We start from the raw sequence: 49,119 nt of genomic DNA, 5'->3' as shown, positions 1-49,119 counted from the left end.
ACGGGTGGGTCGGCGTCGGCGATCGGTGGGGCGCTGAAGACGTGCGCGATGGTGGTGCAGGTGGTGCACGACCTGGTGCGGGACACGTTGGCGTCGCTGGTGGGGTCGATCATCTCGTGGGCGGCCGAGGCGGTGTTCACGTTGGGGTTGGCCACGCCGGTGATCGTGGGGCAGGTCTCGACCCGGGTGTCGTCGTTGGCGACGAAGGTCGGCAGGTCGGTCACGGACGTGATCTCGTCGGCGAAGTCGTTGAAGAACCTGCTCGAGGCGTTGCAGGACGTGCTGCGCCGCCTGGCCTCCGGCGTGCGCGCCAAGCTCCCCGGCGCCAAGGCCCCCGACGCACCGCGGACGCCGTCGATGCAGCACTCGGGCGGCACGTACCGTCCGCGCCCGTCGTCACCCAGTCGCGCGAGCGAGTGGGCGGACCAGACCTACGACCTCTTCCGGCGCGACGCCGACCTCGCGGCAGACATCGCGCGCCACAATCCCGACCTCGCGCCGCACGACGTGGAGCGTGCGCTCCAGCACGTCCTGCACGACGAGCACATCCTGGGGACGGCGTACGGCGACCCCTGGGTCGGGCGGTTCGACGCCAGCGAGGACATGGCCGAGGCGTTCGTCAGGCTGCGCAGCGGCGAGGGAACCGATCTCGACCGGCTGCTGCTCCGACACGAGATCGAGGAGTCCGCCTACGCTCGTGCTCACCCGGGATCGACGTACGAGGACGCGCACGCGGCGGCGAACCAGGTCGCCAACTGGGAGAAGCGTCTGCGCGAGAGCCGAGGGGAGTAGCCGTGGCGGGGATGGCGTACGGGAAGAAGCTGAGCGAGGACCCGAGCGTCGTGCGATATGCGTTCGGGCCGTCGCCGAGCGAGGTGCACGGCGTCCTCGTGGTGCCGGTCGACGACGTCGACTCGTGGTACGTCGAGCAGGCCACCGATCGACCGACCTACGCCCGCTGGGTCTTCTCGAAGGTCTACCGGCTCTGGAGCAGCTCGGGAACATGGCCGGAGGACGCGCGGTTCTACTCCTGAGGGCAGTGCGGCGGTTCTCCTCGCGCCCAGTGTGGGCGACATCGCTTTGACGCCCTTCCGGGCGCCGGGTAACGTAGGACACCGTGCCCGCGCCGTCGGGCTCTCGCGCATGCACTCGGTGGACGCCTCCCGTTCTGGGATGGGCGGGTCCGGGAGCATCGGGTGGTTTCCCCCACCGCGCCGTCTCTCCGCCAAGGCAACCTTGCGGATCGCGGTGCGGAGGACCGGGGCGACACGCCCGGGCGCGGGGGTCGGTGCGGGACGTACGACCTCCGGGGTAGTCGCGCGACGGGCGACGAACCCCGACCATGCCGGCCGTCCAGGGTGACGGGTGCCGGTCGACCAGAGATTCATCCAACAGACGGAGACGTAGTGCCTACGATCCAGCAGCTGGTCCGCAAGGGCCGGCAGGCGAAGACGAACAAGTCGAAGACGCCTGCCCTGAAGGGCTCCCCCCAGCGACGCGGTGTGTGCACCCGCGTCTACACCACGACCCCGAAGAAGCCGAACTCGGCTCTCCGCAAGGTCGCGCGCGTGCGCCTCTCGAGCCAGGTCGAGGTCACCGCGTACATCCCCGGTGTCGGTCACAACCTGCAGGAGCACTCCATCGTGCTCGTGCGCGGTGGCCGCGTGAAGGACCTCCCCGGTGTCCGCTACAAGATCGTCCGTGGCGCGCTCGACACGCAGGGCGTCAAGAACCGCAAGCAGGCGCGTAGCCGCTACGGCGCGAAGAAGGTGGGCTGATGCCTCGCAAGGGTCCGGCCCCCAAGCGGCCGCTCGTCATCGACCCCGTGTACGGGTCGCCGGTCGTCACGCAGCTGATCAACAAGGTCCTGCTCGACGGCAAGAAGTCCGTCGCGGAGCACATCGTCTACGGCGCCCTCGAGGGTGTTCGTGAGAAGACGCAGGGCGACCCGGTCGTCGTGCTCAAGCGCGCGCTGGACAACGTCCGCCCGTCGCTCGAGGTGCGTTCGCGCCGCGTCGGTGGTGCGACCTACCAGGTCCCCGTCGAGGTGCGCCCCGTCCGCCAGACGACGCTCGCGCTGCGCTGGCTCACCGACTACTCGCGCGCTCGTCGCGAGAAGACGATGACCGAGCGCCTCATGAACGAGATCCTCGACGCGTCCAACGGCCTCGGTGCCGCGGTGAAGCGTCGCGAGGACATGCACAAGATGGCCGAGTCCAACAAGGCCTTCGCGCACTACCGCTGGTAATCCCGGCACCCACGGGCGCTGCGCCGCCGGTCCGATCCTCGGACCGGGCCGGTGGCGCCACCCAAGCCAACCGACAAGGGGCAACTCACGTGGCACTGGATGTGCTGACGGACCTCACGAAGGTCCGCAACATCGGCATCATGGCTCACATCGATGCCGGCAAGACGACGACCACCGAGCGGATCCTGTTCTACACCGGGGTCAACTACAAGATCGGTGAGACGCACGACGGCGCGTCGACGATGGACTGGATGGAGCAGGAGCAGGAGCGCGGCATCACGATCACGTCCGCCGCGACGACCTGCTACTGGCACGACAACCAGATCAACATCATCGACACCCCGGGCCACGTGGACTTCACGGTCGAGGTCGAGCGCTCGCTGCGCGTCCTCGACGGCGCCGTTGCCGTCTTCGACGGCAAGGAGGGCGTCGAGCCCCAGTCGGAGACCGTCTGGCGCCAGGCCGACAAGTACGACGTGCCGCGCATCTGCTTCGTCAACAAGATGGACAAGCTCGGCGCCGACTTCTACTTCACGGTGAAGACGATCGTCGACCGTCTCAAGGCCAAGCCGCTGGTCATCCAGCTGCCCATCGGCGCGGAGAACGACTTCATCGGCGTCGTCGACCTGGTCACCATGCGTGCCCTCGTCTGGCGCGGCGAGACCGCCCTGGGCGAGAAGTACGAGGTCGAGGACATCCCGGCCGACCTGGTGGAGAAGGCGGAGCAGTACCGCGCCGAGCTCCTCGAGGCCGTCGCCGAGACGTCCGACGAGCTGCTCGAGAAGTTCCTCGGGGGCGAGGAGCTGACCGAGGCCGAGATCAAGGCCGGCATCCGCCAGCTCACGGTCAAGTCCGAGGCGTACCCGGTCCTGTGCGGCTCGGCGTTCAAGAACAAGGGCGTCCAGCCCATGCTCGACGCCGTCATCGACTACCTGCCGACCCCCCTGGACGTCCCGGCTGTCGAGGGCCACGACATGAAGGACCCCGAGCTCGTCGTCGAGCGTCACCCCGACTCGACGGAGCCGTTCTCGGCCCTCGCGTTCAAGGTCGCGTCGCACCCGTTCTTCGGCAAGCTCACCTACGTCCGGGTGTACTCGGGCAAGGTGTCGCAGGGCGCCCAGGTGCTCAACTCGACCAAGAACAAGAAGGAGCGCATCGGGAAGCTCTTCCAGATGCACTCCAACAAGGAGAACCCGGTCGACGACGCCACGGCGGGTCACATCTACGCGTTCATCGGGCTCAAGGACGTCACCACGGGTGACACCCTGAGCGACCCGCAGCACCCCGTGGTGCTCGAGTCGATGACCTTCCCGGAGCCGGTGATCGACGTCGCCATCGAGCCGAAGACGAAGGGTGACCAGGAGAAGCTCTCCGTGGCCATCCAGAAGCTGGCCGAGGAGGACCCGACCTTCCGCGTCAAGCACGACGAGGAGACCGGCCAGACCGTCATCGGCGGCATGGGCGAGCTCCACCTCGACATCCTCGTCGACCGCATGCGTCGCGAGTTCAAGGTCGAGGCCAACGTCGGCAAGCCGCAGGTCGCGTACCGCGAGACGATCCGTCGCTCGGTCGAGAAGATCGACTACGTGCACAAGAAGCAGACCGGTGGCTCGGGCCAGTACGCGAAGGTCCAGATGACCTTCGAGCCCCTGGACCCCGCCGAGGGCGAGCTGTACGAGTTCTCGAACAAGGTCACCGGTGGCCGCATCCCGCGCGAGTACATCCCGTCGGTCGACGCCGGCATCCAGAGCGCGATGCAGCTCGGCGTCCTCGCGGGCTTCCCGCTCGTGGGCGTCAAGGCGATCCTGCTCGACGGTGCCGCGCACGACGTCGACTCCTCGGAGATGGCGTTCAAGATCGCGGGCTCGATGATCCTCAAGGAAGCGGTCCGCAAGGCCGACCCGGTTCTGCTGGAGCCGGTCATGGCCGTCGAGGTCCGTACTCCTGAGGAGTACATGGGTGACGTCATCGGCGACATCAACTCGCGCCGCGGCATGATCCTTGCCATGGAGGACGCGACCGGCGTGAAGGTCATCCGCGCGACGGTCCCCCTCTCGGAGATGTTCGGGTACGTCGGTGACCTGCGGTCGAAGACCCAGGGTCGCGCGGTGTACTCGATGCAGTTCGACAGCTACGCCGAGGTTCCTCGGAACGTTGCCGAGGAAATCATCAAGAAGACCCGGGGCGAGTAGTCCCACAGGTCGAACCCTGTAGTTCCATCACACAAACCGACCCGTAGGACGCCGCGTCAAGCGGCTACCGTCCGGTAGCCGCAGTACGTCGGCCAATCTCTACCAAGTCCTGAGGAGGACACCCAGTGGGCAAGGCGAAGTTCGAGCGGACGAAGCCGCACGTCAACATCGGCACCATCGGCCACGTCGACCACGGCAAGACGACGCTGACGGCGGCCATCTCGAAGGTGCTGCACGACAAGTACCCCGACCTGAACCCCTTCACGCCTTTCGACGAGATCGACAAGGCGCCCGAGGAGAAGCAGCGCGGTATCACCATCAACATCGCGCACGTGGAGTACCAGACGGAGAAGCGTCACTACGCTCACGTCGATGCTCCGGGTCACGCGGACTACATCAAGAACATGATCACGGGCGCGGCGCAGATGGACGGCGCCATCCTCGTGGTCGCGGCGACCGACGGCCCGATGGCCCAGACGCGTGAGCACGTCCTGCTCGCCCGTCAGGTCGGCGTGCCCTACCTGCTCGTCGCGCTGAACAAGACCGACATGGTCGACGACGAGGAGATCCTGGAGCTCGTCGAGGTCGAGGTGCGCGAGCTCCTCTCGGCCCAGGGCTTCGACGGCGACGACGTCCCCGTCGTGCGCGTCTCCGGCCTGAAGGCGCTCGAGGGCGACCCGATCTGGGTCAAGTCCGTCGAGGACCTGCTCGAGGCTGTCGACGAGAACGTGCCGGACCCGGTGCGCGACATCGACAAGCCGTTCCTCATGCCGATCGAGGACGTCTTCACGATCACCGGTCGTGGCACCGTCGTCACCGGTCGCGTGGAGCGCGGCAAGCTCAAGGTGAACGAGGAGGTGGAGATCGTCGGCATCAAGGAGAAGGCGATCAAGACCACGGTCACCGGCGTCGAGATGTTCCGCAAGCTGCTCGACTACGCCGAGGCCGGCGAGAACGTCGGTCTGCTCTTGCGTGGCACGAAGCGCGAGGAGGTCGAGCGCGGCCAGGTCGTCGTCAAGCCCGGCTCGATCACGCCGCACACCGAGTTCGAGGGCCAGGTCTACATCCTGGCCAAGGACGAGGGTGGCCGTCACAACCCGTTCTACGGGAACTACCGCCCCCAGTTCTACTTCCGCACCACCGACGTCACCGGCGTCATCACGCTGCCTGAGGGCACCGAGATGGTCATGCCCGGCGACAACACCGAGATCCACGTGAACCTCATCCAGCCCATCGCGATGGAGGAGGGCCTCGGCTTCGCCATCCGCGAGGGTGGCCGCACCGTCGGCTCGGGCAAGGTCATCAAGATCATCAAGTGATGCTCGCCCCTCGGGGCAGCTGATCTGCGGAAGGGCCCGGGAGCTTCGGCTCCCGGGCCCTTCTGCATGCCTGAGCGACCGGACGGGTGCACGCGGCCCGCCCGTGCCGGGCCCCGGCCGGCTCCTCTCGCCGACGGCGCCCGGTGTTCGTCGCGGCTCCCGGTGCTCCGGGCGCCGCGGCGCCTGGCTGGCGCCACGGACGACCCGCCGCCCCGGATCTTCCTGACGGATCCCGGGGCTCCGGCGGTCGGCTGCCGCCATGGACGGGTCGCAGGTCCGTCTCCTGTGGAGGGGGCCGTTCACGGGTGGGGCTCGCGTGGCAGCCTGCGCGTGTGGAGACCGACGACGACCTTGCCGAGCTCCTGGGGCGGGACTCCTTCCACGCCCGTGATGCGCGATCCGTCGGACTGTCTGCGGGACGGTTGGCTCGGGAGGTCGAGGCCGGATCGCTCGTCCGGATCCGACGAGGGCACTACGTGGGAGCAGACGCGTGGCACCGTGCGACCGACAACGAGCGCCACCGGCTCGTGGTCCGGGCGGCCGCCGACGACATGCCGGGATCCGTCTTCTCGCACGCGTCGGCCGCAGCGATCTGGGGTCTCCCGCTCATCGGCGCCCGAGCCCGCCCCGTCGAGGTCCTCACCCCGAGACGCAGCGGCGRCCGGTCGAAGCCGGGGACCGTCCGCCGGTGGACGACGTCGGAGCCGCGAGCCGTCGAGCTGGACGGCTGCGTGGTGACCGGATGTGCGCGCACGGTGGTCGACGTGGCGCGTAGCGCAACCTTCGTCTCCGGTCTTGCTGCCGCCGACGACGCGCTCCGGCGTCGGCTGGTGACGGCAGCAGAGCTGGCGGCGACCGTCGCCGAGCTCGGGCGCGTGTCCGGCGTCCGCGCGGCCCGGCGCGTCGTCGAGCACGCGGACGGCCGTGCCGAGTCGGTGGGCGAGTCGCTCAGTCGAGGCCGGATGATCGAGATCGGTGTCCCACGCCCCGTCCTGCAGCAGAAGCTCGGAGACGGCCACGGGGTGATCGGCCGCGTGGACTTCTGGTGGCCGGAGCTGGGCCTGGCCGGCGAGTTCGACGGGCGTGTGAAGTACCGGCTCGACGGCGTGGAGGACGGCCGCCCGCTCGAGGACCGCCTCTGGGCCGAGAAGGCCCGCGAGGATCGTTTGCGGGCCGCCGGCGTCCGGGTCGCCCGGTGGACATGGGACGTCGCGATGGACCGCCGACGGTTCGCGTCGCACCTGGCCCAGCACGGCCTCAGACCCGTCTGAGGAGATGCGCCTCGTCGTCGGCGGCGCCCGTTGCACGCGGTGGCGCCCGAAGTTACTGGCGCCACGAAGACGACCGGGAGCCGCGACCGCCCGTCCGCGAGCGGCTGGCGGTGGGCAGTGAGCGTGGGGGTTCGGGGCAGCCGGCGGCGCCGTTGGCCTCAGCCCGAGTCGGGGTAGCCGGCGACGCCGTCGCCGTCGAGGTCGAAGCACAGGCCGTCGGCCTCCTCGGCGCCGAAGGTCGCGAGACAGTCGGCGTACCCCTCGACGTACCGGAAGCCGCCGCCCTCCATGCCGGTCGCGTCCGTGCAGTCGGGGGACCCGTCCGCCGGGTCGCACGGTTCGCCGGGCGACGGGGTCGGCGAAGGAGACGTGCTCGCGGGCGTGGCGGCGGGAACCGGCGTGACGGTCGGCGCGTGCGCGGACGACGTCGGCAGGGGCGCGGTGCTCGGCGCGGGGGAGGCGCTCGGCTCCGGGGGAGCGGGCGGGGCCGTGCACGCGCCGAGCACGAGCACGACCGCGGCGACGCCGACGAGCCGGACGTGCAGACGGTGCATGGCCCGAACCTAGCGGGTGCGGAGCGGCCCGGGCCCGGTGCCTGTGCGCGAGATCACGCGGAAGTCGGGGCGGGGTGTGACCCAGGCGATTGGAGTTCCGCGGCGCACTCTGGCACACTGTTCAGGTTGCCTAGTCGAGGGCGGCGTGCTCGCGCGCGCTGCACACGACGGGGCTCGCACACGTGGACGGCGTCTGGACCCCGGGATCACCCGGTGGTTGACGCCCGACAACAACCACCGATCTTGTGCCGGACACGGTACGCAGCAGGGCGGTGTGTCGCGCCAAGCGACACGCCCGAGTGCGGGGGTCGGACGGGCCGGTTCCAAACAGAGGGAAGTAGAAGCGCCATGGCGGGACAGAAGATCCGCATCAGGCTCAAGTCCTACGACCACGAAGTCATCGACAGCTCGGCGCGCAAGATCGTCGACACGGTGACTCGCGCTGGTGCGTCGGTCGTGGGTCCGGTGCCGCTGCCGACGGAGAAGAACGTGTTCTGCGTCATCCGGTCGCCCCACAAGTACAAGGACAGCCGCGAGCACTTCGAGATGCGTACTCACAAGCGGCTCATCGACATCATCGATCCCACGCCGAAGGCCGTCGACTCGCTCATGCGTCTCGACCTGCCTGCGGACGTGAACATCGAGATCAAGCTCTGACGCTGGGAAGGAACTGATTTCTATGGTTACCCAGCAGAACGAGCGCGCAGTCACGGCCCTGCTCGGCACGAAGATCGGCATGACCCAGGTGTGGGACGACAACGGTCGTCTCGTCCCGGTCACCGTCGTCGCTGTCGGCACGAACGTCGTGACCCAGGTGCGCTCCGCTGACGCTGACGGCTACGCCGCGGTCCAGCTGGCCCACGGCCAGATCGACCCGCGCAAGGTCACCAAGCCGCTGAAGGGCCACTTCGAGAAGGCCGGCGTCACGCCGCGCCGGCACGTGGCCGAGATCCGCACGCCGAACGCCTCCGAGTTCACGCTCGGCCAGGAGCTCACGGCCGCCCTCTTCGAGGCCGGCTCGCTCGTGGACGTCATCGGCACCACCAAGGGCAAGGGCACCGCCGGTGTCATGAAGCGTCACGGCTTCCACGGCGTCGGCGCCTCGCACGGTGCGCACCGCAACCACCGCAAGCCCGGCTCGATCGGTGGCGCTTCGACGCCGTCGCGCGTGTTCAAGGGCATCAAGATGGCCGGTCGCATGGGCGTGGACCGCCAGACCACCCAGAACCTGACCGTGCACGCGGTCGACGTCGAGCGGGGTCTCATCCTCGTCAAGGGTGCCGTTCCCGGCCCCAAGGGTGGCGTCGTGGTCGTGCGTTCCGCTGTGAAGGGGGCGTGACCATGAGTGACACGCTGACTGTCGACGTGGTCGACGCCGAGGGCAAGAAGGCCGGCTCCGCCGACCTGCCCGCGGACGTCTTCGACGTGCAGACCAACATCCCGCTGATCCACCAGGTCGTCGTCGCGCAGCTCGCGGCGGCACGCCAGGGCACCCACGACACGAAGTCTCGTGGCGAGGTGCGCGGTGGTGGGCGCAAGCCGTACAAGCAGAAGGGCACCGGCCGCGCTCGTCAGGGTTCGACGCGTGCTCCGCAGTTCGCCGGTGGTGGCGTCGTCCACGGCCCCACCCCGCGTGACTACTCGCAGCGCACCCCCAAGAAGATGAAGGCCGCGGCGCTCCGCGGTGCTCTCTCGGACCGCGCCCGCGCCGGCCGCGTGCACGTCGTCTCGGGCTTCGCCCCGGGCACCGCGCCGTCGACCCGGTCCGCTCTCGCTGTGCTCGACAACCTGTCGGGCCGCAAGAACGTGCTGGTCGTCGTCGAGCGTCAGGACGAGATCACGTGGAAGTCGCTGCGGAACGTCGAGCGGGTGCACCTGCTGGTCGCTGACCAGCTCAACACCTACGACGTCCTGATCTCGGACGACGTCGTGTTCACGCAGGGCGCGCTCGACGCGTTCCTCGCGGGGCCTGTCAAGGGCGCCGCCGACGCGAAGGACGATGCCAAGTGACCGACATCGGCAAGAACCCGCGCGACATCCTGATCGCGCCGGTCGTCTCCGAGAAGAGCTATGGCCTGCTCGACGAGGGGAAGTACACCTTCCTCGTCGACCCGCGGGCGAACAAGACCGAGATCAAGATTGCCGTCGAGCAGGTCTTCGGCGTCAAGGTCGACTCGGTCAACACCGCGAACCGTCAGGGCAAGGCCCGTCGGACCCGTTTCGGCATCGGCCGCCGCAAGAACACGAAGCGTGCGATCGTCACCCTCCGCGAGGGCACGATCGACATCTTCGGTGGTCCGGTCGGCTGAGCGAAGGACTGAGAACTCATGGGAATCCGCAAGTACAAGCCGACCACGCCGGGCCGTCGTGGCTCCAGCGTCGCCGACTTCGTCGAGATCACGCGCTCCACTCCGGAGAAGTCGCTCGTCCGTCCCCTCCACAAGACGGGCGGCCGTAACTCCACGGGTCGCATCACCACGCGCCACCAGGGTGGCGGTCACAAGCGTGCGTACCGCGTCATCGACTTCCGTCGCCATGACAAGGACGGCGTGCCGGCCAAGGTCGCTCACATCGAGTACGACCCCAACCGCACCGCCCGCATCGCGCTGCTGCACTACGCCGACGGCGAGAAGCGCTACATCATCGCGCCGAACAAGCTGTCGCAGGGTGACCGCATCGAGAACGGCCCCGGCGCCGACATCAAGCCCGGCAACAACCTGCCGCTGCGCAACATCCCGACCGGTACGGTCATCCACGCCATCGAGCTGCGGCCCGGTGGCGGTGCGAAGATCGCCCGTTCGGCTGGTGCGTCCGTGCAGCTCGTCGCCAAGGACGGCCCCTACGCCCAGCTGCGCATGCCGTCCGGTGAGATCCGCAACGTCGACCTGCGCTGCCGCGCCACGGTCGGCGAGGTGGGCAACGCCGAGCAGTCGAACATCAACTGGGGCAAGGCCGGCCGCATGCGCTGGAAGGGCAAGCGCCCGACCGTCCGTGGTGTCGCCATGAACCCGATCGACCACCCGCACGGTGGTGGCGAGGGCAAGACGTCCGGTGGACGTCACCCCGTCAGCCCGTGGGGCCAGGCCGAGGGCCGTACCCGTCGTCCGAACAAGCCGAGCGACAAGCTCATCGTGCGCCGTCGGCGCACCGGCAAGAACAAGCGCTGATAGGAGCCTGAGATGCCACGTAGCCTGAAGAAGGGCCCGTTCGTCGACGGTCACCTGCAGAAGAAGGTCGACGTCCAGAACACCGCCGGCACGAAGAACGTCATCAAGACGTGGTCGCGCCGTTCGGTCATCACGCCGGACTTCCTCGGCCACACGTTCGCTGTGCACGACGGACGCAAGCACACCCCGGTGTTCGTGACGGAGTCGATGGTCGGGCACAAGCTCGGCGAGTTCGCCCCGACGCGGACGTTCCGCGGCCACGAGAAGGACGACCGGAAGGGCCGTCGCCGCTGACCCCCGGGTCAGCCAGGCGACGCCCTCACCGGCAGAGACAAGAAGGCAGGACAGCAATGGAAGCCAAGGCGAAGGCGCGGTTCGTCCGCGTCACGCCCCAGAAGGCCCGGCGCGTCGTGGACCTCATCCGTGGCAAGCAGGCCGGCGAGGCCGTGGCGGTGCTGAAGTTTGCGCCGCAGGCCGCGGGGGAGACGGTGCTCAAGGTTGTGGAGAGCGCGATCGCCAACGCTCGGGAGACCGCCAAGCGGTCGAACGAGCGTCTGGACGAGGCGGACCTCTACATCTCCGAGGTGTTCGTCGACGAGGGTCCGACGCTCAAGCGGTTCCGTCCGCGAGCGCAGGGTCGGGCCAGCCAGATCCTCAAGCGGACGAGCCACATCACCGTGGTCGTCGCTGAGCGCGAGACGAAGGGACGGGCCCGATAGTGGGACAGAAAGTCAACCCGCTCGGGTACCGCCTGGGCATCACGACCGACCACCGCTCGCGTTGGTTCGCCGACTCGACGAAGCCGGGTCAGCGCTACCGCGACTACGTCGGCGAGGACGTCAAGATCCGCAAGCTCATGGCCACGGGCCTCGAGCGTGCCGGCATCGCCAAGGTCGAGATCGAGCGCACGCGTGACCGCGTCCGCGTCGACATCCACACCGCCCGCCCGGGCATCGTCATCGGGCGTCGTGGCGCGGAGGCCGACCGCATCCGCGGCGAGCTCGAGAAGCTCACGGGCAAGCAGGTCCAGCTGAACATCCTCGAGGTCAAGAACGCCGAGATCGAGGCTCAGCTGGTCGCCCAGGGCATCGCCGAGCAGCTGGCGAGCCGCGTCTCGTTCCGCCGTGCCATGCGCAAGGGCATCCAGTCGGCCCAGCGCGCCGGTGCCAAGGGCATCCGCGTGCAGGTCTCCGGCCGCCTCGGTGGCGCGGAGATGAGCCGCACGGAGTTCTACCGCGAGGGCCGTGTGCCCCTGCACACCCTCCGCGCGAACATCGACTACGGCTTCTTCGAGGCTCGCACCACCTTCGGGCGCATCGGCGTCAAGGTGTGGGTCTACAAGGGCGACATGACCGAGAAGGAGTTCGCTCGCGAGCAGGCGACCCAGGCCCCGCGCCCGGCTCGTGGCCCGCGTACGGACCGTGGCGAGCGCAGCGACCGTGGCCCCCGGGCCGGCGGCGCTCCCCGTCGCGACCGTGCCGACGCTCCTGAGGCAACCGAGGCCGCCTCCGCTCCCGCGGAGACCCCGGCCACTGACAGCGGAACGGAGGCCTGAGCCGTGCTTATCCCGCGCAGGCTGAAGCACCGCAAGCAGCACCACCCGGGGCGCTCCGGCGCCGCGACCGGTGGTACCGCGATCTCCTTCGGTGAGTACGGCATCCAGGCTCTCGAGCCGGCCTACGTCACCAACCGGCAGATCGAGGCTGCTCGTATCGCCATGACCCGCCACATCAAGCGTGGAGGGAAGGTCTGGATCAACATCTACCCGGACCGCCCCCTCACGAAGAAGCCTGCCGAGACCCGCATGGGTTCCGGCAAGGGTTCGCCCGAGTGGTGGATCGCCAACGTCAAGCCCGGCCGAGTTCTCTTCGAGCTCGCCGGCGTCCCGGAGCCCCTGGCTCGCGAGGCCATGCGCCGCGCGCAGCACAAGCTCCCGATGAAGACACGTTTTGTGGTTCGCGAGGGTGGTAACTGATGACTATCGGCACCAAGGAACTGGCTCCCAGCGAGCTGGACACCTTCGACGACGAGAAGCTTGTCGCCGAGCTGAAGAAGTCCAAGGAGGAGCTGTTCAACCTCCGCTTCCAGTCGGCGACCGGTCAGCTCGAGAGCCACGGGCGTCTCAAGGCCGTCCGCCGCGACATCGCGCGGATCTACACGATCCTGCGTGAGCGCGAGCTCGGCATCCGTACCGCCCCGAGCGCGAGCGAGTGATAGCGATGACTGACGAGAAGAACGAGAAGACGACGGCGATCGCTGACAAGCGCGGCGACCGCAAGACGCGCCGCGGCTACGTGGTCAGCGACAAGATGCAGAAGACCGTCGTGGTCGAGGTCGAGGACCGGGTCAAGCACCCGCTCTACGGCAAGGTCATCCGGCGGACGAGCAAGGTCAAGGCGCACGACGAGCTCGGCTCGGCGGGCGTGGGCGACCTCGTGCTCATCATGGAGACCCGGCCGCTGAGCGCCACCAAGCGGTGGCGCCTGGTCGAGGTCCTCGAGAAGGCCAAGTAAGCCCTAGCACGACCCCCAGTTGCCCACGGGCGCCGGGTGCCGTTCACCAGGACGACACCCGGCGCGACGTGTGCATCACGGCAACTATCCGTTCGGCCAGGCTCGGCTCGACCCGATCCGAGAACCCGCCAGACGACAGGAGTAGGTAATGATCCAGCAGGAGTCGCGACTTCGTGTCGCCGACAACACTGGTGCGAAGGAGATCCTTTGCATCCGTGTGCTCGGCGGCTCCGGCCGTCGCTACGCAGGCATCGGTGACGTCATCGTCGCCACCGTCAAGGACGCCATCCCCGGCGGCAACGTCAAGAAGGGCGACGTCGTCAAGGCTGTCATCGTGCGCACCCGCAAGGAGCGCCGCCGTCCGGACGGTTCGTACATCAAGTTCGACGAGAACGCCGCAGTGATCCTCAAGAACGACGGGGAGCCCCGTGGCACGCGCATCTTCGGCCCGGTGGGCCGCGAGCTCCGCGACAAGAAGTTCATGAAGATCATCTCGCTGGCGCCGGAGGTGCTCTGACCATGGCGAAGATCAAGAAGGGCGACCTCGTGGTCGTCATCTCCGGCCGCGACAAGGGACAGCAGGGCCGTGTGCTCGAGGTCCTCGTCGAGTCGCAGCGCCTCGTCGTGGAGGGTGTCCAGCGTGTCACCAAGCACGTCAAGGCCGGCCAGACGCAGCGCGGTACGCGCACCGGCGGCATCGAGACCATCGAGGCGCCCATCCACATCAGCAACGTGATGCTCGTGGACCCGGAGACCAAGAAGGGCACCCGGGTCGGCTACCGCACCGAGCAGGTCGAGCGCGACGGCCGTACCCGCACCGTTCGGGTCCGCGTCGCCAAGCGCTCCGGTAAGGACATCTGATGACCGAGACCACTCTCACGGCTCCGGCGCTGCCGCGCCTGAAGTCCAAGTACAACGACGAGATCAAGACCGCGCTCTTCGAGCAGTTCGGTCACGAGAACATCAACCAGGTCGCGCGCCTGGTGAAGGTCGTCGTGAACATGGGCGTCGGCGAGGCCGCCAAGGACTCCAAGCTCATCGAGGGCGCGATCCGCGACCTGACCCAGATCACGGGCCAGAAGCCGCAGGTCACCAAGGCTCGCAAGTCGATCGCGCAGTTCAAGCTGCGTGAGGGAATGCCCATCGGCGCCCACGTCACCCTGCGTGGCGACCGTGCCTGGGAGTTCCTGGACCGCCTGCTCTCCACCGCGCTGCCGCGCATCCGCGACTTCCGTGGCCTCTCGCCGCAGCAGTTCGACGGTCACGGCAACTACACCTTCGGCCTCGTGGAGCAGTCCGTGTTCCACGAGATCGACCAGGACCGCATCGACCGGGTCCGCGGGATGGACATCACGGTCGTCACGACGGCCGACACCGACGACGAGGGTCGCGCTTTCCTCAAGCTCCTCGGCTTCCCGTTCAAGGAGATCTGACCATGGCGAAGACTGCCCTCAAGAACAAGGCTGCTGCCAAGCCGAAGTTCGCGGTGCGTGGCTACACGCGCTGCCAGCGTTGCGGCCGGCCCCACTCGGTGTACCGCAAGTTCGGCCTGTGCCGGATCTGCGTGCGCGAGATGGCCCACCGCGGCGAGCTTCCCGGCGTCACCAAGAGCAGCTGGTAATTCCCGAGCAACACGAACGTCGGTAGGTCCAGCCCCTTCGGGGGCGGGATACCCCGGCGAGGAAGGGCTCAAGCCCCATGACCATGACCGACCCCATCGCAGACCTGCTCACGCGGCTGCGTAACGCGAACTCGGCTCACCACGACACCGTGCTGATCCCGTTCTCGAAACTGAAGTCGCACATCGCGGAGATCCTCCAGGCGGAGGGTTACATCGCGGGCTGGAAGGTTGAGGACGCCGTCGTCGGCAAGAACCTCATCATCGAGCTCAAGTACGGCCCGAACCGCGAGCGTGCGCTCGCCGGCGTCAAGCGCGTGTCCAAGCCGGGCCTGCGCGTGTACGCCAAGTCGACCAACCTGCCCAAGGTGCTCGGCGGCCTCGGCGTGGCGATCCTGTCCACGTCCTCCGGTCTCCTCACCGACAAGCAGGCCGCCAAGAAGGGCGTGGGTGGGGAAGTCCTCGCCTACGTCTGGTAAGTCCGAGACGGAAAGGAGCTAGCCATGTCCCGAATCGGCAGAGTCCCCGTCCCGGTCCCCACCGGCGTGGACGTCAACATCAACGGTGGAGTCGTGACGGTCAAGGGCCCCAAGGGCACCCTGACCCACACGATCCCCGCACCCATCGAGGTGGCGCGCGACGAGGCAGGTGCCCTCGTGGTCACCCGCCCCGACGACGAGCGCGCCTCGCGCTCGCTGCACGGCCTCACGCGCACGCTGCTGGCGAACCTCGTCATCGGCGTGACCGAGGGCTACGTCAAGAAGCTCGAGATCGTCGGTACCGGTTACCGCGTGACGGCGAAGGGCGAGGACCTCGAGTTCGCGCTCGGCTTCAGCCACCCCGTCACGGTCAACCCGCCGGCGGGCATCACGTTCGTCGTCGAGGCACCCACGCGCTTCTCGGTGCAGGGCATCGACAAGCAGCAGGTCGGCGAGGTCGCCGCGAACATCCGCAAGATCCGCAAGCCCGAGCCGTACAAGGGCAAGGGCGTCCGGTACGCGGGCGAGAACGTGCGCCGCAAGGTCGGAAAGGCCGGTAAGTAACCATGGCTCTCAAGATCCTCGGCAAGGGCAAGCGTGTTGCCCGCCAGCGTCGTCACCTCCGCCTTCGCAAGAAGGTCGCGGGTTCGGCTGCGCGTCCCCGTCTCGTCGTGACCCGGTCCGCCCGGCACATCACGGCGCAGGTCGTGGACGACGGCATCGGCCAGACCCTCGTCTCCGCGTCGACCCTCGAGGCCGACCTGCGTGGGTCGAACGACGACAAGACTGCCAAGGCCCGCAAGGTCGGCGAGCTCATCGCCGAGCGTGCGAAGGCTGCCGGCCTGGACGCCGTGGTCTTCGACCGCGGCGGCAACAAGTACCACGGCCGTGTCGCCGCGGTGGCTGACGGCGCCCGCGAGGGTGGGCTGAAGCTGTGACGACCACGACCTTCCAGACGAAGAAGAGGACAATCTGATGGCTGCTCCTCAGCGCAGCAACACCGGCGCGCCTGCGGGCGGCACCGGGGCCGGCGGCGGCGGTGACCGCCGCGACGGCGGTCGTGGCCGTGACGGCGGTGGCGGTCGCGGACGCGACGCCGCAGAGAAGAGCGCGTTCCTCGAGCGCGTCGTGACGATCAACCGCGTGGCCAAGGTCGTCAAGGGCGGCCGCCGCTTCAGCTTCACCGCGCTCGTCGTGGTCGGCGACGGCGACGGCACCGTGGGTGTCGGCTACGGGAAGGCCAAGGAGGTGCCCGCGGCGATCGCCAAGGGCGTCGAGGAGGCCAAGAAGAACTTCTTCAAGGTCCCGCGCATCCAGGGCACCATCCCGCACCCCATCCAGGGTGAGGCCGCTGCCGGTGTCGTCTTCCTGCGTCCGGCCTCGCCGGGTACCGGTGTGATCGCCGGTGGCCCGGTGCGCGCCGTTCTCGAGTGCGCCGGCATCCACGACGTCCTGAGCAAGTCGCTCGGTTCGTCGAACGCGATCAACATCGTGCACGCCACGGTCGCGGCCCTCAAGGGTCTCGAGCGTCCCGAGGCTGTGGCTGCGCGCCGCGGGCTCCCGGTCGAGCACGTCGTCCCGGCTGCCCTCCTCCGTGCCCAGGCTGCTGGCCTGGCCGCAGCGGCGGGCTCGAAGGCAGGTGCGTGATGGCTCGACTCAAGGTGACCCAGACGCGTTCTGGCATCGGCGGCAAGCAGAACCAGCGCGACACCCTGCGCACCCTCGGCCTCAAGCGGATCGGCGACGTCGTCGTCAAGGAGGACCGTCCTGAGATCCGCGGCATGGTCAAGACGGTGACGCACCTTGTCGCGGTCGAAGAGGTGGAGTGACCATGGCAGACGAGAAGAACGAGAAGGGCACCGACGAGGTGACGGCCCCCAAGAAGGCCGCCGCCAAGAAGGCTCCCGCGAAGAAGGCCGCTGACACGGAGTCCGCTCCCAAGGCGACCAAGGCGAAGGTTGCGTCGACGAAGGCCGACAAGGCCGAGGCGACGACCGAGGCCGCACCGAAGGCGAAGGCCCCCAAGGCCGAGCCCAAGGCTGCTGCGCCGAAGAAGACGGTCTCCGCCGCGGCGGCCAAGGCGGCCGAGGCCGCTGCGCAGCCCGGCAACGGCGGCACGCTCAAGGTGCACCACCTCCGTCCGGCCCCGGGCGCCAAGACCGCCAAGACCCGCGTGGGTCGTGGCGAGGCGTCCAAGGGCAAGACGGCCGGTCGTGGCACCAAGGGCACCAAGGCCCGCTACCAGGTGCCGACGCGCTTCGAGGGTGGGCAGATGCCTCTGCACATGCGCCTCCCGAAGCTGCGCGGCTTCAAGAACCCGTTCCGTGTCGAGTACCAGGTGGTCAACCTGGACAAGCTCTCGGCGCTGTACCCGAACGGTGGCGACGTGACGGTCGCCGACCTCGTGGCGAAGGGCGCGGTCCGCAAGGGCCAGCCCGTCAAGGTGCTCGGCACCGGCGAGCTCACGGTCAAGGTCTCCGTCGCGGTCGACGCCTACTCGGCGTCCGCGAAGGACGCGATCGTGGCGGCCGGCGGAAGCGTCGCGCAGGACTGATCGAAGGACGGGACCGGTGGGGTCATAGCTCCCCACCGGTCCCGTTGCCATATGTTCGCCAGCATCAGTTAGGGTGCCCCGGTGCTTGCGACGTAACGCAGGCGGCACGACCGGAATGACCCGGTCGTACGAGACGCGGCTCCGGCCGCTCAGGAGGACAGGTGCTCAGCGCATTCGTGCGGGCGTTCCGAACGCCCGACCTGCGGCGCAAGCTGCTCTTCACCATCGGGATCATGGTGATCTTCCGCATCGGCTCGTTCCTGCCGACGCCGGGAGTCTCCTACCCGAACGTGCAGGCGTGTATCGAGCAGTCCCAGGGCAACGACCTGCTGGGGCTCGTGAACCTGTTCAGCGGTGGCGCGCTCTTGCAGCTCTCGGTGTTCGCGCTCGGGATCATGCCGTACATCACCGCGAGCATCATCATCCAGCTGCTCCGCGTGGTCATCCCTCGTTTCGAGGAGCTCCACAAGGAGGGCCAGTCCGGCACCGCGAAGCTCACGCAGTACACGCGGTACCTGACCATCGGCCTGGCCGTCCTGCAGTCGACGACGATCATCACGGTCGCGCGCTCCGGTCAGCTGTTCAGCGGCTGCACCGTCGACGTCATCCCGAACGACAGCTGGTACGTGCTCCTGATCATGGTCATCACCATGACCGCCGGTACCGGCCTGATCATGTGGCTCGGCGAGCTCATCACCGAGCGCGGCGTCGGCAACGGCATGTCGCTCCTCATCTTCACGTCGATCGCCGCGAGCTTCCCGACCGCCCTGTGGTCGATCGCCGGTGGCGACAACGGCATCTCGAAGTTCATCATCGTGATGGCGATCATCGTCCTGGTCATCGCGCTCGTCGTGTTCGTCGAGCAGTCCCAGCGACGCATCCCCGTGCAGTACGCCAAGCGCATGGTCGGTCGGCGCATGTACGGCGGCTCGAGCACGTACATCCCGATCAAGATCAACATGGCCGGCGTGATCCCGATCATCTTTGCGTCGTCGCTGCTCGCCGTCCCGGGCCTGCTGGCCCAGTTCGGTGACCCGACGGCCGGGTGGGTCCAGTGGATCCAGCGCTACCTCGCGCAGAGCAGCGCGCCGCTGCACCTCGCGCTGTACGTCATCCTGATCATCTTCTTCTGCTACTTCTACACGGCGATCACGTTCAACCCGGACGAGGTCGCGGACAACATGAAGAAGTACGGCGGGTTCATCCCGGGCATCCGTGCCGGCCGGCCGACGGCCGAGTACCTGGACTACGTGATCTCGCGGATCACCGCGCCCGGGTCGATCTACCTGGCCATCGTGGCCCTCATCCCGACGATCGCGTTCATCGTGCTCGGCGTGGGTCAGAACATCCCGTTCGGCGGCTCCTCGATCCTCATCGTGGTCGGCGTCGGCCTGGAGACGGTCAAGCAGATCGAGTCCCAGCTGCAGCAGCGGCACTACGAAGGGTTCCTGCGGTGAGCGCGCGCCTCGTCCTGCTCGGCCCCCCGGGGGCGGGCAAGGGAACCCAGGCCGCGCGGCTCGCCGAGCGCCTGGGTGTGCCGGCGATCTCGACCGGCGACATCTTCCGCGCCAACATCAAGGGCGGCACGCCGCTCGGCAAGACGGTGCAGGAGTACACGTCTCGTGGCGCTCTCGTCCCCGACTCGGTGACCAACGAGATGGTGCGCGACCGGCTCGCGCAGGACGACGTCGCGGACGGGTTCCTGCTCGACGGGTACCCGCGCAACGTGGCCCAGGTGGCCGAGCTCGAGAAGATCCTCGCCGACGCCGGCCTGACGCTCGACCTCGCGGTCGAGATCACGGCCGACCCCGAGGTCGTCGTGGGGCGTCTGCTCAAGCGCGCCGAGATCGAGGGGCGCGAGGACGACACCGAGCACGTGGTCCGCCACCGGCTCGACGTGTACGCCCAGGAGACCGCCCCGATCGCGCAGGTCTACGCCGACCGTGGCCTGCTCGCGCAGGTGGACGGCATCGGCGACGTGGACGACGTCACCGAGCGCCTGGTCGCGGCGATCGGCGCCACCACCGCCGGCTGACGCCGTCATGTTCGGTCGCGAACGGATCGAGTACAAGACGCCGGAGCAGGTGCTGCTCATGCGGCGTGCCGGCCTCGTCGTCGCCGACGCCCTTGCGGCGGTGCGGGAACGGGCGGTCGCCGGGGTCACCACGGCGGAGCTGGACTCCATCGCCTCCGCGGTCATCGAGGCCGCCGGCGCGCTGCCGTCGTTCCTCGGTTACGAGGGCTACCCGGCGCGGATCTGCGTCTCGGTGAACGACGAGGTGGTGCACGGCATCCCCGGGCCGCGCGTCCTCGAGCCCGGCGACGTCGTCTCGATCGACTGCGGCGCGATCGTCGACGGCTGGCACGGCGACTCCGCGATCACGGTCGTGCTCGACGGCGCCGACCCCGAGGACGTCGCCCTGGCCGAGACCACCGAGCGGGCGATGTGGGCCGGGATCGCGGCCCTCGCCGGCGCCGAGCGCCTGGGCGCCGTGGGGGAGGCCGTCGAGGACGTCGTCGACGCCGCCGAGGCCGCGGGCCTGAACGGCGGCGTGCGGTACGGCGTGGTCGAGGAGTACGTGGGCCACGGCATCGGGACGGCCATGCACCAGCCACCCGACGTGCCGAACTTCCGCCGTCGCGACCGGGGACCCCGCCTGCGGCCGGGCCTCTGCGTGGCCGTCGAGCCCATGGTGGTCCGCGGCGAGCGGCACACGCAGGTGCTCGAGGACGACTGGACGGTCGTGACGGACGACGGCTCGCGGGCGTCGCACTGGGAGCACACCGTCGCGATCCTCGAGGACGGGATCTGGGTGCTGACCGCGGCTGACGGCGGTGCTGCCGAGCTCGCGCGGCTCGGCGTGACCGTCGCACCCCTCACGTGAGCGACCGGAGTTACCCGGCGGTACGTCCATCTAGGTGAACCTGCGTCCAGTTGTCCACAAATCGCCCCTGAACTGGCGAATCGGACGGCGGATGACCGGTTTGTCGGATACGGTCCTGCCCGGCGGTGAACGATCCGCCACGGGCGCCCCGGGGCCCGCGCGGCACGTTCCGCGCGGTGGAGGGTGGGCGCCCGCCTCCGGCAGGCACGTGGTCAGCGCGCGCCTGCACTGATGCGATGGGTGGCTCATGCAGCGCAGCGTTCGACCTTCCCTGATCCCCGACCTCCGTCTCGGCCGGCCTGCTCGGCGGATGAGCGCCGCCGTGGGAGTGGCGGCTCTCTTCCTCGCCCTCGGAGCAGGCCCGGCGCTGGCGCACGACCGCGGCGGTCGTGGCGGCCAGCAGTGGCAGCAGCAGAACCAGCAGCAGAAGGCCCAGCCGCAGGCGACGGGCGCGTACGTGTACCTGAAGAAGGACCCGCGCAAGCCGGCGTCCTGGGAGAACTCGACGCAGCAGTACCTCGTGGCCACGTGGCCGGGCGCGTCGTACCGGGACCTGACCCTCGACGAGATCCGCGCCGCGGTCCCCAAGGGCCTCACCGTCTGTGGTGACGGCTGGGGCGTGCAGGAGGACCAGGTCTACGGCACGGAGGCGGTGTTCACCGACAACAAGGCGCCCTCGTACCCCAAGGACTACATCGGGCACCCGCCGATCTTCGCCGCGGAGCACTGGGAGCTGCGGCAGATGGTGACGGTCCCGGAGTGTGGTGCGGTCCTGCCGACGCCTCCCGCCACGCCGAAGCCCACCCCGTCGGCCTCGGTGCCGTGCCCGCCGTCGGCCACGCCGACCCCCACGCCGAGCGTGTCGACGACGCCGACGCCCACGGCGTCCGCGACGCCGACGCCCACCGCCACCCAGGTGGCTGCGCCCCCGCCGCCGGCGCCCCCGACCGGCGAGGTGCTCGAGACCCAGGCGCCGACCCCCACCCCGACGGCGACACCTTCGGTCGAGGCGGTCGCGGCCGCGGCGTCGACGCCGACCCCGACCGCGACGTTCTACTCGGAGGTGCTGGCCGCGGGTGGCGACAGCTCCGCGGTCCTCGCGGCGACCGGCTCGTCCGTGGGCCCCGTCGCGCTGGCCGCCGGTGTCCTGGTGCTCGCCGGCGCGGCGCTGCTGCTGCTGCGTCGACGCCGAGCCGCGTGACGCGCAGCGCGTGAGGTCCGCCGCAGGGCCGCCTCCTTCGGGGGCGGCCCTGCGGCCATGTGTGGCCGAGCCCACGCCCGGCTGTGCTCGGACGGTTTCGTCCTCACGCCCTGATGGCGTAAGATCGTCCGTTGGGTGTGCGCCCGGTTCTCGCAGAAGACACTCGTGAAACTGCTCGATCCCACGGCGCGCTGTTCCCGCACGTAATCCCACGTAGGCCCCACCGCGACCGACGCCGCCCCTGACGGGGTGGGACCGGTTGATGTGGGCTGATCCACACGACCGACAGTTAGCGGAGGATATGGCGAAGAAGGACGGTGTCATCGAGATCGAGGGCAGCGTCGTGGAGGCTCTGCCGAACGCGATGTTCCGCGTGGAGCTCACCAACGGCCACAAGGTTCTCGCCCACATCTCGGGCAAGATGCGACAGCACTACATCCGGATCCTCCCGGAGGACCGGGTCGTGGTCGAGCTGAGCCCGTACGACCTGTCCCGTGGCCGGATCGTCTACCGCTACAAGTAATCACCACTCGAACACGCCGTCATCCCTCGGGGGAACCCGAGAAAGAACGGCGGCGGAGGAACACGCGATGAAGGTCAAGCCCAGCGTCAAGAAGATCTGCGACAAGTGCAAGGTGATCCGCCGGCACGGTCGCGTCCAGGTGATCTGCGAGAACCTGCGCCACAAGCAGCGCCAGGGCTGATGCCCTGACGCCGGTCCGCTCGGACCAGCAGCTCGACAGCACCACCGGTCCTCTCCGGAGGACCAGCAAGCGCACAGCCACTCCGGCGATCACTCGCCGGTGCACCCTCGGTCGGAGGCCGGGGCCCGCAGCACGCGGGAGGGCAGTGCGGCAGACCTCCGATGCAGTTCAGGAGCCACCAGGCACATGGCACGTCTTATCGGCGTCGACCTCCCCCGCGAGAAGCGGCTCGAGATCGCGCTCACCTACATCTACGGGGTCGGCCGTACCCGCGCCCAGGCAACTCTGGCCGCGACCGGCATCAGCCCGGACATCCGCGTGAAGGACCTCGGCGACGCCGAGCTCGTCGCGCTCCGCGACTACCTCGAGGGCAGCTACAAGCTCGAGGGTGACCTTCGCCGCGAGGTCGCTGCGGACATCCGCCGCAAGGTCGAGATCGGCTGCTACGAGGGCCTGCGCCACCGCCGTGGCCTTCCGGTGCGCGGTCAGCGCACCAAGACCAACGCGCGGACCCGCAAGGGCCCGAAGCGCACCGTGGCCGGCAAGAAGAAGGCCGGGCGCAAGTAGCCCTCCGCCCCGGGCGCCGCGCGCCAGGGCAAGCCGATCAGACCTCGAGAGAAGAAGAGAATGCCTCCCAAGACCCGTTCCGCCGTGCGCAAGCCGCGCCGCAAGGAGAAGAAGAACGTCTCCCACGGCCAGGCGCACATCAAGAGCACGTTCAACAACACGATCATCTCCATCACCGACCCGACCGGCGCCGTCATCGCGTCGGCCTCGTCGGGCCAGGTGGGCTTCAAGGGCTCGCGCAAGTCGACCCCCTTCGCGGCGCAGCTCGCCGCCGAGGCGGCCGCTCGTCGCGCCCAGGAGCACGGCATGAAGAAGGTCGACGTCTTCGTCAAGGGCCCCGGCTCCGGCCGTGAGACCGCGATCCGCTCGCTCCAGGCGACCGGCCTCGAGGTCGGCTCGATCCAGGACGTGACGCCCCAGGCGCACAACGGCTGCCGCCCGCCGAAGCGCCGCCGCGTCTGATCTCCGGCTGACCCGGGTCGGTGCGTCGTCGCGAGGCGCGCACCGGCCCGGACAGGACTTGATGCCGACCAGGTAGACCGAGACCAGGCCGGCCCGCAGTACTGCGCAGCGTCATATGGCGGACGCCCGCTGAGAGGAAACACACCGTGCTGATTGCACAGCGCCCCACCCTGACCGAAGAGGTCATCTCGGAGAACCGCTCGCGGTTCTCCATCGAGCCGCTGGAGCCGGGCTTCGGCTACACGCTCGGCAACTCGCTCCGCCGGACGCTGCTGTCCTCCATCCCCGGTGCCGCCGTCACGTCCATCCGGATCGACGGCGTGCTGCACGAGTTCTCCACCGTGCCGGGCGTCAAGGAGGACGTCACCGAGATCATCCTCAACATCAAGCAGCTGGTCGTCTCCTCGGAGAACGACGAGCCGGTCGTGATGTACCTGCGTAAGCAGGGTGCCGGTGAGGTCAGCGCCGCGGACATCGTGCCGCCCGCGGGCGTCGAGGTGCACAACCCCGACCTGCACCTGGCCACGCTGAACGACAAGGGCAAGCTCGAGATCGAGCTGACCGTCGAGCGTGGGCGCGGGTACGTGTCCGCGAACCAGAACAAGTCGTTCGACGCCGAGATCGGCCGCATCCCGGTCGACTCGATCTACTCGCCGGTCCTCAAGGTGACCTACAAGGTCGAGGCAACGCGTGTCGAGCAGCGCACGGACTTCGACAAGCTCGTCGTCGACGTCGAGACCAAGTCGGCGATCGGCCCGCGTGACGCGCTGGCCTCCGCCGGCAAGACGCTGGTCGAGCTCTTCGGGCTGGCCCGTGAGCTCAACGTCGAGGCCGAGGGCATCGAGATCGGCCCGTCGCCGACCGACGCCGCGCTCGCCGCGGACCTCGCTCTGCCGATCGAGGACCTGCAGCTCACGATCCGCTCCTACAACTGCCTCAAGCGTGAGGGCATCCACTCCGTGGGTGAGCTCGTCGCACGCTCCGAGGCCGACCTCCTGGACATCCGCAACTTTGGTGCGAAGTCCATCACCGAGGTCAAGGAGAAGCTTGCCGAGCTGGGCCTGACGCTCAAGGACAGCCCGCTCGACTTCGACCCGTCCGCCGCTGGCGCCTACTACGGCGACGACGAGGGCGACTTCGTCGAGGACGAGCAGTACTGACGCCGGGGAAGTAGACGGGCCGCCGCACGGCGGCCCGTCTAGCAGCCCATCACTGGAACTCAAGGAGTAAAAACCATGCCTACGCCCACCAAGGGTCCCCGGCTCGGTGGCGGACCGGCGCACGAGCGGCTGATCCTCGCGAACCTCGCGACGCAGCTGTTCGAGCACAAGCGCATCACGACGACCGAGACGAAGGCCAAGCGCCTGCGTCCGCTCGCCGAGCGCCTGATCACGTTCGCCAAGCGTGGTGACCTGCACGCCCGCCGCCGCGTGATGACCGTCGTCAAGGACAAGTCCGTCGTCCACGTGCTGTTCACCGAGATCGCTCCGGCCGTCGCCGAGCGTCAGGGTGGCTACACGCGCATCACCAAGATCGGCCCCCGCAAGGGCGACAACGCCCCGATGGCCGTCATCGAGCTCGTGCTCGAGCCGCTCTCGCCGAAGCAGGCCGTCGTGAAGGAGGCCACCAAGGCCGCCTCGAAGGCTGCGCCCAAGGCGAAGAAGGCCGACAAGGTCGAGGACAAGCCGGTCGAGGACGCTCCCGTGGAGGACGCCGTCGTCGAGGACGCGCCCGTCGAGGACGCGCCCGTCGAGACCGAGGGCGACGCCGACAAGGCGTGACCTGACAGCTCCACCGACGAGGCCCGGGACCGACTGGTCCCGGGCCTCGTCGCATCCCGGCGCGGGTCGTCCTGCCCGCGCCTAGAGTCGGACGCATGAGCCTGCCGGTCGTCCTGGTGCACGGGCTGCGGACGTCCCGCACGATGTGGCGGGCGCAGCTCGAGGCGCTGGAGCGCGTGGGTCGGCGCGCGGTGGCGGTGGACCTGCCCGGGCACGGCGCCCGGCTGGGGGAGCCGTTCACGCTGGACGCCGCCGTCGACACCGTCTCGGAGGCCATCGAGGGCGTGGGCGGGGAGGCGTTCGTCGTCGGTCTCTCGCTCGGTGGCTACGTCGCGATCCGCCATGCCGCACGCGTCCCCGGTCAGGTGGCCGGCGTGCTCGCGGCGTCCTGCTCGACCCAGCCGCACCGCGCGCTGCTGACGGGCTGGTCCGTCGGGGCGCACGGCATCGCGCGGCTGCCCGACCGTGGTGCGCGGCTCAACCAGTTCTTCGTCGACCTCGCGCTGCCGCCGCAGGGCGCCCTCGACGTCGGCGCCGGCGGCTTCGCGCTGGACGCGACGAACGAGGTCCTGCGGGAGATGACGCTGGCGACCCCCGTGGCGGACCTGGCGCGGATCGAGGCGCCGGTCTGGCTGGTCAACGGGGCGTTCGACCACTTCCGCGGCGAGGAGCGCCGTTTCCTGGCCGCGTGCCGCGACGGCCGCCTCGTCGTGGTCCCGCGCGCGACGCACCTGGTCAGCCTGGTGCAGCCGGCGCGGTTCACGCGCGTCCTGCTGGAAGCGGTGGACGAGGTCGACGCCCGGGTCTCGGCTCCGTAGGGCAGGCGCGCTCAGCTCAGACGCCCAGCGACCACGCCCGGACGCCCCCGACGATGCCCGCCTGGTTCGGCACCACGACGACGTCGTCGCCGAGCCGGGCGAGCGTGGTCGCGGTGACCTGCCGGGCGTTCCCGCCGCCGAGGTAGAGCCGGTCCCACACGAACACCGGCCGGAAACCCTCCACCACGCGCCGGACCCGTCGCGACCAGAGCCCGTCGCCGAGCCTCGCCCGCTCCACCTGGCCGATGTACGCGTCGTAGGTGGTGCCCCAGCGCACGGGCGCGTGGGAGAGCTCGAGGTGCGGGGCCAGCACCCCGCCGTCGAATAGGGCGGTGCCCAGCCCGGTGCCCAGCGTGAGCACCAGCTCGATGCCCGTCCCGGAGATGACGCCGGCGCCGTGCACCTCGGCGTCGTTGAGCACGAGCGTCGGCATGCCCAGGCGAGCCTCGACCGCCGCCCGGATGTCGCAGCCCGACCAGGCGGCGACGAGGTCGGGGTCGATGGCCGTGCGCGGCCCCGCCCGGGTGACGTAGTGCGGGGTCGCGACGACGACGCCGTGGCGGAGCATCCCCGGCATGCCCACGGTCGCGCGGTCCGCGGGTGGGAGGCCTGCGGCGATGTCGGCGATCGTGGCGACCAACCGCTCCGGGGGGAGCGGGTAGGGCGTCGGCACCCGGACCGCGGGAGCGTGCAGCGTGCCGGCGGCATCGAGCACCGAGGCCTTGATGCCACCCCCGCCGCAGTCGACGGCGAGCGTGAACGGGTCCGAACCGGCGCTGGGCACGGGCCCACGGTAGCCACGCGCTCCACCCGGCGACCAGGAAGGGCCCGCGGCCCGACTACCGTGTTCCCCCGTGAGCGAGAGCGACCACGAGCCCGCAGTCCGCCTGCGGCTCGACCTGGCCTACGACGGCACCGACTTCGCGGGCTGGGCCCTCCAGCCGGGCCTGCGCACCGTCCAGGGGGTGCTCGAGGCCGCCCTCGCGACCGTGCTGCGCACCGACGGGCCGCCGCGGGTCACCGTGGCAGGGCGGACCGACTCGGGCGTGCACGCCCGCGGCCAGGTAGCCCACGTCGACATCCCCGCCGGGCTCCTCGCGGCCTCGCGCGGCCGGACCGACCGACCCGTCGAGGAGGCGCTCCTCGGGCGCCTGGGCGGCGTCCTGCCGACCGACCTCGTGCTGCACGCCCTCACGCGGGCGCCCGACGGGTTCGACGCGCGGTTCTCCGCCCTGCGCCGTCGGTACACGTACCGGATCTGCGACGACGCCGCACGGCGCGACCCGCTGTCCCGGGCGCACGTGCTGTGGCACCGGCGTGCGCTGGACGTCGACGCGATGGCGGCCGCCGCACGCCCGCTGGTCGGTCGGCACGACTTCGCGTCGTACTGCAAGCCGCGGGAGGGGGCGACGACGATCCGCACGCTGGAGGCGTTCGCGTGGTCACGGCCCGCCGACGGTCCCGACGCGGGCCTCGTCGTCGCCACCGTCCAGGCCGACGCGTTCTGCCACTCGATGGTGCGTTCGCTGGTCGGCGCCAGCCTGGCCGTGGGCGAGGGCCGCAGCGGCCCGGGGTGGCCGGCCGAGCTCCTGGCGCGCCGTCGTCGGGATGCCGGCGTGCACGTCGTCGCGGCGCGCGGCCTCACGCTCGAGGAGGTGGGCTACCCGTCGGACGATCAGCTGGCGGCACGGGCGGCGCAGACGCGCGCCCGCCGGGCGGCCGAGGACCTGCAGCACGCGGGTGGCGGCTGCTGCGGCTGACGGTCAATCCGATCGGCGCCAGGTCAGTCCTCGACGTCGTCGCGGTAGCGGCGGTCGTCGACGTACTCCTCCTCGATGAGGTGCACCGCGGCCTCCTCGGCGCTGGCGGCGCCGCCCGAGATGCCGGCGTCGATCGCGAAGCCGTCGGTCCCGCCGGCCTCGACCGCGTCGTCGTCTTCGATCAGACGTCCCGCGCGGTACTCCTCGCGCTCGGGCCGCGGCCGCGACTCCCAGACCTCGGGCTCCTCCTGGCCGATGCGCTGGTCGATCGTCTCGCGGTGCGCCTCCTCCCACGGCGTCTCGCCGTAGTGGTTCGGCCGCGGGCGCTCGGGCACGGAGTAGCCCTCGTCCAGCGCGTCGTCGAGTCCCCGGTCGAGCAGCGTGTCGTCGGACGTGAGCTGGTCCGTGTCGCCCTCGGCGCCCAGCTCGGGGTCGGTGCTGGTGGCAGGTGTGTCGCTCATGGCACCGACCCTCGCACCGCGGGCCCCCTGATGCAAAGGGTGGCGCCCGACCGGGGACACTGGGTGCATGGGTCATCTCGACATCGGCGGCATCGGCTACGTGCTCTCCGACGGGCGTCCGCTCCTCGACGACATCACGTTCCGCGTGGCCGACGGCGCGCGCGTGGCGCTGGTGGGCCCCAACGGTGCGGGGAAGACGACGCTGCTGCGGATCGTCGCCGGCGACGAGCAGCCGCACTCGGGCTCGGTCGGACGCAGCGGCGGGCTGGGGATCATGCGGCAGGACATCGGACGGATCGACGACGACCGCTCGATCCGCGACCTCCTGGCGTCGCTGGCCGCGCCCGCCGTCCGGGACGCGGCCGTCGAGCTCGCTGCGGCGGAGCTGGGCATCATGGAGGTCGACGACGAGCCCGCGCAGATGCGGTACGCGCAGGCGCTCGTCGACTGGGCGGACGTGGGTGGCTACGAGGCCGAGGCGGGCTGGGACCGGGTCACCGACGCGGTGCTGTCGATCCCCTTCGAGCAGGCGCAGCACCGGGAGGTGCGGACGCTGTCCGGCGGCGAGCAGAAGCGGCTGGTGCTCGAGGCGCTGCTGCGCGGGCCGGACGAGGTGCTCCTGCTCGACGAGCCGGACAACGCACTGGACGTGCCGACGAAGCGCTGGCTCGAGGACAAGCTGCGGGCGTCGAACAAGACGGTGCTCTTCGTGAGCCACGACCGCGAGATGCTCGCGCGCGTGGCCACGCAGGTGGCGACCCTCGAGCCGGGCGTCATGGGTGCGGCGGTCTGGGTGCACGGCGGGGGCTTCGCCACCTATCACCAGGCGCGCGAGGACCGGCGCTCGCGGCTCGAGGAGCTGCTGCGGCGGTGGGAGGAGGAGCACGCGAAGCTCAAGGAGCTCGTGCTGACGCTCAAGACGAAGGCGGCGTTCAACGACGGCCTGGCGTCGCGGTACTCCGCGGCGCAGACGCGGCTGCGCAAGTTCGAGGAGGCGGGTCCGCCCACGCTCCTCGCCCGCGAGCAGAACGTGCGGGTGCGCCTGCGGGGCGGCCGGACCGCGAAGCGCGCGGTCGTCGCGACGGGTCTCGAGCTCACGGGGCTGATGAAGGCGTTCGACCTGGAGGTCTGGTTCGGGGAGCGCGTGGCGGTGCTCGGCTCCAACGGGTCGGGCAAGTCGCACTTCCTGCGGCTGCTGGCGGCCGGCGGCAGCGACCCGGGCCCGGAGCACGCGCCCGCCGACGACCTGCCGGTGGCGCCGGTGAGGCACACCGGCCGGGTCGTGCTCGGGCCGCGCGTGCGACCGGGCTGGTTCGCGCAGAACCACGGGCACCCGGAGCTCGTCGGCCGCACGCTGCTCGAGATCCTGCACCGCGGCGAGGGGCACCGCTCGGGCCTCGGCCGCGAGCAGGCGAGCAAGGCGCTCGACCGGTACGAGCTCGTCGGGGCTGCCGAGCAGCGGTACGAGACGCTGTCGGGCGGCCAGCAGGCGCGCCTGCAGATCCTGCTGCTCGAGCTCGGGGGAGCGACCCTGCTGCTGCTCGACGAGCCGACCGACAACCTCGACCTGCACTCCGCCGAGGCGCTCGAGACGGGCCTGGCCGCCTTCGAGGGCACGGTCCTCGCGGTGACCCACGACCGCTGGTTCACGCGGACGTTCGACCGGTACCTCGTGTTCGGGGCGGACGGCGAGGTCGTCGAGACGCCCGAGCCCGTGTGGGACGCGGCGCGCGTGGACCGGGTCCGCTAGACCACGAGCGCGACGGCCAGGGTCGCCATGACCACCGCGATCACGAGGTCGAGCACCTGCCAGGCCCGGGGCCGGGCGAACACCGGCCGCAGGTAGGCCGCCCCGAACCCGAGCGCGGCGAACCACACGACGCTCGCGGTCACGGCACCGGCGCCGAACACCCAGGCGCCCGGGTCGTGCTGGTGTGCGAGGGAGCCGAGCAGCACGACGGTGTCCAGGTAGACGTGCGGGTTGAGGAACGTGAGGGCGAGGCAGGTCGACAGGACCGCGCCCAGGGCGGCCGGACCCTCGGCGGCGGGATCGAGCCGGGCGGGGTGCCGCGCGCGCAGGGCGGCGCCGACCGCGAGCACCAGCAGGAACGCGGCCCCGGCGTACCGCGTCACCGTGAGGACGGCCGGGTGGGACGTGACGAGGGCGCCGAGGCCCGCGATGCCCGCCGCGACGAGCAGCGCGTCCGCCGCGGCGCAGATCGCCACGACCGGCAGCACGTGCTCGCGCCGGATGCCCTGGCGCAGGACGAAGGCGTTCTGCGCGCCGATGGCGACGATGAGGGACAGGGCGGTGAGGAAGCCCGAGAGGGCGACAGCGGGCACGGCGTCGACGGTAGGCGCCCGTGCTCATGAAGACCAGTTCACGATCCTGATGAACCATTAGGATCATTCATATGGCGTTCGATGCGGACCAGCTCAGCGCCCTCGCCGCCGTGGTGCACGAGGGCAGCTTCGACGCGGCCGCGGCCCGGTTGCACGTGACGCCGTCAGCGGTCAGCCAGCGGATCAAGGCGCTCGAGCAGCAGGTCGGGCGGGTGCTGGTGCTCCGGACGCGCCCGTGCCGACCCACCCCCGACGGCGAGGTGCTGGTCCGGCTGGCGGGTCAGGTGGAGCTGCTCGGGAGGGACGCGCTCGGTCAGCTGGTGCCGGCGCCGGGCGGTGCACGGGGTGCGCGGTCGTCGGCCCCGGCGCGGCGCCTGCCGGTGGCCGTGAACGACGACTCGATGTCGACGTGGTTCCCCGCTGCAGTGGCCGACCTGCCGACGGACGTCCTGCTGGACCTGCGCCGCGAGGACCAGGAACTGTCCGCTGACCTGCTGCGGGACGGCACGGTGATGGCGGCGGTCACGGCCGACCCGCGCGCGGTGCAGGGGTGTCGGGTCCGTCGGCTCGGGGCCATGCGCTACCTCGCGGTCGCGGCGCCCGACCAGCGGGACCGCTGGTTCGCCGACGGGCTGGGGGCCGAGGCGTTCGCGGCCGCACCGCTCCTGGCGTTCAACCGGGAGGACGGGCTGCAGGAGCGCTTCGTGGCCTCCGTGGTCGGCCGCCGCACGGTGACCCCGCTCGTGCACTTCGTGCCGTCGCAGTCGGCGTTCGTCGGGCTGGTCGAGGCGGGGCTCGGCTGGGGGATGGTGCCCGAGGTCGCCGCGACGGAGCGCATCGCCGCGGGTGCGCTCGTCGAGGTCCGAGCCGGCAAGCACCTCGACGTCCCCCTGTACTGGCAGCACTGGGCCCTGCGCACCCCGACGCTCGACGACCTCACGGAGCGGGTGGTCCGAGCTGCCTCGGCGGCCCTGCGGCCCGTCCGCAGGCACGGTCCGCCCGGGTCGGCCTGACGCGTTTTGACCCTCCGCCGGGGCGGCGGCTACCCTGGTGTGTCGTTGTGCGTCCCCGTTCGAGCGCCGGTGTACTCAGCACCGAGCCAGAACGGCAGGGCTGGTGCGTTCCCGCTCGCCGCCCGGATGCCGACGAAGCATTCATCGGCGGACCCGCACCCTGCGTGGTCTCGCCGCGACAAGACTCGCAACGAAACGAAGGCTGACGACCGTGCGCACGTACACCCCGAAGCCCGGCGACGTCGAGCGGAACTGGTACGTCATCGACGCGACCGATGTCGTCCTGGGCCGCCTGGCCACACATGTGGCCACGTTGCTGCGCGGCAAGCACAAGGCGACTTTTGCTCCTCACGTCGACGGCGGTGACTTCGTCATCGTCATCAACGCGGAGAAGATCGCACTGACCGGCAACAAGCGCGAGAACAAGCTCGCGTACCGTCACTCGGGTTACCCGGGTGGCCTCCGCGCCGTGGCCTACTCCGACCTCCTGGAGAAGCACCCCGAGCGCGCGATCGAGAAGGCTGTCCGCGGCATGCTCCCCAAGAGCTCGCTCGCGCGTCAGCAGCTCACCAAGCTCAAGGTCTACGCCGGTGCGGAGCACCCGCACGCGGCGCAGCAGCCGAAGCCCTTCGAGATCACCCAGGTCTCTCAGCAGGCGTGAGCCGGCTGAGTACAGAGAACAAGGACGCGAGGACACCAGTGGCAGAGACCACGGTCGACATCGACCTCGAGGGCGATGACACCCCCACCAGCTACACCTCCGAGACGGCTGCCCCCACGGGCCGCGGTCAGAGCATCACGGCACCGGCGAACGCGCTCGGCCGTCGCAAGGAGGCCATCGCGCGCGTGCGCCTGGTCCCCGGCACCGGTCAGTGGAAGGTCAACGGGCGCACGCTCGAGGACTACTTCCCGAACAAGGTGCACCAGCAGCTCGTGAACTCCCCGTTCAAGCTGGTCGACGTCGAGGGTCGCTTCGACGTCGTCGCCCGCATCACCGGTGGTGGCGTGAGCGGCCAGGCCGGCGCGCTGCGCCTGGGCATCGCCCGTGCGCTGAACGCCATCGACGAGGAGCACAACCGCCCGGCCCTGAAGAAGGCCGGCTTCCTGACCCGCGACGCCCGCGTCGTGGAGCGCAAGAAGGCCGGTCTCAAGAAGGCCCGCAAGGCTCCGCAGTACTCGAAGCGCTGATCCACTCGCTTCGGCCCGATGGCCCCGCAGGTCTCACGACCAGCGGGGCCATCGGCATGTCTGCGACCATCGGCAAGGATGTGCGAGGCGCCTGCGGGGAGCCTCACGACGAAGGAGTCTGACCATGGGCCGACTGTTCGGTACCGACGGCGTGCGTGGCCTCGCCAACCGGGACGTCACCGCTGAGCTCGCGCTCGACCTGTCGGTCGCGGCGGCGCACGTGCTCGGCTCGCTCGGGCAGTTCGAGGGGCACCGCCCGCGCGCGATCGTGGGCCGCGACTCACGGGCGTCCGGCGAGTTCCTCGCGGCGGCCGTCTCGGCGGGACTGGCCTCCGCGGGCGTGGACGTCAACAACGTCGGCGTGCTGCCGACGCCGGCGGTCGCGTTCCTCACCGCCGAGCTGGGCGTCGACATCGGCGTCGTGCTCTCGGCGTCGCACAACCCGATGCCCGACAACGGCATCAAGTTCCTCGCCCGCGGCGGGCACAAGCTCGACGACGAGCTCGAGGCCGCCATCGAGGCGCGCATGGGGGAGAGCTGGGAGCGACCGCTCGGCGGCGACGTCGGCCGGATCCGGGTCGACACCGGGCGCGCGGGTGAGCAGTACGTCGAGCACCTCGTCGGCACCATCGACGTCCCGCTGACCGGTCTGCGGATCGCGGTGGACTGCGCGAACGGCGCGGCCAGCGACGTGGGTCCCGCGGCGCTGCGCGCCGCCGGCGCCGACGTGGTGGTCATCAACGCCTCGCCCGACGGCCGGAACATCAACGAGCTGTGCGGTTCCACGCACCCCGAGCAGCTGCAGGCTGCCGTCGTGGCCTCGGGCGCCGACCTCGGTGTCGCGTTCGACGGCGACGCGGACCGCTGCCTGGCGGTCGACGCGGCCGGCGTGCTGGTGGACGGCGACCAGATCATGGGCATCCTCGCGCTCGCGATGCGAGACCGCGGGTCCCTGGTGGACGACACCCTCGTCACCACCGTGATGAGCAACCTGGGCCTGAAGATCGCGATGCGCGAGGCCGGCATCGCGACGATCGACACCGCGGTCGGCGACCGGTACGTGCTCGAGGCGATGCGCGCGGGCGGGTACTCGCTCGGCGGCGAGCAGTCCGGGCACATCATCATGGCGGCGCACGCGACCACCGGCGACGGGGTGCTGACCGCGCTCCAGCTCGCTGCGCGGGTCGCCTCGACCGGCACCTCGATCGCCGAGCTGGCCAGCGTGGTCCGCCGCCTCCCGCAGATCCTCGTCAACGTGCCGGGCGTCGACAAGCGTCGCGCCGACACCGACCGCCCGCTGCTGGACGCGGTCCGCGCGGCGGAGGCCGGCCTCGGTGACACCGGGCGGGTGCTGCTGCGGTCGTCCGGGACCGAGGACCTCGTCCGGGTCATGGTCGAGGCGGGCACGCAGTCCGAGGCGGACCGGGTCGCGAACGAGCTGGCCGGCGTGGTCCAGCAGCGGCTGGCGCTCTAGTGCCGTCCGGGCCGCAGTGGGAACAGGCGCTCCGGGACGTCGCGCTCTGGGTCATCGAGGCGGGGAGCCGGTCGCCCGAGGGCCTCGCGTCGATCGTCCAGGCAGGCCACCCCGCCTTGCGCGCGGTCGCGACGCCCTACGACGCCCAGCTCTCCGACGACGAGCTCACCGCGCTGCTCGAGGTCATGCACCGGACGATGCGCGCCGCGCCGGGCGTCGGCCTGGCCGCGCCGCAGCTGGGCCTGCCCCTGGCGCTCGCCGTGCTCGAGGACCCGGGCACCGTCTCGGACGAGCACGCCGAGATCCGCGAGCGCGAGCCGCTGCCGTACCGGGTGCTCGTGAATCCGCGGTACACGGCGGTGGGCGACGAGCTCGCCGCGTTCTACGAGGGGTGCCTCAGCGTCGTCGGCTACCAGGCCGTGGTCGCCCGTGCGCGGCAGGTGCACCTGGTCGCGCACGACGAGCGTGGCGAGGCCGTCGACGAGATCGTCAGCGGCTGGTCGGCGCGGATCGTCCAGCACGAGGTCGACCACCTGGGCGGCACCCTCTATCTCGATCGCGCCGAGCTCCGCTCGCTGGCGGCCTCCGACGAGTTCGGCGCGCGCTGGGCCGCCGAGCCGAGCCCGGCCGCCGCCTCCCGCGCGCTCGGATTCTCTCTGCCCTGAGCGCGACGGTGGTCGGACTACGGGTCCGACCCTGGGATGATTCGGGGCTGCACCAGGGATGAACCGGGGGTCACCCCTATGTCATCCGGCCCCCGGGCCGTCTTACCGTGGAGCTACGACATCGGGGCACTCGCTCGCGGTGCGCGACGCAGGAGGATGTCACCGTGATCGAGGAGTGGGCGCTCGCCCTCGTCGGATCGCCGTGGATCTTCCTGGTGCTCTACCTGTTCGCCATGATCGACGGCTTCTTCCCGCCGATCCCCAGCGAGTCCATCGTCATCGCCCTGTCGGCCGTCGCGATGTCCACGGGGTCGCCCAACCTCGCCCTGATCATGCTCGTCGCCGCCGCGGGAGCGTGGACCGGCGACCAGATCGCGTACCAGATCGGCACCAAGGTCAAGGTGCGCGAGCTGCGGGTGCTGCGATCGCCGCGGGGGCAGGCCGCCGTCGACTGGGCGGAGAACGCGCTCGCGAACCGCGGCGCAGCCTTCATCATCGCGGCGCGCTACATCCCGATCGGGCGGGTGGCCGTCAACATGACGGCCGGAGCCGTCGGGTACAGCCGCCGCCGGTTCATGGGGCTGACGGGCATCGCCGCGGTGACGTGGGCCTGCTACTCGGCCGTCATCGGCATCGGCGCCGGCGCCTGGCTCCACGACCACACGCTGGTCGCGGTGGGCGTGGGCGTGATCGGTGGTCTGGCGATCGGTCTGGCCATCGACTGGGTCCTGCGCCACCTGACCCGTCACCGTGGCGTCGAGCAGGCGGGACCGGCGCCCGCGACGACCGTGGCGGTGGACGCGCCCGAGCCCGAGACGGTCCCCCCGGTCACAAGACGCTCACGATCCGACCCCGCTGCCTAACGATCCGGCATCACCCGGTCAATTGCCCCATGACTGTGCTTACTCTCTGACTGTGTCGACGTCGCGGTCGGCGCTCCCGTGCCTGTCCACACCCCCGGGGGTGTCTCTCGGCATGGGCCGAGCAGACAGGGGGCGAGATGGGCGAGCGTGCGCGGTGGGCCGTCGGCCTCGCGCTGTCCGCAGCACTGGTGCTGGGCCTCGCCGCGTGCGGCGCGCCTGAGCCGGCGCAGGACGCGGCGCCCACGGCCGTGGTCGCCGCGACGGCGGACTGCCTGTCGGCGCAGGTGYTCGCCGCCCTCGAGCTCGCGCCGGTCGACGAGCCGGCCGCCGACGGCACGCCCCGCCCCGACGCCCCCGAGGTCGGCCGCGTGCCCGACGACTTCCACCCCGTCAGCGTCGTCGTCTGCCTGCCGGGAGGGACGCTGCACGACTCGTCCGGCACCTGGACCGCGGTGACGGCGAGCCGGCGCGAGGGGAACCTCGACGCGCTCGTCGGTGCGCTGCGCCGGCCGTCGGCGGCCAGGGGCGGCACGTGCAGCACCACGTCGGTGGTCCCGCCTGCGCTGTGGCTGGTCGACGTCCTGGGCCGCGCGATCCGGCCGGCCTGGCCCACCGACCGGTGCGGCGCGCCGCAGAATTCGGTGACGGAGGCGCTCGACGTGCTCCAGGAGACCGACAGCGAGCAGTACCCGGTGCGCCTGGTGCAGCCCGCGGACGAGGTCCCCGGCCGCTGAGCCCTACAGCTTGCGCAGCCGGACGCGCTCGACGGCGTGGTCGCGGCCCTTGGTCAGCACGAGGGTGGCGCGGCTGCGGGTCGGCAGGATGTTCTGCACGAGGTTGGGCTCGTTGATCGAGTCCCAGATCCGCTCCGCGCGCTCGACCGCCTCGTCGTCGGTGAGGGCCGCGTACCGGTGGAAGTACGACTCGGGGCGCGCGAACGCGGTCTGCCGGAGGGCCAGGAAGCGATCCACGTACCAGCGCCGGACGTCGCTGGTCCGCGCGTCGACGTAGATCGAGAAGTCGAAGAAGTCGCTGACGGCGAGGTTCGACGTGCCCTCGGCCGTGGGTCGCGCGGGCTGCAGCACGTTCAGGCCCTCGACGATGAGCACGTCGGGGCGGTTCACGACGATCTCGCGGCCCGGGAGGATGTCGTAGGTCAGGTGGTCGTACACCGGCACGCGGACCTCCGGGCGGCCGGCCTTCACCTTCGAGACGAACCGCAGCAGGGCGCGACGGTCGTACGACTCCGGGAAGCCCTTGCGCTCCATCAGCCCGCGGCGCTCCAGCTCGGCGTTCGGGTAGAGGAAGCCGTCCGTGGTGACCAGCTGGACGCGGGGGGTCGCGGGCCACCGGGCGAGCAGCTCGCGCAGCAGTCGTGCGGTGGTCGACTTGCCGACAGCCACGGAGCCGGCCACGCCGATGACGAACGGGGTGCCCCCGACGTCCTCGCGCAGGAACGTGCTCGAGGCGGCGTGCAGCCCCCGGGTCGCCTCGATGTGCAGGTCCAGCAGCCGGGAGATCGGCCGGTAGATGGCGTCGACCTCAGCCAGGTCGATGGGGTCGCCCAGGCCGGCGAGGCGTTCGACGTCCGCGTCGGTGAGGGGGAGCGGCGTGGAGGCGGAGAGCCGCGTCCAGGCGTCGCGGTCCAGGTCGACGTAGGGCGTGGCCGGGGTGAGCGACGGTGGCACGGGGTCGATTGTGCCCGAGGTCCGGCGCCGGGACCGTCCGGGCGCCCCGGTAGACTCACGGCCATGTGTGGAATCGTCGGTTACGTCGGTAGCCAGGTAGCCAGCGACCGCCCCCTCGACGTCGTGCTGGAGGGCCTCCGCCGTCTGGAGTACCGCGGCTACGACTCGGCCGGCGTCGCGCTCGTCAGCCCGGACGGCCGGCTGGCCACCGCCAAGAAGGCCGGCAAGCTGGCCAACCTGGTCGAGGAGGTCGACCTGCGCCCGCTGCCGGAGTCGACGGCGGCGATCGGTCACACCCGCTGGGCCACCCACGGCGGCCCCACCGACGTCAACGCCCACCCCCACGTGGCGGGCAAGCTCGCGGTGATCCACAACGGCATCGTCGAGAACTTCGCGGCCCTCAAGGCCGAGCTGCTGGCGGACGGCGTCGTGTTCCTGTCCGAGACCGACACCGAGGTTGCCGCCCAGCTCATCGCGCGGGCGTACGAGGGCACGGGCGACCTCACCCAGGCCATGACCGCGGTGGCGCGCACGCTGCACGGCACCTTCACGCTGCTGGCGGTGCACGAGGACGCCCCGGACACGGTGGTCGGTGCGCGGCACGACTCCCCGCTCGTCGTCGGGATCGGCGAGGGCGAGAACTTCCTCGGGTCCGACGTCGCGGCGTTCATCTCGCACACGCGCGAGGCGCTCGAGCTGGGCCAGGACCAGGTGGTGACCATCACGCCGGACGCCGTCGCGGTGACCGACTTCGACGGACAGCCGGCGCAGGCCCGTCGGTACACGGTCGACTGGGACGCCGCGGCCGCCGAGAAGGGCGGCTTCGCCTCCTTCATGGACAAGGAGATCCACGACCAGCCGCAGGCCGTCGCGGACACGCTGCTGGGCCGCACCGACTCCCGCGGCCGGCTCGTGCTCGACGAGGTCCGCATCGACGAGTCCGTGCTGCGCTCCGTCGACAAGATCGTCGTGGTCGCGTGCGGGACCGCCGCCTACGCCGGCCACGTGGCCAAGTACGCGATCGAGCACTGGTGCCGCATCCCGGTCGAGGTCGAGCTGGCGCACGAGTTCCGGTACCGCGACCCGGTGGTGGACGAGCGCACCCTGGTGGTCGCGGTGTCGCAGTCCGGCGAGACCATGGACACGCTCATGGCCGTGCGGCACGCGCGCGAGCAGGGCGCCAAGGTGCTCGCGCTGGTGAACACCCACGGCTCGACCATCCCGCGCGAGTCCGACGCCGTGCTCTACACGCACGCCGGCCCCGAGATCGCGGTCGCGTCCACCAAGGCGTTCCTCGCGCAGATCACGGCGGCCTACCTGCTGGGGCTCTACCTCGCCCAGCTGCGCGGCAACAAGTACGCCGACGAGGTCGCCGCCATCCTCACCGAGCTGCGCTCGATGCCGGACAAGATCCAGCAGGTGCTCGACCGGTCCGACCGCGTGCGGCAGACGGCGCGCTCGATGGTGGACGCCACCTCGGTGCTGTTCCTCGGGCGGCACGTCGGGTTCCCCGTGGCCATGGAGGGCGCGCTCAAGCTCAAGGAGCTCGCGTACATCCACGCCGAGGGCTTCGCGGCGGGCGAGCTCAAGCACGGGCCGATCGCCCTCATCGACGAGGGGCAGCCGGTGTTCGTCATCGTCCCGTCGCCGCGCGGGCGGGACTCGCTGCACTCGAAGGTCGTCTCGAACATCCAGGAGATCCGCGCCCGCGGCGCCCGGACGCTGGTCATCGCCGAGGACGGCGACGAGGACGTGCTGCCGTACGCCGACGAGGTGTTCTACGTCCCGCAGTCGCTCACGCTGCTCGCGCCGCTGCTCGCGGTGGTCCCGCTGCAGGTGTTCGCGTGCGAGCTCGCCACCGCGAAGGGCCTCGACGTGGACCAGCCGCGCAACCTCGCGAAGTCCGTCACGGTCGAGTGAACCGCGCGTGAACCGAGCGTGATCGTCGGGGTGGGCATCGACGTCGTCGACGTCGCGCGGTTCGTGGAGACCCTCCACCGGGTGCCGGCGCTCCGTGAGCGGCTGTTCACGCCCGAGGAGCGCGAGATGCCGGAGACCTCGCTGGCGGCGCGGTTCGCCGCCAAGGAGGCCATCGCCAAGGCGCTCGGCGCGCCCGGCGGCATGAGCTGGCAGGACGCGACGGTGCGTCGCGTCCTGGGGGCTCAGCCCGTCGTGGAGGTGGTCGGCACCGTCGCCGCCGCAGCGGCGACGGCCGGCGTCGACCGGTTCCACCTGTCCATCTCGCACGATGCGGGCATCGCGTCGGCCGTGGTGATCGCCGAGCGCGACTGACCGCTGCCCGCGGCGTCAGCGCAGGGCGGGGATGACCTCGTTCTCGAAGAGCTCGATGCCGGACCGGTCGTAGGCGGCCTCGGCGAAGTACGTGATCGCGTAGGTCATGCCGAGCTTCTCGAGGGCCTGGAGCTTCTCGACGATCTGCTCGGGCGTCCCGACGAGCGGGCCGTTGCGGAAGTTCTCGGCCTCCTGGGCGGCCTTGGCGGGCACCGTGTTGCTGTAGTGCTCCTCGATCCACGCGATCCGGTCGTCCACGTCGGCCTCGGTGGCGCCGATGACCACGTTGTAGTTGGCCGAGCGCGTGATCTCCTCGAACGGGCGGCCGATGGCGTCGCAGTGGCCGCGCAGGATCTCCGACTTGTGCGCGAAGCCCTCCGGAGAGCCGTCGAAGTTGGTGTACGCGGCGTGCTCGGCGGCGATGCGCAGCGTCTTCTTCTCGCCGCCGCCGGCGATCCACAGCGGCGGACCGTCCACCTGCAGGGGCAGCGGAGACAGCTGCGCGCCCGCCACCTGGTAGTGCGCGCCGTCGAGCGTCGCCGTGCCGTTGGTCCACAGCTGCTTGAAGATCTGCACGCCCTCGTCGAGCATCGCGATCCGCGTCCCGGCGGACGGGAAGCCGTAGCCGTAGGCGAGCCACTCGTGCTCATACCAGCCGGCGCCGATGCCCATCTCGACGCGGCCGCCCGAGATGATGTCGGCCGTGGCTGCGACCTTGGCCAGGTAGGCCGGGTTCCGGTAGGCCATGCACGTGCACATCTGGCCCAGCCGCACGCGGCTGGTCGAGGCGGCGAACGCGTTCATGAGGCTCCACGCCTCGTGCGTGGCCTCGCCGTTGGGCTCCGGCACCGCGTGGAAGTGGTCGTACACCCAGATCGACTCGTAGGCGTCGCCCTCGTCGGCGTGCGTGGCGAGGCCGCTCATGGTCTGCCAGTGCTCGCGGGGGTCGATGCCGGTGAGGTCCTGCCGCCAGCCCTGAGGGATGAAGAGTCCGAAGCGCATGGTCGGCACGTTACCTGCGCGGCACCGGCGGCGCAGCGCGCGCTCGAATCGTTCCGTTCCCGGGTGTGGGCATGTGCCCCGCGGACGCGCCAGGATGGGGGCGTGCTGCAGACCTGGACCTCCGCGCAGGTGCGTGCCGCCGAGCAGCCGTTGCTGGCCGCCGGCCAGCCGCTGATGGAGCGGGCCGCGTTCGCGCTGCACGTGCACGTGGCCGCCGCGCTGGTGGAGCGGCGGGGCCGGGTGGCGGGCGCCCGCGTGGTGGTGCTGGCCGGGTCGGGCAACAACGGCGGCGACGCCCTGTACGCCGGCGCTCTGCTGGCGCGCCGCGGGGTCGAGGTGCACGCGATCCTCACGTCGGAGCGCGTGCACGAGGGCGGTCTGGCGGCGCTGCGGGCCGCCGGCGGTCGCGTGCGCACCGACGAGACCGCGGCGCTCGCGGCCGGCGCGGACGTCGTGCTCGACGGGATCCTCGGCATCGGCGCCGACGGCTCCGGTCTGCGCGGGCGCGCCGGGTCCCTGGTCGGGGCGCTCCTGGCGCTCGGTCGGCCGTACGTCGTCGCCGTTGACGTGCCGTCGGGTCTCGGGGTCGACGACGGCCGACGGGACGGCACCGTGCTCGACGCCGACCTCACGGTCAGCTTCGGGGCGCTCAAGCCGGGTCCGCTGCTCGCGCCCCGCGCGGCGGGCCGCGTCGAGCTGGTCGACCTCGGGCTCGACCTCGGGGGCTCGCCGGCCCTGGTCCGGCTGGAGCCCGCCGACGTCCTCGACCTGTGGCCGGTGCCCGCCCCGGACGCGCACAAGTACACGCGCGGTGTCGTCGGCGTGGTCGCGGGCTCACGCGCCTATCAGGGCGCGGCCGTGCTGGCGACGAGCTCCGCCGTGCGGGCCGGCGTGGGGATGGTGCGCTACCTGGGAGACGTGGGGGACGTCGTCGTCGCGGCGCACCCGGAGGTCGTGGTGGGCAACGGGCGCGTGCAGGCCTGGGTGTTCGGTCCTGGGGTCTCGCCCGACGACGCGGGGCAGCGGCGACGCATCGAGTACGCGTTCGAGCACGTGCTCTCGCGCGGCGAGGCCGCGGTCGTCGACGCCGGCGCGCTCGAGCTCCTGCCGCCGCACATCGGCCCGCACGCCGTCCTCACGCCCCACGCGGGAGAGCTCGCCAAGCTGCTGGGCCAGCGCGGCGAGCACGTCGACCGGGGCGACGTCGAGGCGGACCCCCTGCGCTGGGCGCGCCGCGCGCACGAGCTCACCGGGGCGACGGTGCTGCTCAAGGGCCAGGTGACGGTCGTCGCCGGGGCGCAGGGCGCGGCGTACGCGCAGGCCGACGCACCCGCCTGGCTGGCCACGGCAGGCGCGGGCGACGTGCTCGCGGGGCTGCTGGGCGCCCTGCTGGCCGGCCGCGTCGATGCGGTCCACGAGGACCCGTCGCTCGCCGCGGCGCTGGCGGCCGTGGCCGCGCTGGTGCACGGGCGGGCCGCGCACCGGGCGAACCCCGGCGGCCCGGTCGCCGCGCGCGACGTAGCCGACGCCCTGCCCGGCACGATCGCGGAGCTGCTGGGCGCATGACCCTGCCGCCCGACCTCGTCGCGCGCGCCGAGGCGCTCGCGAGCGGCCCGCGCCGCCTGCTCGGCATCACCGGCGCGCCCGGCGCCGGCAAGTCCACGGTGGCCGCCGAGGTGGTCGCCCTCGTCGGCCCCCGCGCCGTCGTCGTGCCCATGGACGGGTTCCACCTGGCGCAGACGGAGCTCGAGCGGATCGGGCGCGCCGACCGCAAGGGCGCGCCGGACACGTTCGACGCGGACGGCCTCGTCGCGCTGCTGGCACGTCTGCGGACGCCCGGGCGCACGGTCTACGCCCCCGAGTACCGCCGCGACCTGCGCAACGCCGTCGCCGGGGCCATCGCCGTGCCGTCGGAGGTCACGCTCGTCGTGGTGGAGGGGAACTACCTGCTCCTCGACGACCACGGCTTCGGTCCCGTGGCGGGCCTGCTCGACGAGTCCTGGTTCCTGGCCCTCGACGACGACGTCCGGCTGGACCGGTTGGTGGCCCGGCACGAGGCGTTCGGCAAGTCACCACAGGCCGCGCGGGCGTGGTCGCACGGCCCCGACGAGAGCAACGCCCGGCTGGTCGCGGCGACCGCCGTGCGGGCCGACGTCGTCGTGACGCCCGCCTGACGGTCGACCCGCCCCCCTGCCGGCCGTCGGACGTGCCGGCACCGCCGACGGTGCGAGACTGGGCGCCGTGAGCTCGTACCCCGCGCGTGCCGTCGTCGACCTGGCGGCCGTCCGCGCCAACGTCCGGTCGCTGGCCGCGCACGCCCCGACCGCGCAGGTACTCGCGGTGGTCAAGGCCGACGGGTACGGGCACGGGCTGCTGCCCACCGCGACGGCAGCCGTCGCCGGCGGCGCCACGTGGCTGGGCACCGCGCAGGTCGGTGAGGCCCTCGTGCTGCGGCGCGGCGGGATCGTCGCCCCCCGGGTGCTGACCTGGCTGTACGCGCCCGGCGCTCCCTTGCGCGAGGCGGTCGAGGCCGACATCGACGTCTCGGTGTCCGCCGGGTGGGCGCTCGACGAGCTCGCGGCCGCCGCCCGCGCCGCCGGGCGCCCGGCGCGTACGCACCTGAAGGTCGACACGGGGCTGGGCCGCAACGGCCTCACGCCGGACGACCTCGCCGCGCTGCTGCCCGAGGTCCTGCGGCTGCGCGCCGAGGGGGCCGTCGACGTCGTCGGGGTGTGGAGCCATCTCGCGTTCGCCGACGAGCCCGAGCACCCCACGGTCAAGCTGCAGGCCGAGGTGTTCGCCGACGCCCTCAGGGCGGTCGAGGGTGCGGGGATCTCGCTCGAGGTGCGGCACCTGGCCAACTCCGCCGCCACGCTCACCGCCCCCGCGATGCACTACGACCTCGTGCGGCCCGGCATCGCCGTCTACGGCCTCTCGCCCGTGCCGCAGCTCGGCGGCCCGGACGAGTTCGGGCTGGTCCCGGCGATGACGCTCGAGGCCGAGCTCGCGAACGTCAAGGCCGTCCCCGGCGGGCACGGGGTCTCCTACGCCCACCAGTACGTGACGCCGCGCGACACCGTGCTCGGGCTGGTGCCGCTCGGGTACTCCGACGGGATCCCGCGGCACGCGTCGGGGACCCACGAGCGGCTCGGCGGACCCGTGCGCGTCGGCGGTCGGACCCTCGGCGTCGCCGGGCGCGTCTGCATGGACCAGGTCGTCGTGGACCTCGGTCCCGGCGCGACCGAGCAGGCGGGCGACCGCGTGGAGCTGTTCGGCACCGGGCGGGACGGCGGCCCCACGGCGCAGGACTGGGCGGACGTCGCCGGCACCATCTCCTACGAGATCGTCACCCGCGTCGGGTCCCGGGTCCCGCGCGTCCACATCGACAGTGAGGTGTCATGACCAGCATCACCGTCCGGCTGCCCGACGCCGAGGCGACCCGCGCGTACGGGCGCGCGCTCGCGGGCGTGCTGCGGGCCGGGGACCTCGTCGTGCTCACGGGAGACCTGGGGGCCGGCAAGACGACCCTGACCCAGGGGATCGGCGCGGGGCTGCAGGTGCGCGGTCAGGTGGCGTCCCCGACGTTCATCATCGCCCGGGAGCACCCGCCGCTCGCCCGCCCGGACGGCAGCCGCGGCCCCGCGCTCGTCCACGTGGACGCGTACCGGCTGGGCTCGCTCGACGAGGTGGACGCCCTCGACCTGGACTCGAGCCTCGACGAGGCGGTCACCGTGGTCGAGTGGGGCGAGGGCTGGGTGGAGTCGCTCGCGCAGGACCGGCTGGAGGTGACGCTCCAGCGGCCTCGCGGGGGAGGCATCGCCGACGACGACCTGGACGACGCGGCCGCCGGCGAACGCGTGGTGACGGTGCGGCCCGTCGGTGCACGGTGGGCGGACGTGGCCCTGCCCGACGCCGACCCGGTGGCAGGCTGACCCCGTGCCCGTCCTCGCCCTCGACACCTCCGCCGCCGTCGCGGTGGCCCTGACCGACGACGCCGGCCAGGTGCTGGCCCAGCGGTCCGACGCGCAGCAGCGCCACCACGCCGAGCTGCTCACACCCATGATCGCCGACGTCCTGGCCGAGGCCGGGGTCGATCGGCGCGAGCTCACCGCCGTCGTCGTCGGGACCGGCCCCGCGCCGTTCACCGGTCTCCGGGTGGGCCTGGTGACCGCCCGCACGCTGGCGCTGGCGCTGGGCATCCCCGTGCACGGCGTGCCCAGCCTCGACGCCGTGGCCGCGCGGGCGTCGCGCGTGCTGCCGGCGGGTACGGACGTGGTCGTCGCCACCGACGCGCGCCGGCGTGAGGTCTACTGGGCTCTGTACCGGCTGGTCGACGCCGGACGCATCGACGTGCTGGTCCCGCCCGAGGTCTCGGCGGCCGCCGACGTCGCTGCCGACCCGCGGACCGCCGGCGCCCTGGCGATCGGCCGCGGCGCGGCGCTGTACGCCGACACCTTCGTCCGGCGCGTCGACGGTGCGGTCCCGGGGCCCGTGGTGGCCCCCGCCGCCCTGCCCGGCACGGCACCGCTCGCCGACGAGGCCCCCGACCTCGAGGGGTCCGGGCTCCTCGACCCCGACCCGGCCGAGCTCGCACGGCTCGCGCTCGCCCGCCTCGCGCAGGGGCGCGTGCTCGACACCGAGCCGCTCTACCTGCGCCGGCCCGACGCCGTGCCGCAGGCCGCGCGCAAGCGCGTGCTCGGATGACCGAGCAGCCGGACGGTGTCGTCGTCCGCGTGCTGTGCCCCGCCGATCTGCCGGACCTCGAGCGCATGGAGGTCGAGCTGTTCGGCGCGGCCGCGTGGTCGCCCGAGAGCCTCGCCGCGGAGATCGTCGGACCGGGCCGCTGGTACGTCGGCGCGGTGGTCGGCGGCGCTCTGGTCGGGTACGCGGGACTGTGGTTCGACGGGTTCGACGCCCAGGTCATGACCATCGGCACCGACGCGCGCTATCAGGGGCGGGGCGTGGGGCGACGGCTGCTCGAGAACCTGCTCGACCGGGCCCGCACCCTCGGTGCCGCGGTGGTCCTGCTGGAGGTGCGCGTGGACAACGACCCCGCGATCCACCTGTACGAGAGCGTCGGGTTCGAGAAGCTGGGCATGCGCCGCGCGTACTACCAACCGGGCAACATCGACGCCTGGACCATGCGGCTGGACCTGCGGGCGACGGGAGAACCTGCGTGACGAGGACCGACGTGATCGTGGACGCCCTCGGGCTGGCCGAGGCGCTCGCCGGCGACGAGCCGCCCGTCCTGCTGGACGTGCGCTGGGCGCTGGGGCAGACGGACGGCCACGAGCGGTACCTCGCGGGGCACCTGCCGGGCGCGGTGTTCGTCGACCTCGACACCGAGCTCGCCGCGCCCGCCTCGCCGCGGGACGGGCGGCACCCGCTGCCCGACGTGGCTGCCCTCGAGGCGTCGGCGCGGCGGTGGGGAGTCTCGGCCGAGCGGCCCGTCGTCGCCTACGACGCCGTCGGCGGGACCTCCGCCGCCCGCGTGTGGTGGCTGCTGCGCTGGGCCGGCCTGACCGACGTGCGCCTGCTCGACGGAGGTCTGGACGCCTGGTCCGCGGCCGGCCTGCCGCTCGAGGCCGGCTCCGTGACACCGGAACCGGGGGATGTCGTCCTGGTGCGCGGCGCGCTGCGGACCATCGAGGCCGACGACGCGGCCGGCTGGACCGGCTCCCTGCTCGACGCGCGAGCCGCCGAGCGGTATGCGGGCGAGGTCGAGCCGGTCGACCCACGCGCCGGCCACATCCCGGGGGCGATCTCCGTACCCACGGTCGGGAACCTCGCGGCGGACGGCACGTTCCTCGCCGACGAGCAGCTGCGCGCGCGGTTCGCCGGCCTGGCCGGACCGGTCGCCGTCTACTGCGGCTCGGGAGTCACTGCCGCGCACGAGGTCGCGGCGCTGGCGTCGATCGGCGTCGAGGCCGCCCTGTACCCCGGCTCGTGGTCGCAGTGGTCGAACGATCCGCGCCGCCCGGCGGAGACAGGAAAGGCCGCGACCCCCTCGTAGGGGGTCGCGGCCTCCGGCAGGGGTCCGGTCAGACGGTCAGCGTGGCCTGGTCGTAGGCCAGGCGCTCGGCGCGGGGGCGCGTCGTGCCAGCACCGGCCAGGTGGCCGACGTTGACGACGAGGAGCGACTTCCAGCCGTTCTCTGCGAAGAACTCGGCGTCGATGCCCTCGGCGTCCATGCCGCCCATCGGGCCGGCGGCCAGGCCGGCGGCGCGCAGGCCGACGATCAGGTAGCCCGCCTGGATGAGGGCGTTGGTGCGGGCCATCGACTCGCGCTGCTCGGGCTGGCCCTCGAGCGTGTCGGCCAGCGCGGTCATGTGCGGCGCCAGCGTCGGGATGTGGGCGTGGAAGCCGGTGTCGGCGGCCAGGACGAGCGAGACGGGCGCCGCGAGGACGCGGTCCCGGTTGCCCTCGGCCATGTGGGCCGCGAGGCGCTGACGGGCCTCGGGCGTGCGCACCACGAGCAGGCGCAGCGGGATGATGTTGAGGGCCGTGGGGCCCCACTTGACCAGGTCGTAGACCGCGGCGATCTGCTCGTCGCTGACCTCGTCGGGGGTGAACGTGGCGGCGGTGCGCGCCTCACGGAACAGGAGGTCGGCGACGTCGTCGCCGACGGCCAGACCGGACGGGTTGAAGTCGAGGCCGTCCAGGACGGTGGTGTCAGTGGTCATGTCTCGTTGAAGCGTCAACTATCCCCGGTTGTTCCGGGCAGCGGGGTGGCGGTCGTCACACCGCCGCGCGCACCTATCCTGGTGCGCATGGCTGACCCCCTCGTGCTCGGGATCGAGACCTCCTGCGACGAGACCGGCGTCGCCCTCGTCCGCGGCTACGACCTGCTCGTCGACGCCGTCGCCAGCTCGGTGGACGAGCACGCGCGGTTCGGCGGGATCATCCCCGAGATCGCCTCGCGCGCGCACCTCGAGGCGATGGTGCCGACGATCGAGCGCGCGCTGGCCACCGCCGACGTCTCGCTCCACGAGGTCGACGCGATCGCCGTGACGGCCGGGCCGGGACTCGTCGGCCCCCTCACGGTGGGCGCGTCCGCGGCGAAGGCGCTCGCGCTCGCGCTCGACAAGCCGCTGTACGGGGTCAACCACGTGATCGGGCACGCGGTCGTCGACGAGCTGGTCGACGGCGCCTTCCCGGAGCGGGTGATGGCCCTGGTCGTCTCCGGCGGCCACTCGTCGCTGCTACTCATCGACGACACCGTGCACGTCACCGAGCTGGGCTCGACGCTCGACGACGCGGCCGGGGAGGCGTTCGACAAGGTGGGCCGGCTGCTCGGGCTGCCCTATCCCGGCGGCCCGCACATCGACCGGCTCGCCCGGGAGGGCGATCCCACCGCGATCCGGTTCCCGCGCGGGCTGACCGCGGCCAAGGACCAGGCCCTTCACGCCGCCGACTTCTCGTTCTCCGGCCTCAAGACCGCCGTCGCCCGCTGGGTCGAGGCCCGGCAGGACGCCGGCCAGGAGGTGCCGCTGCCCGACGTGGCCGCGTCGTTCGCCGAGGCCGTGGCCGACGTCCTGACCGCCAAGACGATCGCTGCCTGCCGCTCCCACGGCGTCGAGACGCTCGTGGTCGGGGGCGGGTTCTCGGCGAACTCGCAGCTGCGGGACATGGCGGCCAAGCGGTGCGCCGAGGCGGGCATCGAGCTGCGCATCCCGCCGATCCGCTACTGCACAGACAACGGCGCCATGATCGCGGCCCTCGGCTCGGCCGTGCTGCGGCGGGGGATGCCGCCCTCGTCGCTGGACCTGCCCGTCGACTCGTCCATGCCGCTGACGCAGGTGCTGGTCTGACGGCGGCTCAGAGCGGTCGGCCGGCCTGCAGCTCGGCGACGAGCGAGCGGACCACCGCGTCGAGCTCGCCCGCATGGCGGCGGGCGACCGCGCGCTGGCGCTGGTAGGAGGCGCCCCGGCGCAGGATCACGCGCACCTGCTCGAGCTCCGCGGCGCACCCGAGCCGCTCGGCCACGGGAGCGAGGTCGACGAGCCACCGGCCGACCGCGTCGGTCACCAGCTCCTC

General features: G+C 71.5%; 66 protein-coding genes (1 of these 66 running past the window's edge). 58 read left to right on the top strand and 8 right to left on the bottom strand.

What is annotated here, in order from left to right:
- The 7 genes from AC1DQC_RS03485 to AC1DQC_RS03455 form a co-directional block, all read left to right on the top strand.
- Window positions 1–792 (top strand): hypothetical protein (locus AC1DQC_RS03485; protein WP_477049823.1); only part of this gene is annotated, 792 nt, incomplete at its 5' end.
- A gap of 2 nt (window positions 793–794) precedes the next feature.
- Window positions 795–1,034, top strand: coding sequence for a hypothetical protein (locus AC1DQC_RS03480; RefSeq protein WP_477049822.1), 240 nt, complete (start codon window positions 795–797; stop codon window positions 1,032–1,034).
- A 372-nt stretch (window positions 1,035–1,406) separates the two neighbouring features.
- Window positions 1,407–1,778 carry a 30S ribosomal protein S12 gene (gene rpsL, locus AC1DQC_RS03475; RefSeq protein ID WP_013770160.1) on the top strand — a complete coding sequence of 124 codons (372 nt, stop codon included), beginning with the start codon at window positions 1,407–1,409 and terminating at the stop codon, window positions 1,776–1,778.
- Window positions 1,778–2,248 carry a 30S ribosomal protein S7 gene (rpsG, locus tag AC1DQC_RS03470; RefSeq protein ID WP_028045072.1) on the top strand — a complete coding sequence of 157 codons (471 nt, stop codon included), beginning with the start codon at window positions 1,778–1,780 and terminating at the stop codon, window positions 2,246–2,248. The genes rpsL and rpsG overlap by 1 nt, the downstream gene beginning before the upstream one ends.
- An 89-nt stretch (window positions 2,249–2,337) precedes the next feature.
- On the top strand, window positions 2,338–4,440 hold the full coding sequence (fusA, locus tag AC1DQC_RS03465) for an elongation factor G (protein ID WP_477049821.1): 2,103 nt from the start codon (window positions 2,338–2,340) through the stop codon (window positions 4,438–4,440).
- Window positions 4,441–4,565: 125 nt separating this feature from the next.
- A complete protein-coding gene (tuf, locus tag AC1DQC_RS03460; protein ID WP_477049820.1) occupies window positions 4,566–5,759 on the top strand; it encodes an elongation factor Tu in 1,194 nt (397 codons plus the stop codon).
- A gap of 476 nt (window positions 5,760–6,235) precedes the next feature.
- Entirely contained in the window at window positions 6,236–7,030 is a 795-nt protein-coding gene (locus tag AC1DQC_RS03455) for a hypothetical protein (protein WP_477049819.1), read from the top strand.
- Between the two features lie 158 nt (window positions 7,031–7,188).
- On the opposite strand, the gene AC1DQC_RS03450 is transcribed toward AC1DQC_RS03455, so the two are convergent.
- Entirely contained in the window at window positions 7,189–7,584 is a 396-nt protein-coding gene (locus tag AC1DQC_RS03450) for a hypothetical protein (protein WP_477049818.1), read from the bottom strand.
- Between the two features lie 348 nt (window positions 7,585–7,932).
- Here AC1DQC_RS03450 and rpsJ point away from each other — a divergent pair, with 348 nt between their 5' ends.
- The 32 genes from rpsJ (at window position 7,933) to AC1DQC_RS03290 (ending at window position 26,333) form a co-directional block, all read left to right on the top strand.
- Complete coding sequence (gene rpsJ, locus AC1DQC_RS03445) at window positions 7,933–8,241, top strand: 30S ribosomal protein S10 (protein WP_013117879.1); 309 nt, start codon at window positions 7,933–7,935, stop codon at window positions 8,239–8,241.
- 22 nt (window positions 8,242–8,263) lie between these two features.
- On the top strand, window positions 8,264–8,923 hold the full coding sequence (gene rplC, locus AC1DQC_RS03440) for a 50S ribosomal protein L3 (protein ID WP_477049817.1): 660 nt from the start codon (window positions 8,264–8,266) through the stop codon (window positions 8,921–8,923).
- A 2-nt stretch (window positions 8,924–8,925) separates the two neighbouring features.
- The gene (rplD, locus tag AC1DQC_RS03435; protein WP_477049816.1) at window positions 8,926–9,594 is read left to right on the top strand and encodes a 50S ribosomal protein L4; all 669 of its coding nucleotides are present in this window, start codon (window positions 8,926–8,928) and stop codon (window positions 9,592–9,594) included.
- Entirely contained in the window at window positions 9,591–9,893 is a 303-nt protein-coding gene (gene rplW, locus AC1DQC_RS03430; protein WP_456826472.1) for a 50S ribosomal protein L23, read from the top strand. Before rplD ends, rplW begins: the two co-directional genes overlap by 4 nt.
- Before the next feature lie 18 nt (window positions 9,894–9,911).
- Window positions 9,912–10,751, top strand: a complete 840-nt coding sequence (gene rplB, locus AC1DQC_RS03425; RefSeq protein WP_055912153.1) for a 50S ribosomal protein L2 — start codon at window positions 9,912–9,914, stop codon at window positions 10,749–10,751.
- 12 nt (window positions 10,752–10,763) lie between these two features.
- Entirely contained in the window at window positions 10,764–11,045 is a 282-nt protein-coding gene (gene rpsS, locus AC1DQC_RS03420; RefSeq protein WP_028045064.1) for a 30S ribosomal protein S19, read from the top strand.
- A gap of 56 nt (window positions 11,046–11,101) precedes the next feature.
- Window positions 11,102–11,470, top strand: a complete 369-nt coding sequence (gene rplV / locus AC1DQC_RS03415) for a 50S ribosomal protein L22 (protein ID WP_055912156.1) — start codon at window positions 11,102–11,104, stop codon at window positions 11,468–11,470.
- The gene (gene rpsC / locus AC1DQC_RS03410; RefSeq protein ID WP_477049815.1) at window positions 11,470–12,306 is read left to right on the top strand and encodes a 30S ribosomal protein S3; all 837 of its coding nucleotides are present in this window, start codon (window positions 11,470–11,472) and stop codon (window positions 12,304–12,306) included. Before rplV ends, rpsC begins: the two co-directional genes overlap by 1 nt.
- Before the next feature lie 3 nt (window positions 12,307–12,309).
- Window positions 12,310–12,726, top strand: a complete 417-nt coding sequence (gene rplP / locus AC1DQC_RS03405; protein ID WP_055912160.1) for a 50S ribosomal protein L16 — start codon at window positions 12,310–12,312, stop codon at window positions 12,724–12,726.
- The gene (gene rpmC, locus AC1DQC_RS03400; protein ID WP_055912162.1) at window positions 12,726–12,965 is read left to right on the top strand and encodes a 50S ribosomal protein L29; all 240 of its coding nucleotides are present in this window, start codon (window positions 12,726–12,728) and stop codon (window positions 12,963–12,965) included. Before rplP ends, rpmC begins: the two co-directional genes overlap by 1 nt.
- A 5-nt stretch (window positions 12,966–12,970) precedes the next feature.
- Complete coding sequence (rpsQ, locus tag AC1DQC_RS03395; RefSeq protein WP_477049814.1) at window positions 12,971–13,264, top strand: 30S ribosomal protein S17; 294 nt, start codon at window positions 12,971–12,973, stop codon at window positions 13,262–13,264.
- 148 nt (window positions 13,265–13,412) lie between these two features.
- Window positions 13,413–13,781 carry a 50S ribosomal protein L14 gene (gene rplN / locus AC1DQC_RS03390; RefSeq protein ID WP_034625870.1) on the top strand — a complete coding sequence of 123 codons (369 nt, stop codon included), beginning with the start codon at window positions 13,413–13,415 and terminating at the stop codon, window positions 13,779–13,781.
- A gap of 2 nt (window positions 13,782–13,783) precedes the next feature.
- Complete coding sequence (gene rplX / locus AC1DQC_RS03385; RefSeq protein WP_055912166.1) at window positions 13,784–14,125, top strand: 50S ribosomal protein L24; 342 nt, start codon at window positions 13,784–13,786, stop codon at window positions 14,123–14,125.
- Window positions 14,125–14,697, top strand: a complete 573-nt coding sequence (gene rplE / locus AC1DQC_RS03380; protein WP_477049813.1) for a 50S ribosomal protein L5 — start codon at window positions 14,125–14,127, stop codon at window positions 14,695–14,697. Before rplX ends, rplE begins: the two co-directional genes overlap by 1 nt.
- Before the next feature lie 2 nt (window positions 14,698–14,699).
- The gene (locus AC1DQC_RS03375; RefSeq protein WP_028045055.1) at window positions 14,700–14,885 is read left to right on the top strand and encodes a type Z 30S ribosomal protein S14; all 186 of its coding nucleotides are present in this window, start codon (window positions 14,700–14,702) and stop codon (window positions 14,883–14,885) included.
- Window positions 14,886–14,962: 77 nt separating this feature from the next.
- On the top strand, window positions 14,963–15,361 hold the full coding sequence (gene rpsH, locus AC1DQC_RS03370; RefSeq protein WP_208212220.1) for a 30S ribosomal protein S8: 399 nt from the start codon (window positions 14,963–14,965) through the stop codon (window positions 15,359–15,361).
- A 24-nt stretch (window positions 15,362–15,385) separates the two neighbouring features.
- On the top strand, window positions 15,386–15,925 hold the full coding sequence (gene rplF / locus AC1DQC_RS03365; protein ID WP_477049812.1) for a 50S ribosomal protein L6: 540 nt from the start codon (window positions 15,386–15,388) through the stop codon (window positions 15,923–15,925).
- A 2-nt stretch (window positions 15,926–15,927) separates the two neighbouring features.
- Complete coding sequence (gene rplR / locus AC1DQC_RS03360; protein WP_146927928.1) at window positions 15,928–16,299, top strand: 50S ribosomal protein L18; 372 nt, start codon at window positions 15,928–15,930, stop codon at window positions 16,297–16,299.
- Window positions 16,300–16,336: 37 nt separating this feature from the next.
- Window positions 16,337–17,008: a 30S ribosomal protein S5 gene (rpsE, locus tag AC1DQC_RS03355; RefSeq protein WP_477049811.1), complete on the top strand. Its 672-nt coding sequence runs from the start codon at window positions 16,337–16,339 to the stop codon at window positions 17,006–17,008.
- Entirely contained in the window at window positions 17,008–17,190 is a 183-nt protein-coding gene (rpmD, locus tag AC1DQC_RS03350; protein ID WP_028045050.1) for a 50S ribosomal protein L30, read from the top strand. The genes rpsE and rpmD overlap by 1 nt, the downstream gene beginning before the upstream one ends.
- 2 nt (window positions 17,191–17,192) lie before the next feature.
- Window positions 17,193–17,915 (top strand): 50S ribosomal protein L15, encoded by a 723-nt coding sequence (rplO, locus tag AC1DQC_RS03345; RefSeq protein ID WP_477049810.1) that lies wholly within the window; start codon window positions 17,193–17,195, stop codon window positions 17,913–17,915.
- 161 nt (window positions 17,916–18,076) lie between these two features.
- Entirely contained in the window at window positions 18,077–19,372 is a 1,296-nt protein-coding gene (gene secY, locus AC1DQC_RS03340) for a preprotein translocase subunit SecY (protein WP_477049809.1), read from the top strand.
- A complete protein-coding gene (locus AC1DQC_RS03335) occupies window positions 19,369–19,950 on the top strand; it encodes an adenylate kinase (protein ID WP_477049808.1) in 582 nt (193 codons plus the stop codon). Before secY ends, AC1DQC_RS03335 begins: the two co-directional genes overlap by 4 nt.
- A 7-nt stretch (window positions 19,951–19,957) precedes the next feature.
- Window positions 19,958–20,800: a type I methionyl aminopeptidase gene (gene map, locus AC1DQC_RS03330; protein ID WP_477049807.1), complete on the top strand. Its 843-nt coding sequence runs from the start codon at window positions 19,958–19,960 to the stop codon at window positions 20,798–20,800.
- Between the two features lie 310 nt (window positions 20,801–21,110).
- Window positions 21,111–22,001, top strand: a complete 891-nt coding sequence (locus tag AC1DQC_RS03325) for an LPXTG cell wall anchor domain-containing protein (RefSeq protein ID WP_477049806.1) — start codon at window positions 21,111–21,113, stop codon at window positions 21,999–22,001.
- A 301-nt stretch (window positions 22,002–22,302) separates the two neighbouring features.
- Entirely contained in the window at window positions 22,303–22,524 is a 222-nt protein-coding gene (gene infA, locus AC1DQC_RS03320) for a translation initiation factor IF-1 (RefSeq protein ID WP_013770189.1), read from the top strand.
- A 67-nt stretch (window positions 22,525–22,591) separates the two neighbouring features.
- Window positions 22,592–22,705 (top strand): 50S ribosomal protein L36, encoded by a 114-nt coding sequence (gene rpmJ / locus AC1DQC_RS03315; protein WP_013117849.1) that lies wholly within the window; start codon window positions 22,592–22,594, stop codon window positions 22,703–22,705.
- A gap of 186 nt (window positions 22,706–22,891) precedes the next feature.
- Window positions 22,892–23,272 carry a 30S ribosomal protein S13 gene (gene rpsM, locus AC1DQC_RS03310; RefSeq protein WP_456826461.1) on the top strand — a complete coding sequence of 127 codons (381 nt, stop codon included), beginning with the start codon at window positions 22,892–22,894 and terminating at the stop codon, window positions 23,270–23,272.
- Between the two features lie 60 nt (window positions 23,273–23,332).
- Entirely contained in the window at window positions 23,333–23,734 is a 402-nt protein-coding gene (rpsK, locus tag AC1DQC_RS03305) for a 30S ribosomal protein S11 (protein ID WP_055912186.1), read from the top strand.
- A 146-nt stretch (window positions 23,735–23,880) separates the two neighbouring features.
- Window positions 23,881–24,894 carry a DNA-directed RNA polymerase subunit alpha gene (locus tag AC1DQC_RS03300; RefSeq protein WP_456844728.1) on the top strand — a complete coding sequence of 338 codons (1,014 nt, stop codon included), beginning with the start codon at window positions 23,881–23,883 and terminating at the stop codon, window positions 24,892–24,894.
- 75 nt (window positions 24,895–24,969) lie between these two features.
- Window positions 24,970–25,515, top strand: a complete 546-nt coding sequence (rplQ, locus tag AC1DQC_RS03295; protein WP_477049805.1) for a 50S ribosomal protein L17 — start codon at window positions 24,970–24,972, stop codon at window positions 25,513–25,515.
- Between the two features lie 95 nt (window positions 25,516–25,610).
- Window positions 25,611–26,333, top strand: a complete 723-nt coding sequence (locus tag AC1DQC_RS03290) for an alpha/beta fold hydrolase (protein ID WP_477049804.1) — start codon at window positions 25,611–25,613, stop codon at window positions 26,331–26,333.
- A gap of 16 nt (window positions 26,334–26,349) precedes the next feature.
- Here the strand turns inward: AC1DQC_RS03290 and AC1DQC_RS03285 are convergent, their stop codons facing one another.
- The gene (locus AC1DQC_RS03285; RefSeq protein ID WP_477049803.1) at window positions 26,350–27,117 is read right to left on the bottom strand and encodes an ROK family protein; all 768 of its coding nucleotides are present in this window, start codon (window positions 27,115–27,117) and stop codon (window positions 26,350–26,352) included.
- Between the two features lie 70 nt (window positions 27,118–27,187).
- Between AC1DQC_RS03285 and truA the strand changes: the two genes are divergently transcribed.
- Window positions 27,188–28,093 (top strand): tRNA pseudouridine(38-40) synthase TruA, encoded by a 906-nt coding sequence (gene truA, locus AC1DQC_RS03280; RefSeq protein WP_477049802.1) that lies wholly within the window; start codon window positions 27,188–27,190, stop codon window positions 28,091–28,093.
- 23 nt (window positions 28,094–28,116) lie between these two features.
- On the opposite strand, the gene AC1DQC_RS03275 is transcribed toward truA, so the two are convergent.
- Window positions 28,117–28,554: a DUF5709 domain-containing protein gene (locus tag AC1DQC_RS03275; protein ID WP_477049801.1), complete on the bottom strand. Its 438-nt coding sequence runs from the start codon at window positions 28,552–28,554 to the stop codon at window positions 28,117–28,119.
- Window positions 28,555–28,621: 67 nt separating this feature from the next.
- Here AC1DQC_RS03275 and AC1DQC_RS03270 point away from each other — a divergent pair, with 67 nt between their 5' ends.
- Window positions 28,622–30,304 carry an ABC-F family ATP-binding cassette domain-containing protein gene (locus tag AC1DQC_RS03270; protein WP_477049800.1) on the top strand — a complete coding sequence of 561 codons (1,683 nt, stop codon included), beginning with the start codon at window positions 28,622–28,624 and terminating at the stop codon, window positions 30,302–30,304.
- On the opposite strand, the gene AC1DQC_RS03265 is transcribed toward AC1DQC_RS03270, so the two are convergent.
- On the bottom strand, window positions 30,301–30,897 hold the full coding sequence (locus AC1DQC_RS03265) for a LysE/ArgO family amino acid transporter (protein ID WP_477049799.1): 597 nt from the start codon (window positions 30,895–30,897) through the stop codon (window positions 30,301–30,303). The genes AC1DQC_RS03270 and AC1DQC_RS03265 overlap by 4 nt on opposite strands.
- 71 nt (window positions 30,898–30,968) lie before the next feature.
- On the opposite strand from AC1DQC_RS03265, the gene AC1DQC_RS03260 reads away from it, so the two are divergent.
- The 7 genes from AC1DQC_RS03260 to AC1DQC_RS03230 all read left to right on the top strand — a co-directional run bounded on the left by AC1DQC_RS03260 (window position 30,969) and on the right by AC1DQC_RS03230 (window position 36,834).
- Entirely contained in the window at window positions 30,969–31,910 is a 942-nt protein-coding gene (locus AC1DQC_RS03260; RefSeq protein WP_477049798.1) for a LysR family transcriptional regulator ArgP, read from the top strand.
- Window positions 31,911–32,121: 211 nt separating this feature from the next.
- Window positions 32,122–32,571, top strand: a complete 450-nt coding sequence (gene rplM / locus AC1DQC_RS03255) for a 50S ribosomal protein L13 (RefSeq protein ID WP_370504642.1) — start codon at window positions 32,122–32,124, stop codon at window positions 32,569–32,571.
- A gap of 38 nt (window positions 32,572–32,609) precedes the next feature.
- A complete protein-coding gene (gene rpsI, locus AC1DQC_RS03250; protein ID WP_056088985.1) occupies window positions 32,610–33,098 on the top strand; it encodes a 30S ribosomal protein S9 in 489 nt (162 codons plus the stop codon).
- A 124-nt stretch (window positions 33,099–33,222) separates the two neighbouring features.
- Window positions 33,223–34,572: a phosphoglucosamine mutase gene (gene glmM, locus AC1DQC_RS03245; RefSeq protein WP_477049797.1), complete on the top strand. Its 1,350-nt coding sequence runs from the start codon at window positions 33,223–33,225 to the stop codon at window positions 34,570–34,572.
- Window positions 34,572–35,237, top strand: a complete 666-nt coding sequence (locus AC1DQC_RS03240; protein ID WP_477049796.1) for a peptide deformylase — start codon at window positions 34,572–34,574, stop codon at window positions 35,235–35,237. Before glmM ends, AC1DQC_RS03240 begins: the two co-directional genes overlap by 1 nt.
- A gap of 164 nt (window positions 35,238–35,401) precedes the next feature.
- Window positions 35,402–36,100, top strand: coding sequence for a DedA family protein (locus AC1DQC_RS03235; RefSeq protein ID WP_477049795.1), 699 nt, complete (start codon window positions 35,402–35,404; stop codon window positions 36,098–36,100).
- A gap of 137 nt (window positions 36,101–36,237) precedes the next feature.
- Window positions 36,238–36,834, top strand: a complete 597-nt coding sequence (locus tag AC1DQC_RS03230) for a hypothetical protein (protein WP_477049794.1) — start codon at window positions 36,238–36,240, stop codon at window positions 36,832–36,834.
- A 3-nt stretch (window positions 36,835–36,837) separates the two neighbouring features.
- Here the strand turns inward: AC1DQC_RS03230 and coaA are convergent, their stop codons facing one another.
- On the bottom strand, window positions 36,838–37,788 hold the full coding sequence (gene coaA, locus AC1DQC_RS03225) for a type I pantothenate kinase (protein ID WP_477049793.1): 951 nt from the start codon (window positions 37,786–37,788) through the stop codon (window positions 36,838–36,840).
- Between the two features lie 63 nt (window positions 37,789–37,851).
- On the opposite strand from coaA, the gene glmS reads away from it, so the two are divergent.
- Window positions 37,852–39,708 carry a glutamine--fructose-6-phosphate transaminase (isomerizing) gene (glmS, locus tag AC1DQC_RS03220; protein WP_477049792.1) on the top strand — a complete coding sequence of 619 codons (1,857 nt, stop codon included), beginning with the start codon at window positions 37,852–37,854 and terminating at the stop codon, window positions 39,706–39,708.
- A gap of 18 nt (window positions 39,709–39,726) precedes the next feature.
- The gene (locus AC1DQC_RS03215; RefSeq protein WP_456826446.1) at window positions 39,727–40,080 is read left to right on the top strand and encodes a holo-ACP synthase; all 354 of its coding nucleotides are present in this window, start codon (window positions 39,727–39,729) and stop codon (window positions 40,078–40,080) included.
- A 15-nt stretch (window positions 40,081–40,095) separates the two neighbouring features.
- On the opposite strand, the gene AC1DQC_RS03210 is transcribed toward AC1DQC_RS03215, so the two are convergent.
- Entirely contained in the window at window positions 40,096–41,082 is a 987-nt protein-coding gene (locus AC1DQC_RS03210; RefSeq protein WP_477049791.1) for an LLM class F420-dependent oxidoreductase, read from the bottom strand.
- 102 nt (window positions 41,083–41,184) lie between these two features.
- Between AC1DQC_RS03210 and AC1DQC_RS03205 the strand changes: the two genes are divergently transcribed.
- The 7 genes from AC1DQC_RS03205 (at window position 41,185) to AC1DQC_RS03175 (ending at window position 47,095) form a co-directional block, all read left to right on the top strand.
- Window positions 41,185–42,648, top strand: coding sequence for an NAD(P)H-hydrate epimerase (locus tag AC1DQC_RS03205; RefSeq protein WP_477049790.1), 1,464 nt, complete (start codon window positions 41,185–41,187; stop codon window positions 42,646–42,648).
- Window positions 42,645–43,256, top strand: coding sequence for a nucleoside/nucleotide kinase family protein (locus tag AC1DQC_RS03200; RefSeq protein WP_477049789.1), 612 nt, complete (start codon window positions 42,645–42,647; stop codon window positions 43,254–43,256). Before AC1DQC_RS03205 ends, AC1DQC_RS03200 begins: the two co-directional genes overlap by 4 nt.
- Before the next feature lie 67 nt (window positions 43,257–43,323).
- Window positions 43,324–44,484, top strand: coding sequence for an alanine racemase (gene alr, locus AC1DQC_RS03195; protein WP_477049788.1), 1,161 nt, complete (start codon window positions 43,324–43,326; stop codon window positions 44,482–44,484).
- A complete protein-coding gene (gene tsaE, locus AC1DQC_RS03190; protein ID WP_477049787.1) occupies window positions 44,481–45,014 on the top strand; it encodes a tRNA (adenosine(37)-N6)-threonylcarbamoyltransferase complex ATPase subunit type 1 TsaE in 534 nt (177 codons plus the stop codon). Before alr ends, tsaE begins: the two co-directional genes overlap by 4 nt.
- 4 nt (window positions 45,015–45,018) lie before the next feature.
- Window positions 45,019–45,786, top strand: a complete 768-nt coding sequence (gene tsaB / locus AC1DQC_RS03185; RefSeq protein WP_477049786.1) for a tRNA (adenosine(37)-N6)-threonylcarbamoyltransferase complex dimerization subunit type 1 TsaB — start codon at window positions 45,019–45,021, stop codon at window positions 45,784–45,786.
- A complete protein-coding gene (rimI, locus tag AC1DQC_RS03180) occupies window positions 45,783–46,262 on the top strand; it encodes a ribosomal protein S18-alanine N-acetyltransferase (protein WP_477049785.1) in 480 nt (159 codons plus the stop codon). The genes tsaB and rimI overlap by 4 nt, the downstream gene beginning before the upstream one ends.
- Entirely contained in the window at window positions 46,259–47,095 is an 837-nt protein-coding gene (locus tag AC1DQC_RS03175; RefSeq protein ID WP_477049784.1) for a sulfurtransferase, read from the top strand. Before rimI ends, AC1DQC_RS03175 begins: the two co-directional genes overlap by 4 nt.
- Before the next feature lie 28 nt (window positions 47,096–47,123).
- Here AC1DQC_RS03175 and AC1DQC_RS03170 read toward each other — a convergent pair whose 3' ends face one another.
- Window positions 47,124–47,765, bottom strand: coding sequence for a malonic semialdehyde reductase (locus AC1DQC_RS03170; RefSeq protein ID WP_477049783.1), 642 nt, complete (start codon window positions 47,763–47,765; stop codon window positions 47,124–47,126).
- An 87-nt stretch (window positions 47,766–47,852) separates the two neighbouring features.
- On the opposite strand from AC1DQC_RS03170, the gene tsaD reads away from it, so the two are divergent.
- On the top strand, window positions 47,853–48,893 hold the full coding sequence (gene tsaD, locus AC1DQC_RS03165) for a tRNA (adenosine(37)-N6)-threonylcarbamoyltransferase complex transferase subunit TsaD (RefSeq protein WP_477049782.1): 1,041 nt from the start codon (window positions 47,853–47,855) through the stop codon (window positions 48,891–48,893).
- Between the two features lie 7 nt (window positions 48,894–48,900).
- Here tsaD and AC1DQC_RS03160 read toward each other — a convergent pair whose 3' ends face one another.
- A protein-coding gene (locus AC1DQC_RS03160) for a glutamate--cysteine ligase (RefSeq protein ID WP_477049781.1) crosses the window boundary here: on the bottom strand, window positions 48,901–49,119 show its final stretch. 930 nt of this gene lie beyond the right edge of the window; the window shows 219 of its 1,149 coding nt (coding positions 931–1,149); the start codon falls outside the window, past its right edge; the stop codon is at window positions 48,901–48,903.

This window comes from Cellulomonas sp. P4_H12, from assembly GCF_056400905.1.
Note: the sequence above shows the minus strand (reverse complement) of the source record. Positions and strands in the feature narration are given on the sequence as shown.

Bases quoted from the DNA above. Each gene is read 5' to 3' on its own strand.
- rpsG (WP_028045072.1), top strand. From the start codon at position 1,778: ATGCCTCGCAAGGGTCCGGCCCCCAAGCGGCCGCTCGTCATCGACCCC.
- AC1DQC_RS03450 (WP_477049818.1), bottom strand. From the start codon at position 7,584: ATGCACCGTCTGCACGTCCGGCTCGTCGGCGTCGCCGCGGTCGTGCTC.
- rpsJ (WP_013117879.1), top strand. From the start codon at position 7,933: ATGGCGGGACAGAAGATCCGCATCAGGCTCAAGTCCTACGACCACGAA.
- rplC (WP_477049817.1), top strand. From the start codon at position 8,264: ATGGTTACCCAGCAGAACGAGCGCGCAGTCACGGCCCTGCTCGGCACG.
- rplD (WP_477049816.1), top strand. From the start codon at position 8,926: ATGAGTGACACGCTGACTGTCGACGTGGTCGACGCCGAGGGCAAGAAG.
- rplB (WP_055912153.1), top strand. From the start codon at position 9,912: ATGGGAATCCGCAAGTACAAGCCGACCACGCCGGGCCGTCGTGGCTCC.
- rpsS (WP_028045064.1), top strand. From the start codon at position 10,764: ATGCCACGTAGCCTGAAGAAGGGCCCGTTCGTCGACGGTCACCTGCAG.
- rplV (WP_055912156.1), top strand. From the start codon at position 11,102: ATGGAAGCCAAGGCGAAGGCGCGGTTCGTCCGCGTCACGCCCCAGAAG.
- rpmC (WP_055912162.1), top strand. From the start codon at position 12,726: ATGACTATCGGCACCAAGGAACTGGCTCCCAGCGAGCTGGACACCTTC.
- rpsQ (WP_477049814.1), top strand. From the start codon at position 12,971: ATGACTGACGAGAAGAACGAGAAGACGACGGCGATCGCTGACAAGCGC.
- rplN (WP_034625870.1), top strand. From the start codon at position 13,413: ATGATCCAGCAGGAGTCGCGACTTCGTGTCGCCGACAACACTGGTGCG.
- rplX (WP_055912166.1), top strand. From the start codon at position 13,784: ATGGCGAAGATCAAGAAGGGCGACCTCGTGGTCGTCATCTCCGGCCGC.
- rplE (WP_477049813.1), top strand. From the start codon at position 14,125: ATGACCGAGACCACTCTCACGGCTCCGGCGCTGCCGCGCCTGAAGTCC.
- AC1DQC_RS03375 (WP_028045055.1), top strand. From the start codon at position 14,700: ATGGCGAAGACTGCCCTCAAGAACAAGGCTGCTGCCAAGCCGAAGTTC.
- rpsH (WP_208212220.1), top strand. From the start codon at position 14,963: ATGACCATGACCGACCCCATCGCAGACCTGCTCACGCGGCTGCGTAAC.
- rplF (WP_477049812.1), top strand. From the start codon at position 15,386: ATGTCCCGAATCGGCAGAGTCCCCGTCCCGGTCCCCACCGGCGTGGAC.
- rplR (WP_146927928.1), top strand. From the start codon at position 15,928: ATGGCTCTCAAGATCCTCGGCAAGGGCAAGCGTGTTGCCCGCCAGCGT.
- rpsE (WP_477049811.1), top strand. From the start codon at position 16,337: ATGGCTGCTCCTCAGCGCAGCAACACCGGCGCGCCTGCGGGCGGCACC.
- rpmD (WP_028045050.1), top strand. From the start codon at position 17,008: ATGGCTCGACTCAAGGTGACCCAGACGCGTTCTGGCATCGGCGGCAAG.
- rplO (WP_477049810.1), top strand. From the start codon at position 17,193: ATGGCAGACGAGAAGAACGAGAAGGGCACCGACGAGGTGACGGCCCCC.
- map (WP_477049807.1), top strand. From the start codon at position 19,958: ATGTTCGGTCGCGAACGGATCGAGTACAAGACGCCGGAGCAGGTGCTG.
- AC1DQC_RS03325 (WP_477049806.1), top strand. From the start codon at position 21,111: ATGAGCGCCGCCGTGGGAGTGGCGGCTCTCTTCCTCGCCCTCGGAGCA.
- infA (WP_013770189.1), top strand. From the start codon at position 22,303: ATGGCGAAGAAGGACGGTGTCATCGAGATCGAGGGCAGCGTCGTGGAG.
- rpmJ (WP_013117849.1), top strand. From the start codon at position 22,592: ATGAAGGTCAAGCCCAGCGTCAAGAAGATCTGCGACAAGTGCAAGGTG.
- rpsM (WP_456826461.1), top strand. From the start codon at position 22,892: ATGGCACGTCTTATCGGCGTCGACCTCCCCCGCGAGAAGCGGCTCGAG.
- rpsK (WP_055912186.1), top strand. From the start codon at position 23,333: ATGCCTCCCAAGACCCGTTCCGCCGTGCGCAAGCCGCGCCGCAAGGAG.
- rplQ (WP_477049805.1), top strand. From the start codon at position 24,970: ATGCCTACGCCCACCAAGGGTCCCCGGCTCGGTGGCGGACCGGCGCAC.
- AC1DQC_RS03290 (WP_477049804.1), top strand. From the start codon at position 25,611: ATGAGCCTGCCGGTCGTCCTGGTGCACGGGCTGCGGACGTCCCGCACG.
- AC1DQC_RS03275 (WP_477049801.1), bottom strand. From the start codon at position 28,554: ATGAGCGACACACCTGCCACCAGCACCGACCCCGAGCTGGGCGCCGAG.
- AC1DQC_RS03270 (WP_477049800.1), top strand. From the start codon at position 28,622: ATGGGTCATCTCGACATCGGCGGCATCGGCTACGTGCTCTCCGACGGG.
- AC1DQC_RS03260 (WP_477049798.1), top strand. From the start codon at position 30,969: ATGGCGTTCGATGCGGACCAGCTCAGCGCCCTCGCCGCCGTGGTGCAC.
- glmM (WP_477049797.1), top strand. From the start codon at position 33,223: ATGGGCCGACTGTTCGGTACCGACGGCGTGCGTGGCCTCGCCAACCGG.
- glmS (WP_477049792.1), top strand. From the start codon at position 37,852: ATGTGTGGAATCGTCGGTTACGTCGGTAGCCAGGTAGCCAGCGACCGC.
- AC1DQC_RS03210 (WP_477049791.1), bottom strand. From the start codon at position 41,082: ATGCGCTTCGGACTCTTCATCCCTCAGGGCTGGCGGCAGGACCTCACC.
- AC1DQC_RS03200 (WP_477049789.1), top strand. From the start codon at position 42,645: ATGACCCTGCCGCCCGACCTCGTCGCGCGCGCCGAGGCGCTCGCGAGC.
- tsaE (WP_477049787.1), top strand. From the start codon at position 44,481: ATGACCAGCATCACCGTCCGGCTGCCCGACGCCGAGGCGACCCGCGCG.
- rimI (WP_477049785.1), top strand. From the start codon at position 45,783: ATGACCGAGCAGCCGGACGGTGTCGTCGTCCGCGTGCTGTGCCCCGCC.
- AC1DQC_RS03170 (WP_477049783.1), bottom strand. From the start codon at position 47,765: ATGACCACTGACACCACCGTCCTGGACGGCCTCGACTTCAACCCGTCC.
- tsaD (WP_477049782.1), top strand. From the start codon at position 47,853: ATGGCTGACCCCCTCGTGCTCGGGATCGAGACCTCCTGCGACGAGACC.